The organism is Staphylococcus croceilyticus (assembly GCF_002902575.1).
Lineage (GTDB): Bacteria > Bacillota > Bacilli > Staphylococcales > Staphylococcaceae > Staphylococcus > Staphylococcus croceilyticus.
Window position 1 is genome coordinate 1 of sequence record NZ_PPRD01000061.1, and the last position, 57,671, is coordinate 57,671.

59 protein-coding genes, 1 pseudogene and 1 riboswitch (1 of these 61 running past the window's edge) are annotated in these 57,671 nt (G+C 33.3%); of the genes and pseudogenes, 32 read left to right on the plus strand and 28 right to left on the minus strand.

The window, feature by feature from the left end; translation table 11 throughout:
- Positions 1–482 precede the first annotated feature (482 nt).
- On the plus strand, positions 483–608 hold the full coding sequence (locus tag CD128_RS11995) for a hypothetical protein (RefSeq protein WP_269458899.1): 126 nt from the start codon (positions 483–485) through the stop codon (positions 606–608).
- Positions 609–1,000: 392 nt separating this feature from the next.
- On the opposite strand, the gene CD128_RS07945 is transcribed toward CD128_RS11995, so the two are convergent.
- A complete protein-coding gene (locus CD128_RS07945) occupies positions 1,001–2,719 on the minus strand; it encodes an ABC transporter permease/substrate binding protein (RefSeq protein ID WP_103329459.1) in 1,719 nt (572 codons plus the stop codon).
- On the minus strand, positions 2,712–3,929 hold the full coding sequence (locus CD128_RS07950) for a quaternary amine ABC transporter ATP-binding protein (protein WP_103329460.1): 1,218 nt from the start codon (positions 3,927–3,929) through the stop codon (positions 2,712–2,714). Before CD128_RS07950 ends, CD128_RS07945 begins: the two co-directional genes overlap by 8 nt.
- Before the next feature lie 308 nt (positions 3,930–4,237).
- On the opposite strand from CD128_RS07950, the gene CD128_RS07955 reads away from it, so the two are divergent.
- Positions 4,238–4,795: a GNAT family N-acetyltransferase gene (locus CD128_RS07955; RefSeq protein ID WP_103329521.1), complete on the plus strand. Its 558-nt coding sequence runs from the start codon at positions 4,238–4,240 to the stop codon at positions 4,793–4,795.
- 136 nt (positions 4,796–4,931) lie between these two features.
- Here the strand turns inward: CD128_RS07955 and CD128_RS07960 are convergent, their stop codons facing one another.
- Together CD128_RS07960 and CD128_RS07965 are read right to left on the minus strand one after the other, a co-directional pair.
- Complete coding sequence (locus CD128_RS07960) at positions 4,932–5,318, minus strand: VOC family protein (protein ID WP_103329461.1); 387 nt, start codon at positions 5,316–5,318, stop codon at positions 4,932–4,934.
- A gap of 33 nt (positions 5,319–5,351) precedes the next feature.
- Positions 5,352–5,825 carry a DinB family protein gene (locus tag CD128_RS07965; RefSeq protein ID WP_103329462.1) on the minus strand — a complete coding sequence of 158 codons (474 nt, stop codon included), beginning with the start codon at positions 5,823–5,825 and terminating at the stop codon, positions 5,352–5,354.
- A 238-nt stretch (positions 5,826–6,063) separates the two neighbouring features.
- Here CD128_RS07965 and CD128_RS07970 point away from each other — a divergent pair, with 238 nt between their 5' ends.
- Positions 6,064–6,843, plus strand: coding sequence for an inositol monophosphatase family protein (locus CD128_RS07970; RefSeq protein ID WP_103329463.1), 780 nt, complete (start codon positions 6,064–6,066; stop codon positions 6,841–6,843).
- A 132-nt stretch (positions 6,844–6,975) separates the two neighbouring features.
- Here CD128_RS07970 and CD128_RS07975 read toward each other — a convergent pair whose 3' ends face one another.
- The 5 genes from CD128_RS07975 to CD128_RS07995 all read right to left on the minus strand — a co-directional run bounded on the left by CD128_RS07975 (position 6,976) and on the right by CD128_RS07995 (position 14,197).
- Positions 6,976–7,719, minus strand: coding sequence for a cyclase family protein (locus CD128_RS07975; protein ID WP_103329464.1), 744 nt, complete (start codon positions 7,717–7,719; stop codon positions 6,976–6,978).
- A 164-nt stretch (positions 7,720–7,883) separates the two neighbouring features.
- Positions 7,884–10,133, minus strand: coding sequence for a 5-methyltetrahydropteroyltriglutamate--homocysteine S-methyltransferase (gene metE, locus CD128_RS07980; RefSeq protein ID WP_103329465.1), 2,250 nt, complete (start codon positions 10,131–10,133; stop codon positions 7,884–7,886).
- The gene (locus CD128_RS07985) at positions 10,130–11,968 is read right to left on the minus strand and encodes a bifunctional homocysteine S-methyltransferase/methylenetetrahydrofolate reductase (RefSeq protein WP_103329466.1); all 1,839 of its coding nucleotides are present in this window, start codon (positions 11,966–11,968) and stop codon (positions 10,130–10,132) included. Before CD128_RS07985 ends, metE begins: the two co-directional genes overlap by 4 nt.
- Entirely contained in the window at positions 11,922–13,097 is a 1,176-nt protein-coding gene (gene metC / locus CD128_RS07990; protein WP_103329467.1) for a cystathionine beta-lyase MetC, read from the minus strand. Before metC ends, CD128_RS07985 begins: the two co-directional genes overlap by 47 nt.
- Positions 13,094–14,197: a PLP-dependent transferase gene (locus CD128_RS07995; RefSeq protein WP_103329468.1), complete on the minus strand. Its 1,104-nt coding sequence runs from the start codon at positions 14,195–14,197 to the stop codon at positions 13,094–13,096. Before CD128_RS07995 ends, metC begins: the two co-directional genes overlap by 4 nt.
- Before the next feature lie 756 nt (positions 14,198–14,953).
- On the opposite strand from CD128_RS07995, the gene CD128_RS08005 reads away from it, so the two are divergent.
- The 4 genes from CD128_RS08005 to ychF all read left to right on the plus strand — a co-directional run bounded on the left by CD128_RS08005 (position 14,954) and on the right by ychF (position 18,177).
- A complete protein-coding gene (locus tag CD128_RS08005; protein ID WP_103329469.1) occupies positions 14,954–15,781 on the plus strand; it encodes a ParB/RepB/Spo0J family partition protein in 828 nt (275 codons plus the stop codon).
- A gap of 181 nt (positions 15,782–15,962) precedes the next feature.
- Positions 15,963–16,844, plus strand: a complete 882-nt coding sequence (locus CD128_RS08010; RefSeq protein WP_103329470.1) for a mechanosensitive ion channel family protein — start codon at positions 15,963–15,965, stop codon at positions 16,842–16,844.
- A 20-nt stretch (positions 16,845–16,864) separates the two neighbouring features.
- The gene (locus CD128_RS08015) at positions 16,865–17,068 is read left to right on the plus strand and encodes a DUF951 domain-containing protein (protein WP_103298370.1); all 204 of its coding nucleotides are present in this window, start codon (positions 16,865–16,867) and stop codon (positions 17,066–17,068) included.
- Positions 17,069–17,079: 11 nt separating this feature from the next.
- Positions 17,080–18,177 carry a redox-regulated ATPase YchF gene (gene ychF, locus CD128_RS08020; protein WP_103329471.1) on the plus strand — a complete coding sequence of 366 codons (1,098 nt, stop codon included), beginning with the start codon at positions 17,080–17,082 and terminating at the stop codon, positions 18,175–18,177.
- A 116-nt stretch (positions 18,178–18,293) separates the two neighbouring features.
- Here the strand turns inward: ychF and CD128_RS08025 are convergent, their stop codons facing one another.
- Positions 18,294–18,485 carry a hypothetical protein gene (locus CD128_RS08025; RefSeq protein ID WP_011276869.1) on the minus strand — a complete coding sequence of 64 codons (192 nt, stop codon included), beginning with the start codon at positions 18,483–18,485 and terminating at the stop codon, positions 18,294–18,296.
- Positions 18,486–18,779: 294 nt separating this feature from the next.
- Between CD128_RS08025 and rpsF the strand changes: the two genes are divergently transcribed.
- Genes rpsF through rpsR form a run of 3 tightly spaced genes read left to right on the plus strand, consistent with a single transcriptional unit; the run spans position 18,780 to position 19,900 of the window.
- On the plus strand, positions 18,780–19,076 hold the full coding sequence (rpsF, locus tag CD128_RS08030) for a 30S ribosomal protein S6 (RefSeq protein WP_011276867.1): 297 nt from the start codon (positions 18,780–18,782) through the stop codon (positions 19,074–19,076).
- 21 nt (positions 19,077–19,097) lie between these two features.
- Positions 19,098–19,610, plus strand: a complete 513-nt coding sequence (gene ssb, locus CD128_RS08035; protein ID WP_103329472.1) for a single-stranded DNA-binding protein — start codon at positions 19,098–19,100, stop codon at positions 19,608–19,610.
- Positions 19,611–19,657: 47 nt separating this feature from the next.
- The gene (gene rpsR / locus CD128_RS08040; RefSeq protein ID WP_002447994.1) at positions 19,658–19,900 is read left to right on the plus strand and encodes a 30S ribosomal protein S18; all 243 of its coding nucleotides are present in this window, start codon (positions 19,658–19,660) and stop codon (positions 19,898–19,900) included.
- 96 nt (positions 19,901–19,996) lie between these two features.
- Here the strand turns inward: rpsR and CD128_RS12045 are convergent, their stop codons facing one another.
- On the minus strand, positions 19,997–20,233 hold the full coding sequence (locus tag CD128_RS12045) for a GRAM domain-containing protein (RefSeq protein WP_103329473.1): 237 nt from the start codon (positions 20,231–20,233) through the stop codon (positions 19,997–19,999).
- A gap of 231 nt (positions 20,234–20,464) precedes the next feature.
- Between CD128_RS12045 and CD128_RS08050 the strand changes: the two genes are divergently transcribed.
- Positions 20,465–21,550 (plus strand): hypothetical protein, encoded by a 1,086-nt coding sequence (locus CD128_RS08050; RefSeq protein WP_103329474.1) that lies wholly within the window; start codon positions 20,465–20,467, stop codon positions 21,548–21,550.
- 94 nt (positions 21,551–21,644) lie between these two features.
- On the opposite strand, the gene CD128_RS08055 is transcribed toward CD128_RS08050, so the two are convergent.
- Positions 21,645–21,902, minus strand: coding sequence for a helix-turn-helix domain-containing protein (locus CD128_RS08055; protein ID WP_103329475.1), 258 nt, complete (start codon positions 21,900–21,902; stop codon positions 21,645–21,647).
- A gap of 225 nt (positions 21,903–22,127) precedes the next feature.
- Here CD128_RS08055 and CD128_RS08060 point away from each other — a divergent pair, with 225 nt between their 5' ends.
- The 5 genes from CD128_RS08060 to CD128_RS08080 all read left to right on the plus strand — a co-directional run bounded on the left by CD128_RS08060 (position 22,128) and on the right by CD128_RS08080 (position 25,201).
- The gene (locus CD128_RS08060; protein WP_103329476.1) at positions 22,128–22,874 is read left to right on the plus strand and encodes an amidohydrolase family protein; all 747 of its coding nucleotides are present in this window, start codon (positions 22,128–22,130) and stop codon (positions 22,872–22,874) included.
- 83 nt (positions 22,875–22,957) lie between these two features.
- A complete protein-coding gene (locus CD128_RS08065) occupies positions 22,958–23,200 on the plus strand; it encodes a DUF3923 family protein (protein WP_103329477.1) in 243 nt (80 codons plus the stop codon).
- 122 nt (positions 23,201–23,322) lie between these two features.
- Complete coding sequence (locus CD128_RS08070) at positions 23,323–23,571, plus strand: GlsB/YeaQ/YmgE family stress response membrane protein (protein ID WP_103329478.1); 249 nt, start codon at positions 23,323–23,325, stop codon at positions 23,569–23,571.
- 393 nt (positions 23,572–23,964) lie between these two features.
- Positions 23,965–24,594, plus strand: coding sequence for a LysE family translocator (locus tag CD128_RS08075; protein ID WP_103329479.1), 630 nt, complete (start codon positions 23,965–23,967; stop codon positions 24,592–24,594).
- 28 nt (positions 24,595–24,622) lie between these two features.
- Positions 24,623–25,201, plus strand: coding sequence for a histidine phosphatase family protein (locus CD128_RS08080; RefSeq protein WP_103329480.1), 579 nt, complete (start codon positions 24,623–24,625; stop codon positions 25,199–25,201).
- 53 nt (positions 25,202–25,254) lie between these two features.
- On the opposite strand, the gene CD128_RS08085 is transcribed toward CD128_RS08080, so the two are convergent.
- From CD128_RS08085 to CD128_RS08105, 5 genes are all read right to left on the minus strand, one after another.
- A complete protein-coding gene (locus tag CD128_RS08085) occupies positions 25,255–25,893 on the minus strand; it encodes an NDxxF motif lipoprotein (protein ID WP_103329481.1) in 639 nt (212 codons plus the stop codon).
- 105 nt (positions 25,894–25,998) lie between these two features.
- Positions 25,999–27,666, minus strand: a complete 1,668-nt coding sequence (locus tag CD128_RS08090) for a hypothetical protein (protein ID WP_103329482.1) — start codon at positions 27,664–27,666, stop codon at positions 25,999–26,001.
- A 162-nt stretch (positions 27,667–27,828) separates the two neighbouring features.
- Positions 27,829–29,352, minus strand: a complete 1,524-nt coding sequence (gene ahpF / locus CD128_RS08095) for an alkyl hydroperoxide reductase subunit F (RefSeq protein ID WP_103329483.1) — start codon at positions 29,350–29,352, stop codon at positions 27,829–27,831.
- 14 nt (positions 29,353–29,366) lie between these two features.
- A complete protein-coding gene (ahpC, locus tag CD128_RS08100) occupies positions 29,367–29,936 on the minus strand; it encodes an alkyl hydroperoxide reductase subunit C (RefSeq protein ID WP_103298382.1) in 570 nt (189 codons plus the stop codon).
- A gap of 471 nt (positions 29,937–30,407) precedes the next feature.
- Positions 30,408–31,187: a 2-keto-4-pentenoate hydratase gene (locus CD128_RS08105; RefSeq protein ID WP_103329484.1), complete on the minus strand. Its 780-nt coding sequence runs from the start codon at positions 31,185–31,187 to the stop codon at positions 30,408–30,410.
- Between the two features lie 158 nt (positions 31,188–31,345).
- Between CD128_RS08105 and CD128_RS08110 the strand changes: the two genes are divergently transcribed.
- Positions 31,346–32,101, plus strand: coding sequence for an NADPH-dependent oxidoreductase (locus CD128_RS08110; RefSeq protein WP_103329485.1), 756 nt, complete (start codon positions 31,346–31,348; stop codon positions 32,099–32,101).
- Positions 32,102–32,188: 87 nt separating this feature from the next.
- Here the strand turns inward: CD128_RS08110 and CD128_RS08115 are convergent, their stop codons facing one another.
- The 4 genes and pseudogenes from CD128_RS08115 to CD128_RS08130 form a co-directional block, all read right to left on the minus strand.
- The gene (locus tag CD128_RS08115) at positions 32,189–33,577 is read right to left on the minus strand and encodes an L-cystine transporter (RefSeq protein WP_103329486.1); all 1,389 of its coding nucleotides are present in this window, start codon (positions 33,575–33,577) and stop codon (positions 32,189–32,191) included.
- Positions 33,578–33,915: 338 nt separating this feature from the next.
- A pseudogene (locus CD128_RS08120) lies at positions 33,916–34,413 on the minus strand (DNA-binding protein); the annotation flags it as partial.
- Positions 34,414–34,531: 118 nt separating this feature from the next.
- Positions 34,532–35,197 carry a hypothetical protein gene (locus tag CD128_RS08125; RefSeq protein WP_103329488.1) on the minus strand — a complete coding sequence of 222 codons (666 nt, stop codon included), beginning with the start codon at positions 35,195–35,197 and terminating at the stop codon, positions 34,532–34,534.
- Positions 35,198–35,355: 158 nt separating this feature from the next.
- Positions 35,356–35,763 carry a general stress protein gene (locus tag CD128_RS08130; protein ID WP_103329489.1) on the minus strand — a complete coding sequence of 136 codons (408 nt, stop codon included), beginning with the start codon at positions 35,761–35,763 and terminating at the stop codon, positions 35,356–35,358.
- A 211-nt stretch (positions 35,764–35,974) separates the two neighbouring features.
- Positions 35,975–36,077: riboswitch (purine riboswitch) on the plus strand.
- 253 nt (positions 36,078–36,330) lie between these two features.
- On the opposite strand from CD128_RS08130, the gene xpt reads away from it, so the two are divergent.
- The 4 genes from xpt (at position 36,331) to guaA (ending at position 41,396) form a co-directional block, all read left to right on the plus strand.
- A complete protein-coding gene (gene xpt / locus CD128_RS08135) occupies positions 36,331–36,912 on the plus strand; it encodes a xanthine phosphoribosyltransferase (RefSeq protein ID WP_103329490.1) in 582 nt (193 codons plus the stop codon).
- Entirely contained in the window at positions 36,909–38,177 is a 1,269-nt protein-coding gene (gene pbuX / locus CD128_RS08140; RefSeq protein ID WP_103297765.1) for a xanthine permease PbuX, read from the plus strand. Before xpt ends, pbuX begins: the two co-directional genes overlap by 4 nt.
- Positions 38,178–38,214: 37 nt before the next feature.
- Positions 38,215–39,681 (plus strand): IMP dehydrogenase, encoded by a 1,467-nt coding sequence (gene guaB / locus CD128_RS08145; RefSeq protein WP_103329491.1) that lies wholly within the window; start codon positions 38,215–38,217, stop codon positions 39,679–39,681.
- A 173-nt stretch (positions 39,682–39,854) separates the two neighbouring features.
- Positions 39,855–41,396: a glutamine-hydrolyzing GMP synthase gene (gene guaA / locus CD128_RS08150; protein WP_103329492.1), complete on the plus strand. Its 1,542-nt coding sequence runs from the start codon at positions 39,855–39,857 to the stop codon at positions 41,394–41,396.
- 81 nt (positions 41,397–41,477) lie between these two features.
- On the opposite strand, the gene CD128_RS11870 is transcribed toward guaA, so the two are convergent.
- The 4 genes from CD128_RS11870 to CD128_RS12050 all read right to left on the minus strand — a co-directional run bounded on the left by CD128_RS11870 (position 41,478) and on the right by CD128_RS12050 (position 44,061).
- Positions 41,478–42,020 (minus strand): hypothetical protein, encoded by a 543-nt coding sequence (locus tag CD128_RS11870; RefSeq protein ID WP_167797467.1) that lies wholly within the window; start codon positions 42,018–42,020, stop codon positions 41,478–41,480.
- Between the two features lie 19 nt (positions 42,021–42,039).
- On the minus strand, positions 42,040–42,480 hold the full coding sequence (locus tag CD128_RS08165) for a hypothetical protein (RefSeq protein WP_103329493.1): 441 nt from the start codon (positions 42,478–42,480) through the stop codon (positions 42,040–42,042).
- Between the two features lie 253 nt (positions 42,481–42,733).
- Positions 42,734–43,048 carry a GNAT family N-acetyltransferase gene (locus CD128_RS08170; protein ID WP_231917278.1) on the minus strand — a complete coding sequence of 105 codons (315 nt, stop codon included), beginning with the start codon at positions 43,046–43,048 and terminating at the stop codon, positions 42,734–42,736.
- A gap of 950 nt (positions 43,049–43,998) precedes the next feature.
- Positions 43,999–44,061, minus strand: a complete 63-nt coding sequence (locus tag CD128_RS12050) for an alpha family phenol-soluble modulin (RefSeq protein WP_103329523.1) — start codon at positions 44,059–44,061, stop codon at positions 43,999–44,001.
- A 603-nt stretch (positions 44,062–44,664) separates the two neighbouring features.
- On the opposite strand from CD128_RS12050, the gene CD128_RS08180 reads away from it, so the two are divergent.
- The 8 genes from CD128_RS08180 (at position 44,665) to CD128_RS08215 (ending at position 52,714) form a co-directional block, all read left to right on the plus strand.
- Positions 44,665–46,164, plus strand: a complete 1,500-nt coding sequence (locus tag CD128_RS08180; protein ID WP_103329495.1) for an NADH dehydrogenase subunit 5 — start codon at positions 44,665–44,667, stop codon at positions 46,162–46,164.
- A gap of 15 nt (positions 46,165–46,179) precedes the next feature.
- Entirely contained in the window at positions 46,180–48,750 is a 2,571-nt protein-coding gene (locus CD128_RS08185) for a DUF2309 domain-containing protein (RefSeq protein WP_103329496.1), read from the plus strand.
- A gap of 69 nt (positions 48,751–48,819) precedes the next feature.
- Positions 48,820–49,188 (plus strand): Na-translocating system protein MpsC family protein, encoded by a 369-nt coding sequence (locus CD128_RS08190; protein ID WP_103329497.1) that lies wholly within the window; start codon positions 48,820–48,822, stop codon positions 49,186–49,188.
- 137 nt (positions 49,189–49,325) lie between these two features.
- Positions 49,326–50,021 (plus strand): GNAT family N-acetyltransferase, encoded by a 696-nt coding sequence (locus CD128_RS08195; RefSeq protein WP_103329498.1) that lies wholly within the window; start codon positions 49,326–49,328, stop codon positions 50,019–50,021.
- 35 nt (positions 50,022–50,056) lie between these two features.
- A complete protein-coding gene (locus CD128_RS08200) occupies positions 50,057–50,779 on the plus strand; it encodes a phosphatase PAP2 family protein (protein ID WP_231917279.1) in 723 nt (240 codons plus the stop codon).
- A gap of 17 nt (positions 50,780–50,796) precedes the next feature.
- Positions 50,797–51,648 (plus strand): patatin-like phospholipase family protein, encoded by an 852-nt coding sequence (locus tag CD128_RS08205; RefSeq protein WP_197730757.1) that lies wholly within the window; start codon positions 50,797–50,799, stop codon positions 51,646–51,648.
- Between the two features lie 71 nt (positions 51,649–51,719).
- A complete protein-coding gene (locus tag CD128_RS08210; protein WP_103329501.1) occupies positions 51,720–52,448 on the plus strand; it encodes an alpha/beta hydrolase in 729 nt (242 codons plus the stop codon).
- A gap of 17 nt (positions 52,449–52,465) precedes the next feature.
- Positions 52,466–52,714, plus strand: coding sequence for a hypothetical protein (locus CD128_RS08215; protein WP_103329502.1), 249 nt, complete (start codon positions 52,466–52,468; stop codon positions 52,712–52,714).
- 102 nt (positions 52,715–52,816) lie between these two features.
- On the opposite strand, the gene CD128_RS08220 is transcribed toward CD128_RS08215, so the two are convergent.
- Positions 52,817–53,107, minus strand: coding sequence for a hypothetical protein (locus CD128_RS08220; RefSeq protein WP_103329503.1), 291 nt, complete (start codon positions 53,105–53,107; stop codon positions 52,817–52,819).
- Between the two features lie 150 nt (positions 53,108–53,257).
- On the opposite strand from CD128_RS08220, the gene CD128_RS08225 reads away from it, so the two are divergent.
- Positions 53,258–54,586 (plus strand): sodium-dependent transporter, encoded by a 1,329-nt coding sequence (locus tag CD128_RS08225; RefSeq protein ID WP_103329504.1) that lies wholly within the window; start codon positions 53,258–53,260, stop codon positions 54,584–54,586.
- Positions 54,587–54,643: 57 nt separating this feature from the next.
- Here CD128_RS08225 and CD128_RS08230 read toward each other — a convergent pair whose 3' ends face one another.
- Together CD128_RS08230 and CD128_RS08235 are read right to left on the minus strand one after the other, a co-directional pair.
- Positions 54,644–55,183, minus strand: a complete 540-nt coding sequence (locus CD128_RS08230) for a hypothetical protein (RefSeq protein WP_103329505.1) — start codon at positions 55,181–55,183, stop codon at positions 54,644–54,646.
- Positions 55,184–55,287: 104 nt separating this feature from the next.
- On the minus strand, positions 55,288–55,818 hold the full coding sequence (locus CD128_RS08235; RefSeq protein ID WP_103329506.1) for a pentapeptide repeat-containing protein: 531 nt from the start codon (positions 55,816–55,818) through the stop codon (positions 55,288–55,290).
- A gap of 288 nt (positions 55,819–56,106) precedes the next feature.
- On the opposite strand from CD128_RS08235, the gene CD128_RS08240 reads away from it, so the two are divergent.
- Positions 56,107–57,006 (plus strand): PLP-dependent cysteine synthase family protein, encoded by a 900-nt coding sequence (locus CD128_RS08240; protein ID WP_103329507.1) that lies wholly within the window; start codon positions 56,107–56,109, stop codon positions 57,004–57,006.
- Position 57,007: 1 nt separating this feature from the next.
- On the plus strand, positions 57,008–57,671 hold the 5' portion of the coding sequence (locus CD128_RS08245) for a bifunctional cystathionine gamma-lyase/homocysteine desulfhydrase (RefSeq protein WP_103329508.1). It continues 485 nt past the right edge of the window; 664 of the gene's 1,149 nt are visible here — the first part of the coding sequence; it begins with the start codon at positions 57,008–57,010; the stop codon falls past the right edge of the window.

A 57,671-nucleotide genomic window follows, 5' to 3' on the forward strand; every position in this document is an offset into this window, starting at 1 on the left:
TTATTACAAAATCATCTGTGGTCTAATATCACTATAGATAGGTTAGATGATAAATATATATTGAAAATAAATATCAATAAAAAAGATGGGGATTTTGTATCCTAAATAATTATATCTTGTGGTAAAAATGTATAGCTTTAAGTCCAAAGAGTTTGTGCAATAATATAAAACAAGTTTTACAAGAGATTTTAGATTACTATTAAATGAAGAAACTATACAAACTAACTACCCATAAGGATAAATTATGTTAACTAACTTAAAAGGCTTAAACGTTGATTTAACAGCTGGGCTGACCCCAATTAGTAGGAATTATATAAAAACACTTTCGTTGAATTCATATTAAAATGAATCATACGGAGGTGTTTTTTCTGGTTCTACGCAAATATCGGTTGATAAATAAAAAAATTATTTAATTGTATATGTTGATATATTTATCTTTATTCTAATAATTATTATTAAAATATCAAAGGTAGGTGCTATTGTTGAAAAAAGAAAAACGTAGAGGTTTCTTTCGTGAAATGGGATTTGAAATTATTACAGAGATTATTGCTAGACTTGTGGTAGGAATGATTTACTTTTTTGTACGTGCCATTAAAAACATTAGTTAGCACACAGTTTATTTCTCTTTGTTTTTCTTCATTATAAGAATAATAGCAGGTACTGTGGACGAGCCAATAATACATAAATAAAATATTACTGTGAATAGCATAAATAATCTCCTTTATATCTGAATATTAAGGATAAATCTATTATGTATTTAATATTTATTTCTTAAATTAAGCATATAACAATAAATAGTTTATTTCAAAAAGGTTCTTCTTATCATTTTAATATTAAAAAATTCAAAATATAAGATAAAAGAGAGTATTCCTTATCGTATGATGAGAAATGTCCTTAATTTATTATAGAGATATTATTTTTTGTTCGCTTCCATTTGCCTCAACACCAAAAAAGAGATTAAACAACTTAATGTTGCTTAATCTCAAGAATATTGAAGCGTTTATTTCGTCCATTGTTTTACTTTATCACGGTTATTATCAATCCATTCTTTAGTTGCGTCTTTAGGATCTTTACCGTTTTCAATTTCAAGCATGATAGATTCCATATCATCTACAGACCACTTGAAATTATCTAATATTTTATAAGCTTCTGGCATATCTTTTTTAAGCCCTTTACGTGCCATTGTATTGATATTTTCTGATTTCCCCATAGTACCTTTAGGATCTTTTAAATATTTTAAGTCATAGCGTTGGAAGATCCAGTATGGATTCCAACCAGTAATGACAATATCTTTTTTACTTTTAATCGCACGTTTTAATTCGGCATTCATAGCGCCTGTTGAAGAATTGATTTGTTTCCATCCTTTAAGGTTTGGATATGATTTCAACGTTTTATCGGTAGCTTGAACGATGCCAGCACCTGGTTCGATACCAGTGATTTTTTTATCAGCTTGATCTTTTAAATCTTCAATAGAATCAACGTCCATATATTTTGGAACAACTAAACCAAGTTTAGCTTCACCATCGATATGTGGACCTAGATTATCTAAGTCATTTTTATATTCCTTATATTGCGCCTTATGAGTAACTGGAATCCATGCACCTGTCATCGCATCAGCTTCGCCATTAGCTACAGCTTTCCATGTGACAGGGATGTCTAAAGAAGTCATCTTAACATTATAGCCTTGTTCTTCTAATACTTGAGCAATAACATTCGTTGAGACTACTTGGTCGTCTTGTTGTGCATATGCTAACGTGATTGTTCCCTTACTAGAACCTGCATTACCTGGTAACAACAGTGTAATTATGATAGCAAGTATAGCTAAAATTGGTAAAATAGCACCAATAATTAACTTTTTCTTTTTAGATAATTTAGTTTTATTTGGACGATTCATAGCTTGTGTAAAACGATCGATAATGATAGCTAAAATAACTATACCAATACCAAATACAAAGCCATTACCTACTTCTGAACGTTGTACAGCTGCTAAAACACCTTCACCTAAACCAGGCGTACCTATCATTGAGGCAATGACTACCATAGATAGTGTTAACATGATAGTTTGGTTAATACCGGCGAAAATATTTTCTTTCGCCATGGGTAAATCTAGTTTAAATAGTCTTTGCCAAGGTGTTGAACCAAATGAATCAGAGGTTTCGACTAGTTCTTTTGAAATAGAGCGAATACCTAAATTTGTCATTCGAACAGTAGGAGGTAGGGAGAAAATGACTGACGCAAATACGCCAGGCACCATGCCTATACCAAAGAATGCAACAGCAGGTATTAAATATACAAATCCTGGCATTGTTTGCATTAAATCTAATAACGGTTTAACTATCTTTTCAACTGTGTCACTTTTAGACATAAGTATACCTAGTGGCACACCAATGATAATTGCTATAATACTTGAAATAATAACTAATGTGACTGTATTCATTAAATCGTCCCACATATCTTGATTATAAATAAACAATAATCCGATTAGAACAAATATTGGGAATCCTAATTTACGATTAAACACGAAAAATGCAATGATAACTAATAAGGCTATCATTAAAAATGGTGGGATTGCCGTTAAGATATCAGTCATAAAGTTCATGATTGAATTACCAATTGTCTGTAAGAATGAGAATAGGCCAGAAAAGTTTTTAGTTAGCCAATCTACAATATTGTCAATCCAATTAGAAAAAGGTAATTGTGAACTGAGAAAGTTAAACATTTGTTGTCACTTCCTCTCTATTATTAGAATTTGAATTTTTATTGCTCATAGCTCCTATGACACTACCACGAACAACTACACCAATAAGACGACCATTTTCGTCAGTGACGGCTAAAGGCGTAGGTGAATCATAAATGATATTAAATATATCAATGATTAACGTATCTTTATGTATTGTCTGTACGTTTGGTTCATAAATATCTTTTATTGACGCACCGTCTTCTCTTGCTTTTAACGCATTTTCAGCAGTAATGCTTCCTTTTAATTGACGCTTACTATCCACAGCTAACAGCATACTGACTTCTTCTTCTCTCATTCTTTGTAATGCGACATTTGGTCCTTCATTTTCAATATTAATAGTTAATGGAGTTTCCATTATATTTTCAGCAGTGAGTATTTTAGAACGATCCACATCTTCAGTAAACTCACTAACGAAATCATTGGCTGGATTTGTTAGAATCTCTTCACCAGTACCAATTTGTATAATCTTGCCATCACGCATTAATGCAATGCGATCTCCAATACGTAATGCTTCATTTAAATCATGTGTAATAAAGATAATTATCTTTTTCATTTTTTCTTGTAATTTTAATAAATCATTTTGCATATCTTTTCGAATAAGCGGATCCAACGCAGAGAAAGCTTCGTCCATTAACAATATATCTGAATCATTAGCAAGCGCACGCGCTAAGCCAACACGTTGTTGCATACCACCAGATAATTGATTGGGATATTGATTTTTAAATGATAAGAGACCTGTATCATCTAATGCTTGTTCCGCTCTCTTTTGTCTCTCAGCTTTATTTATCCCTCTAATTTCTAAGCCATATTCAGTATTTTCTAAGATAGTTCTTTTTGGAAAAAGACCAAAATTCTGAAAAACCATATTTACCTTGGTACGACGAATCTCTCGTAATTCCTTTTTCGACATTTTTGATATTTCATCATCGTTAATGTAAATACTACCGGATGTTGGTTCAATTAAACGATTAATCAAACGAATCAATGTTGATTTACCACTTCCTGAAAGTCCCATGATGACAAATATTTCCCCGTCATTAACATCAAAATTAACATCGTAAACACCAACGGTAGCACCTGTTTGTTCAAATATTTCTTTTTTAGATTTGCCCTCTTGAACTAACTTTAGTGCTTTTTGTTGTTTTCTCCCAAACACTTTCGTTAAGTGTCGTATTTTAACTTTGCTCAACTTAAAACACTCCCTATAAAAACTGTTTGTACATATTTGACTGTATCATAGGAAATAAAAAAGACAACTTTATTAAAAGTAAAAATAATAACTTTCACATTATTTTCATTATTTTAATTACTAAAATTTACAATTATTAGATGGTTTTAGTTGCGTTTTATTATACATTATTAATATGTATTGCTATGTTTTAAATTATGCTATAAAAACTAGCAATATTAAGCATTTACAATTTTGATAATAAAAATGCTATTATATATTTAATTTACTGAATAATTAGAAATTTTTAACTGGAGGGGATAGGGATGATGTTTGGGTATGAGGTCAATGAACATGTGAAGTTGAAAATTTTGGAAGAACGTGAAGCGGATCAATTGTTTAAGTTAGTAGATAGCAATCGTGAGTATTTAGGGGAGTTCTTGCCATTTGTAGCGTACACTACTGAGGTTGAACACAGTAAGAAGTTTATTCAGTCGGCGTTGTTACAATTTACACGTGGTGATGGATTTCATTGCGGCATATGGTATGACGATGAATTAGTAGGTGTCATCGGCTTGCATTATTTAGATTTAGTTAATAAGCGTACGTCTATCGGCTATTATTTGGCTCAGCATTTTCAGAAAAAGGGAATTATGACAGCGTGCACAAAAGTATTGATTCAATACGTATTTGAGGAGTTCGACATTAATCGGGTGGAAATTCAGATGGCAACGCGTAATCCCAAAAGTCGCGCGATACCTGAGCGATTGGGATTCACTCAAGAGGGCGTATTAAGAAGTAATGAACGTTTGCGTGGCGAGTTCTCGGACAGTTATGTGTATAGTTTATTGCGAGATGAGTACGAAGCAGTGAAAAATCAGTGGTAAGTATGCAGAAATTAATTCTTTAAATACTTATAAAGAGATTATTGTAAAATTTGCACAAAACTTTAGTGAATAAATATGTATAAAGAACGCTTAACAGTCCTTGAGTTATAATATCTGTTAAGCGTTTGAGTTTTAATTATTTATCAATAATTTGAATTAGATTACCACATGTGTCGTCAAAAATTGCCATATTATTTTTACCTACTTTAGCAGGTGCTACAGTGAATTTAACGCCTTTTTGACTTAACTTTTCATATTCTTTGTGAACATCTGAAACCCCAAACATAGTAATAGGAATACCAGCTTCAAATAAGCGAGTTTGAAAGTCTTTAGCAATCGGGTCGCCATTCGGTTCTAAAATAAGTTGTGTTTTATTAGAAGAATTAGGAGACGCTAATGCAATCCAGCGATAACCTTCACCTACAGGCTCATCTTCTTTCTTTTCAAATCCTAAAATGTCTGTATAAAATTGTAATGTTTCTTCTTGATTCTCTACAAAAATACTACTAGCAATAATTTCCATATTTATCACCTTTAGCTTTAATAATTTTAAAAATTAATGCTGATGTTGTTCTCTAAGTACACGCGTCATTTCTTCAATTTTACCTGCATGTAAAGGCACATGAATGGCATTTAATACTAGTAATTCATCTAGTGTTTTAAATCCAGCTACTGGTTGGTCTAATTCTTGTTGTAACTCTTCATCTGTTAATTTTTGAGCACGTTCAGGAAGTGTTTTTAAATCTTTTTTGATTTCTTCAATTGAAGGGACATCTTGGCCTTCCCAATCACCAGGGTTAGAGCCATAACCGAATAATTTATGATATTTTTCAACGTCTACTACATTTTGATTGCCTAATGCAAGGGCTTCTTCAAAGATAGTTAACACATGACCATATTGCCAATGTAATGTATTTGGGAAGAAGTTATCTTCATTATCTAATACTTCTTTAACGTTCCAATTATCGTACACAGATAATATATAATTCACGCCAGTTTCAATAACGTCATAAATTGTTTTATTAGTCATTTAATTTCTCCCCCTTATTAAATACGAGATAAGTAAGATATTATTGAATTACCCGTTAAAGTTTTAATTAATCTAAGAGAAAATGAGGAGAATTTACAGAGTGCGTTAAATTGTAACGGGTATGATGCAAGTGAATTGGATATATTGAAGAAACTAGATAGATTGATTAGAAGAATCTGGACTTTGGATATAAAATATAAATGATTAGGAACTAATAATTCTAAAAGGTGAGTGAAGCATGGAAGCATTACAAGATATTAATCATCGAATTGAACAGTGGATTCAAATGATTGCGTTGAAAGTAGAACAAATGCAACAAGATTTTTATGTTGAAACGAAGAAAAATGAATTGGATTTAGTGACAAATATCGATAAAGAAGTTCAAGCTGATTTCACTAAGCTCATCAATAAATATTATCCAGACCATCAATTAATGGGGGAAGAAAAAAGTAATACTGAAGTCGATATGTATAAAGGCTACGCATGGGCAATTGATCCAATTGATGGTACAACAAATCTTGTGAAACAAGGGAAAGATTATTGTTTAATCTTAAGTTTGTTTTATAATGGTGAGCCATTATTAGCGTATACTTATGATTTTTATCAACAAAAATTATACAAAGCAGTGAAGGACCAAGGGGTCACTATAAACGACCAACCGCTTCAACCTAAGACTTACCAACATCTTAAAGATGCCTTAGTTTCAATTGATCCCAAACATTCAAGTTCTGACCTTTTAAATGCGTTATTATCTAAAGCTCATGGTTTCCGTTTCATTGGCGCTGGAGGTATCGGCGCATTAAGAACAATCACAGGAGATTTTGGCGCTAGTATTGATGTAGGAGCAAATCTCTGGGATATGAGTGCACAAATACTTTATGCGAAAGAATTAGGATTAGTTGTTACAGATATAGAAGGAAATGATATTGATTTAAATCATGTAAAAGGGGCAATTATTGCACATCCTGAGATACATACGGAAATTATAGAAATCATCAAACAGTATGGTGTTAAATAAAAATCTTATAAAAAACCCTATCGCATACCAACTCGTAATGGCTTGTGCGATAGGGAATTTCAATAATAATAGGAAGGTATTGGCTTTGATCGCTCACTATCAAGCCTAAAAGTGTCATTTAAAAAATTTAATTTAAGGTTTTATTGCGAATGCGCGCACTGGGAATCCTGGTGCGTCTTTAGGTTTCGGGCTAATTGCATAAATAACTGCACCGCGTGTAGGTAATTGATCTAAATTTGTTAATAACTCCAGTTGGAAAGTATCTTGTCCAAGAATATAGCGTTCTCCGACAATATCTCCATTTTTAGCTGTATCGACAGAAGCATCTGTATCAAACGTTTCATGACCGATAGATTTTACGCCACGTTCTTCGATTAAGAATTTTAAGGCATCTAGCCCCCAACCTGGTAAATGTTGGTTACCCTCAGCATCTTTATTTTCAAATTTTTCAATATCTGGCCAGCGTTTAGACCAATCAGTACGTAAAGCTACAAACGTGCCTTCTTCAATTTTACCGTTCGCAGCTTCCCATTGTTCTAAATAATCTCTAGTCACGATGAAATCAGCATTTTCTGTTGCTTCTTTTGAAAAGTCTAAGACAATAAGAGGCAAGACTAATTCTTTTAAATCTAATTCTTCTAGATAGCGCTTATTCTCAACAAAGTGAATTGGCGCATCAATATGTGTGCCGTATTGTGTCACAATATTCCAACGTTGTACATAAAACCCGTGGTCTTTGACAGTAAATAGCGTTGACACTTCTCCTTTTTCAAATTCGCTGAAGCGGGGGATTTCGGGGTCAAAGGTATGTGTTAAATCAACCCATTCACTTTCTTTTAATGTGGATAATTGATCCCATAATGGATAATTTGACATAGTTAACACCTCCAATAATAGTAATTCATAAATATTATTTGGCAGCAGCTAACTGAACTGAATCGTCACTTTTAAGAAAGCATGATTCAGTTCTAGTCACCTATGCCGGGGCAGTACTACGAAATTACATGTAATTTCTGTACTGCTCCTTGCTCCTTACTCCCTTATGCTGGTTTGTTTTGGCTAGTTTCTTCACGTTTTTTACGTACTGTGTTGACTAACACTGTTAATGCGTCTTTCACTTCGTCTTCTTTACGTGTTTTTAAGCCGCAGTCTGGGTTAACCCAGAATAATGAACGGTCAATTTGTTGTAAAGAACGATCAATTGCAGTCGCAATTTCATCTTCAGTAGGAATACGTGGACTGTGGATGTCATAAACACCTAAGCCAATACCTAGATCATAGTTAATGTCTTCAAAGTCTTTGATTAAATCACCATGACTACGTGATGTTTCAATAGAGATAACATCTGCATCTAAATCGTGGATGGCATGGATGATTTGACCAAATTGAGAATAACACATATGCGTATGAATTTGAGTTTCATCTTGGACTGAAGATGTTGCAAGTTTGAATGAATTTACTGCATCTGCAAGATATTGTTCATGATATTCAGAACGTAATGGTAAACCTTCACGTAATGCTGGTTCATCTACTTGGATTACTTTAATACCCGCTTCTTCTAATGCTAATACTTCTTCATCAATTGCTAATGCGATTTGATCTTGAACTACTTTACGTGGAACGTCTACACGTTCGAATGACCAGTTTAAGATAGTAACAGGACCTGTTAACATACCTTTTACAGGTTTGTCAGTTAAACTTTGTGCATAAACCGTTTCTTTGACTGTTAAAGGTTCAGTCCATTTTACATCTCCATAAATAACTGGTGGTTTTACGGCACGTGAACCATAAGATTGAACCCAACCAAACTTAGTTACTAGGAAACCTTGAAGTTTTTCACCAAAGAACTCAACCATGTCGTTACGTTCGAATTCTCCGTGCACAAGTACATCTAAACCAATGTCTTCTTGGATTTTAATCCAACGTGCAATTTCACTTTCCAAGAAATTGTTATATTCTTCATCTGAAATGCGATGGTTCTTCCAGTCAGCACGATATTTACGAACTTCACGTGTTTGAGGGAATGAACCAATCGTTGTAGTTGGTAAATCCGGTAAATTTAAACGTGCATCTTGTACTTTTTTACGTTCAGGGAATGCTGATTTACGGCTTGTTGGCACGCTGTCAAAGTCATATTCTAAGTTTTTGAATGATTGACTTTGGAAACGTTCATAACGTGCTTTTAACTCGTCGTATTTTTTGCTGTCGTTATTATTGAATAAACGGCGAAGTGCGTCTAACTCGTCTAACTTTTCAGTAGCGAAACTTAAACCTTCTTCGATAGACTCATCTAATGTTTCATCATCTAATGACACAGGCACATGTAATAATGAAGATGATGGTTGAATGACGATAGTTTCAGCGTAGTGCTGTAATGATTCAATTAATTCTTTCTTACTTTCGATGTCAGCTGCCCAAACATTACGTCCGTCGATGATACCAGCGTATAACGTTTTAGATTTATCGAAGTCACCTGCTTCAATTTGTTTTAAGTTATAGCCATTATCGTGTACAAAGTCTAAACCTAAACCACCAACTGGTAATGAACTTAAGAATTTAACATTTGCACGTTCAAAGTAAGTTTGAATCACTAATTTATCTGCTAATCCCGCTTCAGCAAAATAGTTATAAGCTTCTTTCGTAATATCTTCATAGTTTGCACTTTCATCTGTCACTAAAATTGGTTCATCAACTTGAATATATTCAGCGCCAGCATCTACAAGTGATTGAAGCACTTCTTTATATAATGGAAGTAAAGTTTGTACTTTTTCTTCGAATGATTGGTTGCCACCTTTAGATAATTTCACAAAAGTAATTGGTCCAACGATGACAGGATGTGCATTAACATTAAGAGATTTCGCATAGTTAAAACGGTCTAATAATACGTTACGATTTACTTTAGGTTCGACATTGTTCCATTCTGGCACAATATAGTGATAGTTCGTATTAAACCATTTAATTAATGCACTCGCGACATGTTCTTTATTACCGCGCGCAATATCAAATAGTAAGTCATCGTTTACTTCGCGTCCTTGGAAACGTTCAGGGATAATGTTGAATAATAATGATGTATCAAGAATGTGGTCATATAATGAGAAATCACCAACTGGTACGCTATCTAAATTATAATTTTTTTGGAGTAATAAATTTTCTCGATGTAAGTCAGTTAACGTTTGATCTAATTCTGCTTTATCAATTTTTTTAGCCCAGTAGCTTTCAATTGCTTTTTTCCATTCTCTTTTTCTACCTAGTCTTGGGAATCCTAAATTTGAAGTTGTAATTGTTGTCATGATATTGCCTCCTTGTTTTGGGTAATTGCTTTAGAATACGCTGCGAGTTCTAACGAATAATCAATACGTTGGAAAGGTGTAATAATGTACAAACCATTAAAGTACTCATGAACTGTATCGATTAATTCTTTAGAAAGTCTCAAACTTAACTCTTTTGTTTTTTCTTTATCATCTTTTACTGCTTTAAATTGGTTTAATATATCTTCCGACATCTTAATACCAGGGACTTCGTTATGTAGGAAAAGTGCGTTATTATAGCTCACGATTGGCATGATACCTATAAATAGTGGAGTATTAAGGTATTTAGTCGCCTCATATACTTCTTTAATTTTCTCCTTACTATAAACAGGTTGTGTGATGAAATAACTCATGCCCGCTGCTATCTTTTTCTCTAAGCGTTTAACTGCGCCGTCTAGTTTGCGAACGTTAGGGTCAAACGCACCAGCGATGTTGAAGTTTGTATGTTTCTTCAGCGCATCACCGTCTGTATTGATACCTTGGTTAAATCGTAAAGCCAATTCTGTTAATCCTTTGGAGTTGACGTCATAAACATTTGACGCTCCAGGTAGATGACCTACTTTTGAAGGGTCACCAGTAATGGCAAGAATTTCGTTAACACCTATGAGTGATAATCCAAGCAAATGAGATTGTAAGCCGATTAAATTGCGATCACGACAGGTGATATGAACGAGCGGTTCAATATCATAGCGCTGTCGGATAATACTTGCTGCTGCAATATTGCTGACACGCACCGTGGCAAGTGAGTTATCAGCAAGTGTTACGGCATCTACTTTGGCTTCATCTAATTTTGCGATATTTTCAAAGAATAAATCAGTATCTAAATGTTTAGGTGTGTCTAATTCAACGATTACGGTAGGGCCGTTCTTAACTTTCGTCGTTAAGTTGTGTTTATACGTATGAGTAATAGCACGATTTGTTTTACGATTAATTGGAATGACGTTTTTTGAAGTTACAGGTTTTAAATCTTTAACAGATGTTTTGATGTAAGCAATGTGTTCGGGAGTTGTTCCACAACAACCACCAATTAATCGTACGCCTTCGTTAATCAATTCTTGAGCGACGTCACCGAAATATTGAGCATTGTCACTATAGCGATATTCTTTGTTCTCAATATCGAGTAGGCTAGCATTGGGATAGCATGAAAGGTACGCCTTTTCCGGTAATTCGATATGAGAGAAAGAACGTTGCATATGGTGAGGACCATGATGACAATTTAAGCCCACAACATTAGCCCCGCATTCAACTAATTGTTTTAAAGCTGTGTTAATTTCTGTACCATCGACTAAATAATTTGTATTTGAAGCGGTAAGTTGAGCGATAATTGGTATGTCATATTTACGACGTGTACTAGTAACGATGTTGGTTAATTCTTCTAAATCGTAATAAGTTTCGAAGAGTAAGCCATCTACACCTTCTTCTACAAGTGTGTCAATTTGATTTTCTGCATGATACTGTATGGTAGATAATGGTAATTCTTCTTGTTTTAATCCTCTGAAACCGCCAACTGTACCTAATATGAAAGTAGTTGGGTTAGCTGCGCGTTTTGCGATTTGTACAGCTGCTTTATGAATTTCTTTCACTTTGTGTTCTAAGCCAAAGGTTTTTAACTTTTCAAAATTAGCCCCATAAGTATTGGTTTGTATAATGTCGGCACCAGCTTCTATATAGGAACGATGGATGCGTTCAACTTTGTCAGGATGAGTAAGGTTGTAAGCTTCAGGACAAGTGTCGAGACCCTCCGAATAGAGGATGGTTCCCATTGCGCCATCAGCTACTAAAACGTTGTTCTGTAATTGGTTTAATAAGCGACTCATTGAAAGCCTCCTTTAATGCGTAGTTGATGTCTGCAATTAATTCTTGAGGTTGTTCTAGACCTACACTTAATCGGAATAAGCCGAATGTAATACCGCGTTCATTTCGAACGTGTTCAGGAACGGCAGCGTGTGACATTGTAGCAGGGTGCGAAAGAATCGTTTCTACACCGCCTAAACTTACTGAAATTAAGGGTAAAGTAAGTGCATCTACAAAAGCTTGGGCCTTTGTTTCATCTTTTAATCTGAAACCGATAACGGCGCCACCACTTTTTGCTTGAGACAAGTGGAGTGAGCTATTTCCGGGATAATATACTTCGGCAATTTCGTCTCGATTGCTTAAAAATTCAACAAGTTGTTCCGCATTTGATGTGGATTGTTTAAAACGCACTGGTAAAGTTTTTAAGTGTTTAGCTAAAGTCCAACTATCGTGTGCGGAAAGGGCAGTACCTGTACCGTTTTGAAGTAAATAAAGTGCATCTGCCACATCTTTACGATTTGTAATTGCAGCACCAGCTATAATATCGCTATGGCCTCCTAAAAACTTAGTAGCTGAATGGACAACGATGTCGGCGCCTAGAGCAAGCGGTGATTGACCTAAAGGCGTCATAAAAGTATTATCAACAGCGAGTAGTAAATCATGTTGGTGTGCAATGTTAGCAACTGCTTGAATATCGGTAATTTTAAAGCATGGGTTTGAAGGTGTTTCTACATAAATTAATTTAGTGTTCTCTTGAATAGCGTGTTCAATTTCAGTAGGGTTGGTAGCATTAACTGTAGTAAATCGAATATTAAAACGATTAAGGATTTGTTCAGTTAATCTGAACGTACCGCCGTAAACATCATCTGGAAGAATGACGTGATCTTCGGCTTTTAACGTAAGTAGTACTGCTGAAATTGCAGCTATGCCTGAGGCAAAAGCGTAAGCATATTTGCCGCCTTCAAGTTTGGCTAATTTTTCCTCAAGTAATTGACGATTAGGATTACCACTTCTTGCATAATCGAATTTAGCGTTACCACCTAGGATACTTTGGTGAAAAGTAGAAGAATCGTATAATGGTGGGTTCGCTGAATTGTAATCTATGCCTCTATGTTCATCAAAAATGACTTCTGTTTCTTTGGATAAACTCATGAAATCACTCCTACTTTAGAATTCTCTAGTGCTTGAATAATATCTGCTTCAATATCGTTATAGTCTTCAATACCAATAGATAGTCTGATTAAGTGTTCGTCGATACCACGTTTATCTTTTTCTTCATCAGGCATATCAACGTGTGTTTGTGTATAAGGGAAAGTAATGAACGTTTCAGTTCCACCTAAACTCTCAGCAAAAATACAAATTTCTAAATTTTCCAAAAATTTAGCGACGCTGTAAGCCTTATTAAGTCGTAAACTTAACATCCCTGTTTTACCGCTATAAAGTACTTCATCAATCGATTCTGACGTTTGACACCTTTCGGCTAACTTCTGTGCATTTTCTTGAGAGCGATCAATTCTTAAATGTAATGTTTTCAAACCACGTTGTAGTAAATAACTATCAAGTGGTGATAATGTTGCGCCAATCATATTATGGAATTGACCAAGTTGTTCCGCTAAAGTTTCATCTTTGACCGTAACTACGCCTGCTAATACATCATTGTGTCCACCGATATATTTTGTAGCAGAGTGAAGAACGATATCTGCGCCTTCTTCTAATGGCGTTGATAGATAAGGTGTTAAAAACGTATTGTCGATAATGGTTAATAAATTATGTTTTTTACTAAGTACGTAATATGGCTCAATATCGATTTCAATCATTTGTGGGTTTGAAATAGGTTCGATGAAAAGTGCTTTAGTATTAGGCGTAATATGTGTCGTGACTTCTTCATAATTTAAAAAATCTACATAAATGAATTTAATACCGTATTGCTTTTCATAAAAATCAAATAGTCTAAATGTGCCACCGTATAAATCAAAAGCTACTAAAATTTCATCGCCTGGCTTAAACAAGTTACAGACTAACTGGATAGCAGCCATACCACTTGATGTAGCAAAGGATGCAAGCCCGCCTTCTAACTTGGCAAATGATTCTTCAAATGCTGATCGTGTAGGGTTCTTTGTTCTCGTATAATCGTATCCTGTTGATTGTCCAAGATGAGGATGTTGATATGCAGTAGACAAATAGATTGGATTAGCAATTGCACCAGTCGTATCTTTAGTTAAGGAAATTTGCGCTAATTGAGTATCTTTCATGTCAAACCCTCCTAATTTATTCTCAATAAAAAAAGCTTCCGTCCTTTAAACCCGATATGTATCGGATGTAAAGGACGAAAGCTTGTTTCGCGGTACCACCTTTGTTTATTACTTTATTGCTAAAGTAACCTCAAACAGTACGCCAAATTTGACTTAATCCGTACTGAACAAGGGACCACCTTATTATCGTTATTTATAGTTAATAACTTCTAATAAAAAACTCATTTAGCTTATATAAGTAAATGAGTATTAACGATAATTTAGCGACGTCTAATATTCCAGTACGCCATTAAACAAAAATGTTAATACTGTATCGCTATAACGGGCGAACCCGTTGATACCTCATATTGGCATCAACACTCAAAGGCCATTTTCAAACTTTCTTTCTATGCCTCTTCTCAGCTTACGAGACTCTCTGTATCAGCAGTGTAAGTTTTACTTTCCTTATTACCGTGTGTAATTTGTGTTTTTTTAAGTTAATTCATAGCTTACAGACCCAAATTACATTTGTCAATAATTTTTCTGAAAATTTAGATTAAATAGTTATTTCGGAAAGCGTTTAATACATTGATATGATTGAGTTACAGCTTTTAAAAAAATTTTTTATAACTTTCGACGAATAAGTTGATCAGCTCTTGTGAAAATTATGAAATATTTTTTAAAATTAAAGTGAAAAAAGAGGCATAACATCAGATACTATATTATGATTTAAAATATTAAATTTTTTAATGCATAAAAGAGAGGAGGCAAAATATTGTGGAATATGAACACGACGAACGACTAACGTTAAATCAAAATGAGCAAGTACAAAAAGTAGCTATTTCAGAGATAAAAGCTAATCCTTATCAACCCCGTAAAACATTTGATGAAGATAGATTACAAGATTTAGCTGATTCTATTCGCACGCATGGCATCTTGCAACCAATCGTTTTACGCAAAACGATTCAAGGTTACTATATTGTAGTGGGAGAAAGACGATTTAGAGCTTCGCAAATAGCTGGATTAGACGAGGTACCTGCTATTGTAAAAGAGTTGTCAGATTCTGACATGATGGAGCTAGCCATTATTGAAAATTTACAACGTGAAGATTTAAATGCGATTGAAGAAGCTGAAAGTTATAAGCGGTTGATGGATGATTTAGGTATTACGCAACAAAAAGTCGCAGAAAGACTGGGTAAATCACGGCCGTATATTGCTAATATGTTGAGACTGTTAAATTTACCAACAGAAGTTTCTAAGTTAGTGAAAAATGGGAAATTATCAGGAGCTCACGGCCGTACTTTATTAGGTGTAAAAGATACTACGACTATGAATAAATTAGCAAAACAAGCTATTCGAGAAGCATGGAGTGTAAGATATTTAGAAAATATTGTCGCAGAATTACAAGACGGTAAGGAGTCTAAAAATAGCGCGAAATCAGCTCATTTGAAACCGAAATTTATTCAAAAGCAAGAACGTCTTTTAAAAGAAAAATTTGGTACAAAAGTAGATATTTCTACTAGTAAAAATATCGGTAAAATTACGTTTGAATTTAAATCCGAAGAAGAGTTTAAAGACTTAATAAGAAAATTTAATAACGAATAATTTGAAGTTACTATTGAGGCTAAGTAATTTGTTTATAAATTGAGATATATGTTACTTTTAGCCTTTCTATGAGAGAAATTACTAATGAATAAAGCTAAAGACCGATATATTATCTAGTGAAAACACTGTATAATTATTTAATTATGATGAAAAATCTAAATTCAAGGGAGGAAAGTTTTGAATGAATCAGGTTAAAAATGTGCTATCTTCACTATTTGAACCTTTAACTAAACCAGAAACATATGAAAACTTAGGAATTAAACTTATTTTAATTCTTATTTATATTCTAGTAGCCATAATAGTGATTGCTATATTGAATAAAGTTATTGAACAAGCATTTAAACTTCAAAATAAAAGTAGTAAAGGAAATAAGAAGCGTTCTAGAACACTAGTGTCACTTGTTCAAAATGTAGTAAAATATATCGTATGGTTCATCGTTATTACAACAATTTTAAGCAAATTTGGCATTAGCGTAGAAGGTGTTATTGCCAGTGCTGGTGTTGTAGGTTTAGCAGTTGGTTTTGGTGCTCAAACGATTGTAAAGGATATCATTACTGGTTTCTTTATTATTTTCGAAAATCAATTTGATGTAGGCGACTACGTTAAAATTAATAGCGGTGGTACGACTGTAGCTGAAGGTACGGTTAAATCAATTGGTTTAAGATCGACGCGTATTAATACGATTAGTGGTGAATTAACGATTCTGCCGAATGGTAGTATGGGAGAGATTACTAACTTCTCTATTACAAATGGTTTCGCTATTGTGAAAATTCCAGTTTCTGTAGAGGAAAACTTAGATAAAGTTGAAAAACGATTAAATAAATTATTTACTGCAATGCGTAGTAAATATTATCTTTTCATTACAGATCCTGTAGTGGAAGGTATCGATTCGATTGATGAAACGAAAGTAGTATTTAGAATTTCTGCAGAAACGATTCCTGGTGAAGGTGCCTCAGGTTCAAGAATTTTACGTAAAGAAATTCAAAGAGTTTTCGTACAAGAAGGTATTAAATTACCACAACCAATCTATGTGAAAAGTATGGATGCACAAGATAAAGCTTAATTATCGTTGGGGGCAATTTCATGACGTCAAATTATGGAATAAATGATATAGTAGAAATGAAAAAACAACATGCATGTGGAACAAACCGATTTAAAATTATTCGTATGGGTGCAGATATTCGTATTAAATGCGAAAACTGTCAAAGAAGTATTATGATTCCACGTCAGACGTTTAATAAAAAATTAAAAAAAATATTAGTATCTCATCAAGATACAGAAAGTTAGGAGAATGATTAATGGCTTTAACAGCAGGTATCGTAGGGTTACCGAACGTTGGTAAATCTACTCTATTTAATGCAATAACTAAGGCAGGCGCATTAGCTGCGAACTATCCTTTCGCAACAATTGATCCAAACGTAGGTATTGTTGAAGTACCAGATACGCGTTTAAATAAATTAACTGAAATGGTAGAACCAAAGAAAACAATTCCGACTACTTTTGAATTCACTGACATTGCAGGTATTGTTAAAGGTGCTTCTAAAGGTGAAGGTTTAGGTAATAAATTCTTATCACATATCCGTGAAGTAGATGCCATTTGCCAAGTTGTTCGTGCATTTGATGATGAAAATGTTACACACGTATCAGGACGTGTTGATCCTTTAGACGATATTGAAGTTATCAATATGGAATTAGTATTAGCTGATTTAGAATCAGTAGAAAAACGTTTACCTAGAATTGAAAAAATGGCACGTCAAAAGGACAAAACTGCTGAAATGGAATTACGCATTTTATCTAGAATTAAAGAAGCGCTAGAAAATGGTAACCCTGTTCGTAGTTTAGAGTTTAATAACGAAGATCAAAAATATGTTAATCAAGCTCAATTATTAACATCTAAAAAAATGCTTTATATAGCTAACGTTGGCGAAGATGAAATTGGTAATGAAGATAATGATAAAGTGAAAGTGATTCGTGAGTATGCTGCGAAAGAGGCTTCAGAAGTTATCGTTATTAGTGCGAAGATTGAAGAAGAAATCGCTACTTTAGATGATGAAGATAAAGAAATGTTCTTAGAAGATTTAGGCATTGAAGAACCAGGTTTAGATAGACTAATCAGAACAACTTATGAATTGTTAGGATTATCAACTTACTTTACTGCTGGTGTACAAGAAGTTCGTGCTTGGACATTTAGACAAGGTATGACAGCACCACAATGTGCAGGTATTATTCATACTGACTTCGAGCGTGGTTTCATCCGTGCTGAGGTAACAAGTTATGATGACTATGTTGCAAATGGCGGGGAACAAGGTGCTAAAGAAGCAGGTAAGCAACGTTTAGAAGGTAAAGAATATATTATGCAAGATGGCGACATTGTTCACTTCAGATTCAACGTTTAGAATTACAATTCGCAATAAATCTTTTAAATTTATAAAATAAAGCAATGTAAGTTTCGTGTGGCTTAGAGTGACAGGGAACTTACATTGCTTTTTTATATGATTTATTTCGTTGTATCTTAAAAGAACGGTATAACTTTACTTGCTTCAATAATGTCTTTGGTGCTAAAAAACTGTTTACCTTCTCCAGTGTAGGCAGGTTCGAGTATCATATTGGCTTTTGCGCAATATAACCATTCTGGATTGATACCGCAATTTAAGACTTCTTGAAATTCTTGGAAATCTTTGTTCCAATCTAAATCTAATTGCATGTTTTACACCTCACCATTATTATAGAACATTTGTTCTGTTTTGAGAAGTACTTTTACATCTTTTTTTGTGCAATTTATTGTTTTGACTGTGTTTATTGATATTAAGAAGGAACACATGAGCATTATTGCATGTTTGGGACTGCCTTTTCAAAAAAGAAAAATGAGAGAGTGAATATTTATTGTAAAAAGTAATGCTCTATGCTATAATTCTTGATTGTGAGTAATGAAAATTATTCCTTGCTTGTCGACAGGAGTCGATAGGCCGCATAGACCACAAGGAGGTGCAAGTATAAAATGAGAACATATGAAATTATGTATGTCGTACGTCCAAACATTGAAGAGGATGCTAAAAAAGCTGTTGTTGAACGCTTTAACGGTATCTTAGCTTCAGAAGGATCAGAAGTTTTAGAAGAAAAAGACTGGGGTAAACGCCGTCTTGCTTATGAAATTGAAGATTTCAAAGAAGGTTTCTACAACATCGTACGCATTAAAACTGATAACAACAGAGCCACAGACGAATTCCAACGTTTAGCTAAAATCAGTGACGATATCATCCGTTATATCGTTATCCGTGAAGACCAAGATAAGTAATAATTTAATGGGGGCGTTTTAATGATAAACAGAGTTGTATTAGTAGGTCGTTTAACTAAAGATCCAGAATACAGAACCACTCCCTCAGGCGTAAGTGTAGCGACATTTACTCTAGCAGTTAATCGTACTTTCACGAATGCTCAAGGGGAACGCGAAGCTGACTTTATTAATGTTGTTGTGTTTAGAAGACAAGCAGAGAACGTGAATAATTATTTATTCAAAGGTAGTTTAGCTGGCGTTGATGGTCGCATACAATCACGCAGTTATGAAAATCAAGAAGGTCGTCGTATCTTTGTTACTGAAGTTGTAGCTGATAGTGTTCAATTCCTTGAACCTAAAAATGCTCAAGGTGGCCAACGTAATCAAAGTAGTAACAATGATTTCCAAGACTACGGTCAAGGATTTGGTGGTCAACAATCAGGACAAAATACGTCTTACAATAATAATCAATCATCAAATAATAAACAATCTGATAATCCTTTTGCAAATGCAAATGGACCGATTGATATTAGTGATGATGACTTACCATTCTAATAATAAAATGAACGTATAAAAACTATTTCAAAAGGAGGTAATTAACCATGGCAGGTGGACCAAGAAGAGGCGGTCGTCGTCGTAAAAAAGTTTGCTACTTCACAGCAAATGGTATTACACACATCGACTATAAAGATACTGAATTATTAAAACGTTTTATCTCAGAACGCGGTAAAATTTTACCACGTCGTGTAACTGGTACTTCAGCTAAATATCAACGTATGTTGACTACAGCTATCAAACGTGCTCGTCATATGGCTTTATTACCATATGTTAAAGACGAAAACTAATATATAAGTATTGGTTAAACCCCGTAGGCTTAAGGCTTACGGGGTTATTTTTGTGCTTTGAAATTTGAGGAAGGGCTATAGTGTAAGATTGCTAATTTAATTTTTGTTCTGAGTCAGATGGTTGTATATTTTATTATAGTTATTATCTTGAAAGTATTTAAATATATACCAATCGTTATTGTAGAATATGCCTAATGATTTTATAAAGATGCCATTTTTTAGTTGAACTTTTTTAATATCTTCAAGCGGAATTTTTATATTAATTGCACTGTTAGTTAAACTGAATGATTCAAAAGTTAAATGATGCTCGGTTAAAGTAAGACTACCCGGCACACTAACTCGTCATTAAATGAAAGTTTTTAAACTACAATTTGTGGTTATTTGCATTGTGTAAGTCTCCTTTTCAAAAAATAAACTATCTGTATTAATATTAAAATAATAAATGTAGTTAAAAATTACAATGTAAATTATTTTTAAAGTTAGTAATAAGTTGTGCGATATTGTTAATAAAATGAATATTAAATGTTATGATTTAAGTAGATATACATAAGGAGTTTTTAAATTATGAAGGGAAAATATTTATTAGCAGGTTTAACGGCGTCAACATTTCTATTGGGAGCATGTAGTCTAAATATCGGTTTACCAGGCGGAGACGACGAAAATTCTAACAATGAAAAGCAAGAGCAAAAGAAAGATAACGATTCAGGCAAAAAATCGAATGACCCTAAAAAATCTGGCGATGAATCTAGTAATAAAGAACATTCATCAGCAAATAATGATGCGCAAAACGATAGCAACAATTCAGATGGACAGACTGAAGCTGGCGGCGAAGCCATGACTGATTCAGAACAATCTCAAGACCAAGATAGTACTAATGACGATAGCTCAGACGGTAACGATAACTCTAACAATAATGACGAAACTAACTCAGATAATCAAGCTCAAGATGATACATCTGAAAATGATGAAGAGGCAACAGATGAGGAAGACTCAAATAACCAAGATCAAGGTAGCAATATAAGTTCTACAGATGCTGAAGATATTGTATATGATTGGTACAAAAAACAAGGTTATGGCGCTAGGTTAAGAAGTGAGTTCAAATATAATCCTGACCAAAGTACAAGTGACCAATATCATATCGATTATGCTGCTAGTGATGCTTATGGTAGAGGAATGCCATATGTAGCTATGGTTGATAAAAAAACTGGTGAAATAGTTGATAACTATAATAATATGACTGATGAACAAAAAGCTAACTTCAAAAAAGCAAATGAATCACTACTCCAACAAAGTAATAAACAGAAAAACCAACAATCTGAAGAAGAAAACAGCCAACAAGATAGTAATGAGGACCAACAAAATAGTGACGATGATCAACAACAAGCTGACAAAGGTCAAACTATAGCGAATAGTAAAGAAGCACAAGACAATGTTGAAAACACTCCTGCTCAGAATGCTGCAGGTAGTCAAGGTAATGAAGCACAACAAGACCAAAGCCAACAACAAGATACAGATAGTGGCAATCAAGATCAGGCGCAACAACAAACAGACCAACAGCAAGCTTCAGACCAACAACAAGGTCAAAATCAAGCACAACAAGCTTCAGATCAACAACAAGACAATAGCGATAACAATACTGAAGGGGAATAATCGACCCCTACACGGAGGAAATTCCGAAAAAATTATATCTAACTACACACAAAAATCCGGCTTCTATACCGAAGTCGGATTTAATTATTTTAATTTATAAACGAATATCTATATCATCAATATGTTGTTGATATTCTTTATATTTGCTTTCCACTAACATTTGATAAGGTGTATTAAAGAAGTCTGCGAGAATCATCGCATCTTTAAAATTAGGTTCATGTTGATGATTTTCCCATTCCCATAATTGATGTGGTTCATAATGTGTACCATATTTTTTATTTAATAACTCTGTTAATTCATTAATTTCAAGATTTCGTTTTGTTCTTAAGTTAAAAAGTGTATGTGAACTCATGATACATAACCTCCCTGTAAATGCTAAGCTTGTAAAATATAAGATAATCTTATTTTTTTCCCTGTTAAATTACCTTTCTAACAAACTTATTAAGTCTTTTATGATAATAAACCCAAGTTATTTTACTATACTATTCCTCTTCATGAATTTTATCAAGTCTTTTAAGTCATAATTCATAATTATGTTATTTTTAATTTACAATCTATAAACAAAGGGGTTAGCGTTATGAGAATATTTGATGCACATTTTCATATTATTGATTTTAATTTTCCGATTAAAGAGAATAATGGTTACATGCCACCTTCCTTCGCTACACATGACTACTTAAACCGTACTAAAGATTTAGGCATAATAGGCGGAGCAATCGTTTCAGGTTCATTCCAAGGTTTTGATCAAGATTATTTAGCAGATGCGCTTAATAAATTAGATGGCAAATTCGTAGGGACCACTCAGCTACCTATGACTACAAGCGATGAAGAAATTCGTCGATTAAATGCTTTGGGGATTAAAGGAATTAGATTCAATGTTAAACGTGGAGGTTCAGAAGATATTTCGAAACTTAAAGAATTCTCACAACGCGTTTATGATTTAGTAGGTTGGCACACTGAAATTTATATTGAGTCGAAGAAATTAACTGACTATAAAGACATTATTCTTCAATTACCGCAAGTATCTATTGATCACCTAGGTTTAACTGAAGAGGGGTTTGAAGATTTGAAAGACTTAGTTAGACATGGCGTTTACGTTAAAGCAACGGGCTTCGGTCGTATTGAAGTCGATCCTGTTTTAGCTATTCAAGAGTTAATTAATATTAATCCCAAAGCTATCATGTTTGGTACTGATTTGCCTTCCACACGTGCTAATCGTCCATTCAATGAAGGAGATATCCAATTAATTCAGAATAATTTTAATCAAGACATTCAAGACAGAATATTTTATAAGAATGCATTAGAATTTTATAGATTTTCATAATAATGTACTTTTATGATTTTTATTTTTGGAAAAGGGAATAGACTAATACTTAAATGTTAAAAAATCTATTTGGAGGTAAGGAAATGAAACTCTCATGGATTTTATGGTGGGTTGTTTCTGCATTTTGGATCATCTTATTCATTGGCAGTTCAGTTATGATTTGGACACGACGTACAGATGCAGCGGGTATTTTTCAAACACCAGAATTAAGAGCAGTATCTATTATTATTTTAGCAGTAGCATTTTTGCTTCCAATTATTATACAAATTGTATGGTTAGTGATTAATCTAGTTATGTCCCATAACGAAAAAATTCAGAAGTATTAAAATTGAATTTAAGTATATTTCTTAAAAAAAGTTAATTATTTTTTAATAAATACGTTTAAAAAGCATTAATGGTGGTATAAGTAAGAAGTAAATAAAACAAAAAGATAAGGAGAGTTCTGATTATGAGCTTTATTATTATGATAATCGTCGGCGGATTAATCGGATGGGTTGCCGGTATGATCATGGGTAAAGACATCCCAGGTGGTATCATTGGTAACATCATCGCTGGTTTAATCGGTTCAGCAATTGGTAGTAGAATCTTCGGTATGTGGGGTCCTGTATGGGGCGGCGTACCAATCTTCCCAGCATTATTAGGTGCAATTATTCTTATTTTCATCGTAAGTTTAATCTTCCGTGTTCTAAAAAAATAATAATATTTGAATTATCAAAGAGGGCTATGTTAAGTAGGCTCTCTTTTTTATATGGAGAATTAAATAGTAAAAAAGGGCATAAAAAGAGGGTGACGTCGGGTTAAGGCGTCACCCAGGAGTATTATGTTCATGAATATAAAAGACTTTGTAGTTTTTAACTACATGTTAATAGTATCATGTAATGCAATGGTATGACAATCATAAACTATTAAAAGCTACAAAATTATATAATCATATTAAAGTGGTAAAAATATTTAATAGCATGTGTGTGTAAATAAAGCCTTTTGCACAAGATTAAAGTTCTAATTTCTTTTTTAGACGCCTGGATGTCTTACCTTGATCGCCTTTCATATGGCATAATTAATGTAATATTTTACTTGAGGAGGGTGTCATATGAATGGTATCGCAACTTTCATTATTATTACACTTCTTATTATCATCGTACCTGGTCCAGACTTTTTAATTGTTATGAAAAACACGATTCATTCTGGGAAATTAAATGGAGCAATGTCAACATTTGGTATCACGTCGGCACATATTGTTTATTCATCCTTAGCGGTACTTGGAATTATTTACATACTAACAAGTTTATATTATGTATTTTTTATTATTAAAATTTTAGGTGCTTGTTATTTAATACATTTAGGAATTCAAAGTATCATTAGTGCACGTCAATCTTTGGATTTTACTTCTACTAAAAATGTTAAAAATAATGTTAGCCGTTTTACTTCTTACCGCCAGGGTTTTTTGAGTACTATTTTAAATCCTAAAGCTTTATTGTATTATGTCAGTGTCTTACCACAATTTTTATCAACTGGTGGTATTGAAGTAAAATCACAAATTGCAATATTATCGATTATAGTCATTTTAGTGATATGTGGTTGGTTTTTATTTTGCGTTTTTGTTTTTCAATATATCAAATTACTATTTAGTAATCCAAAGATTAAGTCGATATTTGATTATGCAGTAGGTTTTATTTTAATTGGACTTTCGGTTAATTTATTATTGAGTAAGAGTGCTTAATTTTAAAAAAAGAAGGAGAACTATTAAGTTGAAACTATATTTAGTGAGACATGGCGAGTCTCAATCGAATTATGATAACAAACATCATCGTGCTTATTTTTGCGGTCAATTAGATGTACATTTAACTAAAAAAGGTATTGAAGGTGCACGAAGCTTAGAAAGCTACTTTAAAGATATGAATATTGATCATGTCTATGTATCTGATTTAACACGTACGATTGAAACTTATAATAATATCTTTCCATATGATATTCCTACTACCGTTACATCAGGTCTTAGAGAACGCTCACTAGGTGTATTTGAAGGAGAATATAAAGATAAATTAATGAAAGATGCTCAGTATCATCAATATTTCAATCATCCAGAATATAAAGATTTCCGTCATAGTTTTACACAGAAAGCGCCTAAAGGTGAGAGTTACGGAGATGTCTTAAATAGAATTCGTTTATTTTTTGAAAATGAAGTTTCGCAAGACTCAGAAACAATAGTAATCGTAGCTCATCAAGTAGTCATTCGATGCATGCTAGTTTACTTCGGAATGCTTACTGAAAAAGAAGCGTTAGATCAGAATATAGAAAACTGTAAGCCGATATACATAGAAATTTAAAAATCCCAACTTTAACGAAATTGAGTCGCTCGTTAAAGTTGGGGTTTCTTCTATTATTTATCAAAAACATCTGTTTTGATATTTTTATCTTTTAAGAATTTTTTAATTTTATTTTGCTGTTTACCATTTACATCTCCGGCATAATGAGTAGGTACATCAACAACGTTAATTGTATTTTGAGGCTCGTAATTAAGCTGTTCTATTTTTTCGTCTATATCTGAAATTGTACTATTTAAAGCGTTGAAATAGTTGATAATACGAGTCACATTATCTTGATAACCTGTAGGAATAGTATTATTTTCAACAAATTTCTTAAAGTGTAAGTCATTTTTAACGGCAACATTCGATAATTTGCTCAATTTATTTGCTTGAGCTTTTGTGACTCTTGTTTGTCCGCCACTTTGTTTATCTATCTGACTTTGTAAAATATATTTATTATCTAGAATATCGCTATTAACATCTAAATATTTCTGGATTGCTTTATTCATCTCATCTTCGCTAATTTTTTGGTTAGTTTTATCTGAGGTGAAAACGTCTTTATCAGTTACATTTTTAGCATGTTTGGGAGCGGTAATACCATTACTTTGTAGATGATCTTCGTTCTTATCATCATTGTTATCATTATGAGGTGCACATGCACTTAAAGTTAATAGTAGTGTTAAAAATGCGCCAACTATAATACTCTTTTTCATAGATTTTAATAATCTCCTTTATTAATAAAACATAATAATAGAGTATCATTTATAGGAAAATATTTGAATGATAAGAACTTAAAATAAAAATTATCTATGAACAATTTATGGCAAGTATTTGTCTATTTCAAGTACAGTATGACCTTTTGCAGCCCACAATCTTAACTCATTCCATATTTTTTGAAATTGTGTAATGAGTTGACCTTCAGGTATGGGACGTAATATTTCTCCATCAATCATTGTTTCTATAGACATAAGTGCTTGATCTGGATCAGGAGAAGAACGTAATTCGTGTAATAATAAATTAATATGTGAATTTATCTCTTCGTTATCTTTAGTAGTTAAAAATTGTTTAAGAAACTTTTTAAAATTTTTGATGACTTTTGTTTCTTTATAGTATTCATGAATATCATAATAAAGTAGTTCTTTTAAAGATGAAGGAATATAATAATCAAATGGTAATGATTCACTTTCTGTTGGATCTATATAAGGCGCAATTAAGGGATGCACTAAATACCCTTGTTTGATAACGGTAAAATCTTTTATATCTAATGATTGAATATGTAGTTTAATTTCATTTTTAGTTTTTGAAGTATTCAATAATTGTTTTAACAATTTTGAAATAAACTGTAATGATACGACGCCGTATAAATTCGTTGTAGCAACATAAAATCTAAATAAAGTGATTTCCTTGCTACTTTTATTTTCTTTTTTTATTTTAGTAATCTTATCTTCTACAAGCTCTTCACGCATTAAATTATTAAGAGTATTAGTGAATATAGAATTTATACTTTTTTCACTAAATAAATCTTTTAAAGCATCTTCATTAATATTTTCTTCTTCTATACCTAAGAAACTTGGTAAATCTATATCATCATTTAATAAATCAAGTAATTCATTTTCAAAAAAATCTTCATTATTGTTTAATGCATGTAAATCTGCTATTACATTCTCAATACCGCCAATGCTATCTACATATTTTGAAAAATGTTCCATTACATCTTTTGGAATAATGATTACACCATCATATGTGTCGAATCTTAAAATAAATAAACCCTCTGCAAAGATATGAAATTCTACTCCTAAATGTGAATTTAATTCTTCCAAGTCATAGTCTGTATTAACATTTTTACCGCTTTTATATGTATCGATAAAAATATCGAAAATTTTAGGCGTCATCGAACTTAATTCCTCTTTTAAGATTGTGAAATCTTGAAAAACTTTTTTTACAATTAAATCAATAATGAGAGCTTTTCGTTTATTTGAAAACCCTTTGATATTATGATGACGGCAGATACTTTTTAAGCTATCTATATTATATTGATCTAATTCCTCTTTAAGAGAAATGTCTTTAAATTTATTAATTGCTTTATATTGAATATGAAGTTTCTCAATATAAAGCTGTTCTCTGTACGTTTTTTGCCAAAGCTCAGGATATTTCTCATTTAATGCTACTCTATTTATTGCGTCTAGAATTATATTATTTACATCAAATGTATCTTCATTGATAAAAGTAATAGCGCCATATTTATATAATATTGGTAATTTTTTTAATTTTTTCTTATTAATTAAAATGAGAGAATCGTTATTTTTTAAAAAAGTACTTATATAATTTTTTTCAGTTTGATCCATACTATTGTAAAGTTTAAGTATATTCTCGTCATGATAAAATTGTAATATTGCTTGAAGTTCATCATAATCTTGAGGCAAATTTAAAAATTGTTTTAAATTACTAAATTGCTCTGAGGTAATTCTATTTGTTACATCTAGCATTATAAAAAAAGCCTCCTTATTTATGTCTACCTACTTGTAAAATAGCATAGAACTTTAAATAAATATATAAATTAAATAAAAAACCGAGATACTCATATGAGCATCTCGGTTTATATGAAGATATTTGATAGGTTAAGTGACAAACTAGAAAATTTCTAGTTATTAATTTCTAATTATATAATCAAAGGCATTTAATGCCGCGTTGGCACCTGCGCCCATTGAAATAATAATTTGTTTATTTTTTTGATCAGTAACGTCTCCAGCAGCAAAGATACCTGGAACATTTGTATGATTATCGCGATCGATAACTACTTCTCCACGATTATTTAATTCTACTGCGTCACCAATCCAGCTTGTGTTTGGTACTAAGCCAATTTGTACAAAGACACCATCTAGGCTAATTTCTTTCATTTCACCTGATGCTAAGTCTTCATAACTTAATCCAGTTACATGATCGTCACCTAAAACTTCAGCAGTTCTAGCATTTGTGTGAATATCTACGTTTGATAGAGAACGTAAACGGTCTTGTAATACCGTATCTGCTTTAAGTTCAGATGAATATTCAAATAATGTAACATGGTTAACAATACCTGCTAAATCGATAGCTGCTTCAACGCCTGAGTTACCGCCACCGATAACTGCCACGTCTTTATTTTCAAATAAAGGACCGTCACAGTGAGGGCAGAAAGCAACACCTTTGTTGATTAAGCGATCTTCGCCAGGAATGTTTAATTTACGCCAACTTGCACCTGTTGAAATAATAGCAGTTTTACTTTCAAGAACTGCGTCATTTTCAAGTGTTACACGAATAGCTTTATCTGTTTTCTCAATACTTGTAGCACGAATACCTGTCATAGTATCAATATCGTATTCTTCGATATGTGCTGCTAAGTTAGCAGAGAATTGAGAACCAGTTGTTTCTTTAACAGTAATGAAGTTCTCGATACCAGCAGTATCGTTAACTTGACCACCAATACGATCAGCTACAATACCTGTACGTAAGCCTTTACGTGCAGTATAAATTGCAGCACTACCACTTGCTGGTCCACCACCGATGATTAAAACATCATATGGCTCTTTATCGTTAAATTCAGAAGCATCTTGTGTGCTTCCTAATTTAGTTAAGATATCAGAAATAGTCATACGACCATTGCCAAATTCTTCACCGTCTAAGAAGACTGCAGGTACAGCCATAATGTCTTCTGATTCTTCACGGAAGACAGCACCATCAATCATAGTGTGAGTAATATTAGGATTGATTACACTCATTAAGTTTAATGCTTGAACAACGTCTGGACATTTTTGACAAGTTAAACTTACATAAGTTTCGAAGTTATAGTTACCTTCTAAACCTTTAATTTGATCAATGATTGATTGTTTTTCTTTAGGGGCACGACCACTCACTTGTAAAATTGCTAAAACAAGTGAGTTGAACTCGTGGCCTAATGGAATACCAGCAAACGTAATGCCTGTATCTTCTTCGGGTTTACTTACTGTAAAACTTGGCGTACGTTTTAACTCTTTATCTACAATAGTTATATGGTCTGACATTTCAGCGATTTCATCTAAAAGTTCTTTTAACTCTTTAGATTTGTCATCAGAACCGATACTAGCTCTGAATTCAACATCGCCTTCCATAAGACCTAAAAGCTGTTGTAATTGTTGTTTTAAATCAGCATTAAGCATTCTGTAATGCCTCCTTAAATTTTACCTACTAAGTCTAATCCTGGTTGTAATGATTCAGAACCTTCTTCCCATTTAGCTGGGCATACTTCACCTGGATGTTGACGTACATATTGAGCTGCTTTGATTTTGTTAACTAATGTGCTAGCGTCACGGCCGATACCGTCTGCATTGATTTCAGCTGCTTGAACTACGCCATCTGGGTCAACGATGAATGTACCACGTTGAGCTAATCCAGCTTCTTCATCTAATACATCAAAGTTACGAGTAATAGTTTGAGAAGGGTCACCAATCATAGTGTATTGGATTTTGCTGATAGCATCTGAATGATCGTGCCATGCTTTGTGTACGAAATGAGTATCAGTTGATACTGAGAATACGTTAACACCTAAATCTTGTAATTTATCATATTGGTTTTGTAAATCTTCTAATTCAGTTGGACATACGAATGAGAAGTCAGCAGGGTAGAAACAAACTACACTCCAAGAACCTTTTAAATCATCTTGGCTTACTTCTTTAAATTCGTCATTTTTAGGATCATAAGCTTGAGCTGTGAATGGTAAAATTTCTTTATTGATTAAAGACATAACTTAAATTCCTCCTGATTTTCGAAAAATTTTTAGAATTACATAAGAATAATTGCTTATTTATAATAATTCTAATTTCTTGAATATTATTATTACACTTCGTTTCCATTTCGTCAACTTAATACACTTGTAAGAAACGAAATATTGCTTAAATACTATTAAATAAGGGTTTTTGTATAATTTGTTAAGATAGTTAAGAAGTATTTAAATTTATATTTTTTAAATGAACATTGTAAATTACAAATACCTCTTACTATCAATTATCCTTTATCATTCTCAACTAAACATCTGTATTTGATAATGGAGAAGATTTATTTTTTTGAAAATGAAGAAGTAAAACATAAACAAGGAACGTTTATATATAGTGTAGGAGATAAGAAATTGAGGGTAAGCACTTGGTACGATTATTAGATTCTCTACTTAATAATTATAAAGGCCAGGAAGCTACGCTATCCTGACCTTGATATATAATTAATCTACTATCTCGACTGTAACGCTGCCAACTTTATCATATTTTGCAGTGTAAGTGCCTTTTTCTAAATGTAGGGGAGAGATAAATGTGCCTGAAGAAATGAATTGGCCTTTTTCTAATTTTTTACCATGAGCATGTAATTTTTTGTTTAACCATTTTACTGATTCAATAGGATTACCTAATACTTCACTTGAATGACCTTTTTCAATTTGCTTCTCATCTTTAAATAATCCTAAATTAATGTCTGCAAATTCTTTATATTCTAAAGGTGTAACGCTTTCCCCAACGACAATTAATCCTGTAGCAGTATTATCTGAAATTAAATCGCCTAATGTGAAATTAGGGAACCAATTTTTATAACGTGCGTCTGGGACTTCAATTCCTGCTGCAATTTTAACACTCTCTAAGATAGTTTGATTAGTAGCATCTTTAGGTAAATCAGCAGTTAGCTCGAAAATAATTTCTGGTTCTAATAATGGATCAAAAAGATTTGATAAAGATACTTTTGCGTTACTTTTAACAACCTGAGTAGATAAGATTGTACCGTATGCAGGCTCGTGAGTATTAGCTATAGCTTGGGTAGCAGCACTTGTCATGCTCACTTTATAACCTTTCACAGTAGCTTTCTCATGTTTTTTAAGTTGTTCAATTAAATCATCTTGAGTTTTATATGCATCTTCTTCACTAATGTCATGTGTTTTACTGACAAATTCAATAGGTTTCTTAGAAATAAAAGCTTTATATAGTGCGTTTGAAATTTCTTTGCTAGCTTGAGGCATAATATCTCTCCTTAAATATCTGAAAATTGTTACTATTATGATAACTACAAAAATACAAGCATACAAATTTTTTATTAAAAAAGAGAAAGGTGACTTTCAAGACAAATATAAGCTGAACTTGTTACGATATATTCAGTAGATAATAAGGAGTGAATAAAATGTCAAATCATGTTTATGATTTAACTAAAAAACACCATTCAGTAAGAAAATTTAAAGATAAACCTTTAAGTGAAGATGTAGTAAAAAAACTAGTCGAAGCTGGGCAAAATGCTTCTACATCTAGTTATTTACAAACATATTCAATTATTGGTATTGATGATCCTCAAATTAAAGCGCAATTAAAAGAAGTTTCAGGTCAATCTCATGTAGTAAACAATGGCTACTTATTTGTATTTGTTCTAGATTATTATCGCCATAGTCTGATTAATGAAAAATTTGATTATAATATGGAAACATCTTTTGAATCTGCAGAAGGTTTATTAGTGGGAGCAATTGACGTTGCACTTGTTTCTGAAAATATTGCTTTAACAGCTGAAGATATGGGCTACGGTATTGTATATTTAGGTTCTTTACGTAATGATGTTGGCCGTGTCCGTGAAATTTTAGACTTACCAGAGTATGCTTTTCCTTTATTCGGTATGGCAGTAGGTGAGCCTGCCGATGATGAAAATGGAGCACCAAAACCACGTCTGCCACTTGAACATGTCTTTCACAAGAATGTTTATAACAGCAATCAAAAACAACGAAATGAAGAATTAAACCAATATGATGAAACTGTTAGCAATTATTATAAAGAACGTACAAACGGAGAACGTTCTGAAACTTGGTCACAACAAGTGGCAGGATTTTTAAGTGGAAAAACACGTTTAGACATGTTGGAACAATTAAATAAAGCAGGTTTAATGAAGCGATAAGGCTATTATAAATAAAGAAGCGTAGCTCAATCATTCTAATATATTCATCATACTAGAATGTTGGCTACGCTTTTTAATAGCTATTAATTATTGTGTAGATAAATCACCATATTGATTTGAATTAAATTTCTCTTTATCGAGGTTACCAGTTAATTTAGCTGTACCAGTACCTGCTAGTATTGAATCATTAACGTTTAGAGCAGTTCGTCCCATATCAATAATTGGTTCAATTGAAATAAGTACGCCGGCTAAAGCGACTGGAAGGTTAAGCGTTGATAATACAAGAATAGATGCGAATGTTGCACCACCGCCTACACCAGCTACACCAAATGAACTAATTACTACTACACCAATAAGAGTCAAAATAAATGGTAAATCTATATCAACTTTAGCTACTGGCGCTACCATGATAGCTAGCATAGCTGGATAAATTCCTGCGCAACCATTTTGACCAATAGATAAACCAAAAGAAGCAGAGAAGTTAGCAATACCATCTGGCACACCTAAACGTTGTGTTTGTGTTTGGATGTTTAATGGTAATGCACCTGCACTTGATCTTGATGTGAAAGAGAAGATAAGCACTTCGAATGTCTTTTTAACATAGCGAACAGGATTTATTCCCATAATCGTTAGGATAATTAAATGAATAATATACATTGTTATTAAAGCAGCATATGAAGCAATCATAAATTTACCTAATGTCCAAATCGCTGCAAAGTCACTTGTAGCAATGGTAGAAGCCATAATCGCTAAAATACCGTATGGAGTTAAGCGTAAAACAAAAGTAACAATTGACATTACTAATGAATAAATAGCATCAATACCACGTTTTAACAAGCTACCATTTTCAGGTTGTTTACGTGCTACGCGTAAACATGCAAAACCTACAAATATCGCAAAAATCACTACCGCAATTGTAGAAGTAGTTCGTTGACCAGTGAAGTCTAAGAATGGATTACTTGGTAATAATTCTAAGATTTGTTGAGGTAACGTATTAGCTGTTAAATCTTTAGCTTTACTGCTAATTTCACTTCCGCGAGCATTTTCAGCACTACCTAAATCAATACTTGATGCATCTAAACCAAATACAATGGCATAAAAAATTCCTACTATAGCCGCGATAGCCACAGTACCAATTAAGAATATAAAAATATAAGAACCAATTTTAGCGAATTTATCCCCAATTTGTATCTTACTAAATGCTGAAACGATTGAAATAAATATTAAAGGCATAACAATCATTTGTAATAAAGCAACATAACCGTCGCCGACAATACTGAACCAATCTGTTGTTGTTTCAAGTACTTTTGAATTAACACCATAAATTAAATGTAAAGCAATACCAAACACAATTCCCAAACCTAAAGCTGTAAATACACGTTTAGGGAAGGAAACATGCTTTTTCGCCATAAAGAATAAGCCAATAAGAAAGGCAATCATTATGACAATGTTAATAACTGTAAAAAAAGTCCCCATAAAGCAATCTCCTTTGATGTAATTTAATTCCGATTTACTTAATAAGGATAGTATCATTTTAATATTATTTCAATAGCTTATAATAAAAAATAAAATTATATTTATTAAAAATGTAGTTTTTATAAAATTTTAATATCTAGATTTTTAATTTTTGAAAAGAAAAAACCATAGTCCTTATAGACTATGGTTTGAATTTAAACTATATATTAAAGATTAAATAATCTAGCTAGAAACCCTTTTTTCTCAGTTGAGGGTCTATTCATTGAGGCTGTATTTTTTATCGCTTGTTCATTATTATCGTTAATTTCTTTAACTAAATCATTTTTAGTGTATTCCGATTGCTCTTTTTGAGCATTTTGAATAGCTTCTTGAGATGTTTGGATTGCTTGTAAAGATTGATTATTAGCTTCAAGTTTATTAGTAATTTGACTTTGAAGTTCTTTTAATTCATTTTGTTGTTGATTAACTTGGTTAATCATTTGCGCAAGCATTTGGCGTTCTTCACGCATTTTTTGAATTTCGTTACGTAAATCGCCTACTAATTGAGCCACACTGTTATCAGCAGGTAATTGTTCATTGTCTTCTTTAACAATGACTTGTAAAAAATCTTTTTCTTTCTCTAATTCTTCAAATGCTAAATCATAACTATTTGTTTGTTTAACTTTCTCCGCGATATCTTGGAATAACTCGATATCTTCTTCTTTAAAATCAGTGGCTTCACGACCACGATATTCTGTCTTGCTAAGTTGATAACCACGTTCTTCTAAATGTTGCACAATTTTACGGACTTGTTTTTCACTTAGGTCGACACGTTGAGCGAATTCTTTAGTTAACATAGCTGAAAGTCCTTTCGTTTCTATATTTATTTACACCGACGTCGGTCTTCGGCCAGTGAAACGTCAGTCTAACCTCGCTATTTAGTTTAACCCTTTATATCGCTCATTTCAAGTGTTCTTATAGAGGTAAGCGTAAATTCATACGTTCTAAGAGTGGGTAAATAATATCTCTAGAAATGCCATTTGCAAAGACATACTTAAGAATATAATTTGATTTAACACTTGCTGGGTAAATATCCTTTGTTAATTCAATATTTGATTTAATAAACAGATCAACTTCAAATGGAGAAGTTTCATTCGAATAGTTTGGATGTAAATATTCGATTTCGCTTTGTTTTTCAAAACCATTCGTTAGAAGCAAATGTATACGTTGTTTTAATAATGCTTCATCTTGATTATTAATATTTGTTTCTTTAGGGACCTCGACCATTATAAAATTAATATCTCTTGAATGAACTTTATTAGAAAGTTTGTTTAATTGAATTTCGATTTCTTGAAGCGTTTCCGAAATAATTTCATCGTGGCTAGCATTATTTATAGCTAGTAAATGAATTAAAAATGCCGAGTTCGTCGTCGCTTCATAATGGGCAGTCGCTATGCTAACTACTTCTTCCTCATCTAGACCTACAATGAAAGCATAGTCATTTTCAGTTTTGTTGTTTTGCAAAGATTTTTTAACTATCGAGCTATCTTCGTAAAAATCAATATCGAGTTGCTTATTGTATAAATCTACTGCCTTGTTAAAATAGTTGTCGTTAAAAGATTGGATAGTATGAAATTTCATAATGTCACCCCCATAATTTTTGTTTTAGTATAGCACATTTGTAAAGTAGGCTATCATCAAGAAAAACGTAAATATTAATGACAATTAAAAAACACCGCAAAACAGACTTAAATATAAGCTCATTTTACGGTGATAAATCATTAAATTTTTAATTTATTTTATGATTTTGGACCTTTAGATTCATTTGCATAATGTGTAATATCAATTTCTTCATAAGCAGAATTGTTTTCTTCTACTTCATCATGAGAACTGTTATCTTTGTTAGCCACAATTAAAATTCTGTCATTAATTACTTCTTTTTTATACTTTTCTAATTGATCTTCAGATAATTTATAGCGAGTTAACACTGCTTCTTCTCCGTCTTCCCCTGTAAGTAATCTAGACATACGGTCACTGAATGAACCACTTGTAGCTACTAATGAAATTTGGGAATCATGTAAGTCGTCTAAATGTAATTTACTTTTACTCACAATAGTTAATTCATTTTCTGAATAACCTTCAGCTTTTTTCTTATCAATAACGTTATAAATTTCATCTTGATTATCTACTACTGTAATATCTGGCATATTTCTCGCCCTCCAATTTCGTCCTACTTTTAATAAAAATATACCCTAATGAATGTTTATAAAACTAATCTATAATAATTATATAATTAAATGATAATGGTTTACAAATATAGGTAGATATCATTTAATAAAACGCTTACACCTAGAAATGCTGTCATATTAGGCTTTATCTCTTTTCAAATATTGAAAAGAGCGCAAAAATTTGCTATTATCAATAATAATTTATATCGCTCATATAATCTAAAGAATATGGCTTTAGGAGTTTCTACCATGTTGCCGCAAACGACATGACTATGAGTACAGTACAATATAATTCAAGGAAAGACGTTATTAAATGGTCACCTAGAAATACTACATATAGCATTGTTTGACTTTGGAGGCAGGTATATAGCTACAGCTTTTCTGTGGGATTGAACAAATTATATTTTAAAGTGTTTTTAGAGTGATACATTTAAACTAATCGCTATGTAAGTGTTTATCCTACGATGTATTGCCTGTTCACTCATAGATCCTGAAACTTTTCAAAGTTTTAGGGTTTTTTTGTATATATATTGAGGAGGTTTTAAAGTGGAATCGCTTAGACAGAAAGTCAAAGAGGATGGCGTCGTCATTGATGAAAAGATTTTAAAGGTTGATGGTTTTCTTAATCATCAAATTGATGCAAAGTTAATGCATGAAGTTGGTAAAACTTTTTACGATCAATTTAAAGATAAAGGTATTACTAAAATTTTAACGATTGAAGCGTCAGGTATCGCGCCAGCAATTATGGCTTCACTACATTTTGATGTGCCTTGCTTATTTGCTAAAAAAGCAAAACCAAGCACATTGAAAGATGGATTTTATAGTACGGATATACACTCATTTACTAAGAATAAAACGAGTACGGTTATCGTCTCTGAAGAATTTTTAGGTGAAAATGATAAAGTCTTAATTATCGATGACTTTTTAGCTAATGGAGATGCCTCTTTAGGTTTATATGATATTGCACAACAAGCCAAAGCTGAAACGGTAGGTATTGGTATTGTTGTTGAAAAGAGTTTCCAAGATGGACGACAAAGATTAGAAGAAGCAGGTTTAACAGTTTCTTCATTATGTAAAGTAGCTTCTCTTAAAGGAAACAAAGTTACTTTACTAGGTGACAACGAATGAAAAATTTTATTTTAAGCCTTCAACATTTATTAGCAATGTATGCAGGGGCGATTCTAGTACCTATTATTGTAGGGACTAGTCTTAAATTTACACCTGAAGAAATTGCTTACTTAGTAACTGTAGATATTTTTATGTGTGGGGTCGCTACTTTTTTACAAGCGAATAAAGTCACTGGAACAGGTTTACCTATTGTTCTAGGTTGTACTTTTACGGCGGTAGCGCCAATGATATTAATTGGACAAACTAAAGGGTTAGATGTCCTTTACGGTTCACTATTTTTATCAGGTATTTTAGTAGTGATTATTGCACCGTTCTTTTCATATTTAGTTAAATTCTTTCCTCCTGTTGTGACTGGAAGTGTGGTTACAATTATAGGTATTAATTTAATGCCTGTAGCGATGAACTATTTAGCAGGGGGACAAGGCGCAAAAGATTACGGCAATCCTAAGAATTTAATTCTAGGTGGCGTAACGTTAGTAGTCATTCTTTTATTACAACGATTTACAACGGGCTTTTTAAAATCTATCGCTATCCTCATTGGCTTAGTGATAGGAACCATTTTAGCTAGTGTGTTTGGGTTAGTAGACATTAATCAAGTAGGCCAAGCACATTGGTTTGGTATTCCTCGCCCATTCCGTTTTTCAGGATTTGGTTTTGATGTAGGAGCGACATTAGTGTTCACTATTGTGGCCATTGTCAGCTTGATAGAATCTACTGGGGTTTATCATGCGTTAAGTGAGATTACTGGTAGACAACTTGAACGTAAAGATTTCCGTAAAGGTTACACTGCGGAAGGTCTAGCGATTATCTTAGGATCGATTTTCAACTCGTTTCCTTATACTGCTTATTCTCAAAATGTAGGCTTAGTATCTTTATCGGGTGCTAAGAAAAATAACATTATTTATGGCATGGTGGTATTACTCCTAATTTGTGGTTGCATACCTAAATTAGGTGCCTTAGCTAATATCATTCCTTTACCTGTATTAGGTGGCGCAATGATCGCTATGTTTGGCATGGTAATGGCTTATGGTGTGAGTATCTTAGGCCATATCGATTTTAAAAATCAAAATAATTTATTAATTATTGCCGTATCTGTTGGTTTAGGAACGGGTATAAGTGCAGTGCCTCAAGCCTTTAAAGCATTAGGTGAACAATTTGCTTGGTTAACTCAAAATGGTATTGTGTTAGGGGCAATTTCTGCAATTATTCTTAATTTCTTTTTTAACGGTATAAAATATAAACAAAACGAAGAAAATGTGAAATAATAGGACTAACTATAAAAAAATGGAGGCTGTATTACAAATGTGGGAAAATAAGTTTGCTAAAGAATCTTTAACTTTTGATGATGTTTTATTAATTCCAGCTGCGTCAGACGTATTACCAAGCGATGTTGATTTAAGTGTTGAATTATCAGATAGAATCAAATTAAATATTCCAGTGATTTCAGCTGGGATGGATACAGTAACTGAATCTAAAATGGCAATTGCTATGGCACGCCAAGGCGGATTAGGTGTTATTCATAAAAACATGGGCATTGAAGAGCAAGCTGATGAAGTACAAAAAGTTAAACGTTCAGAAAATGGCGTTATTACAAACCCATTCTTCTTAACTCCAGAAGAAAGTGTGTATGAAGCAGAAGCATTAATGGGTAAATATCGTATTTCAGGTGTACCTATCGTGAATGATAAAGAATCAAGAAAACTTGTTGGTATCATTACGAATCGTGATTTACGTTTTATTGAAGACTTTTCAATCAAAATTTCTGATGTTATGACAAAAGAAAATTTAATTACAGCTCCAGTCGGTACAACATTAGATGAAGCAGAAGCGATTCTACAAGAACATAAAATTGAAAAATTACCTTTAGTTGAAAATGGTCGTTTAGAAGGCTTAATTACAATTAAAGATATTGAAAAAGTACTTGAATTCCCTCATGCAGCAAAAGATGCACATGGTCGTTTATTAGCTGCAGCGGCTATCGGTACGTCTAAAGATACTGAAATTCGTGCGCAAAAATTAGTTGAAGCAGGTGTGGATGCTTTAATTATTGACACTGCTCATGGTCATTCTAAAGGTGTAATTGAACAAGTTAAGAAAATGAAAGAAAAATACCCTGACATCACAATTGTGGCAGGTAACGTGGCTACAGCTGAAGCGACACGCGCATTATTTGAAGCGGGCGCTGACGTAGTTAAAGTAGGTATCGGTCCTGGTTCAATTTGCACAACACGTGTAGTAGCAGGTGTAGGTGTGCCTCAAATTACAGCTGTTTATGATTGTGCAACTGAAGCACGTAAACATGGTAAAGCGATTATTGCTGATGGTGGTATTAAATTCTCTGGCGATATTATCAAAGCGTTAGCTGCTGGTGGACATGCAGTCATGTTAGGTAGTCTTTTAGCTGGAACTGAAGAAAGTCCAGGTGCGACTGAAGTATTCCAAGGTAGACAATATAAAGTTTATCGTGGTATGGGTTCTTTAGGCGCTATGGAAAAAGGTTCAAACGACCGTTACTTCCAAGAAGATAAATCTCCAAGAAAATTTGTTCCTGAAGGTATTGAAGGACGTACTGCTTATAAAGGACCATTACAAGATACGATTTATCAACTTATGGGTGGCGTAAGAGCTGGCATGGGTTATACTGGCTCACCAGACTTAAAAACATTACGTGAAGAAGCACAATTCACACGTATGGGTCCTGCTGGTTTAGCAGAAAGTCATCCACACAATGTACAAATTACTAAAGAATCACCTAACTATTCATTTTAGTTTAAAGCGAAATGCTAGGTAATCTTGTGAGATAAAATTAAGAGAACGCTTTTCATTTCTCATGCGTCTGTAAAATAGGTTGTTCATTTTCAAAAAATAACTTAAAAAACACGCGTGGGGGAAAGCGTTTCTCTATTATTTACATAAAATCAATTAAAAGGAGCTTCACAATTATGGAAATGGCTAAAGAGCAAGAGTTGATTCTTGTCTTAGACTTCGGTAGTCAATATAACCAACTTATTACGCGTCGTATTCGTGAAATGGGCGTTTATAGTGAGTTGCATGATCATGAAATTTCTATTGAAGAAATTAAGCGTATGAATCCTAAAGGTATCATCCTTTCAGGCGGACCTAATTCAGTTTATGAGGAAGGTTCATTTACAATTGATCCTGAGATTTATAATCTAGGCATTCCTGTGCTAGGTATTTGTTACGGTATGCAATTGACGACGAAACTTTTAGGCGGAAAAGTAGAACGCGCAAACGAACGTGAATATGGTAAAGCAATTATTAACGCTAAATCTGACGAGTTATTCTTCGGTTTACCAGAGGAACAAACGGTGTGGATGAGTCATTCGGATAAAGTTATCGAACTTCCAGAAGGTTTCGAAGTGATTGCAGATAGCCCAAGTACAAATTATGCGGCGATTGAAGATAAAAAGCGTCGTATTTATGGTGTGCAGTTCCATCCTGAGGTGCGTCATACAGAATATGGTAATGATTTATTAAGAAACTTCGTACGTCGTGTTTGTGATTGTACAGGCGAATGGACGATGGAGAACTTTATTGAAATCGAAATTGAAAAGATTCGTGAACGTGTTGGCAACCGTAAAGTATTATGTGCCATGAGTGGTGGCGTAGATTCATCTGTAGTTGCTGTGTTATTACATAAAGCCATTGGCGATCAACTTACATGTATCTTTGTAGATCATGGTTTACTTCGTAAAGGCGAAGGAGACATGGTGATGGAACAGTTCGGTGAAGGTTTCGATATGAACATCATTCGTGTGAACGCTAAAGATCGTTTTATGGAGAAACTAAAAGGTGTATCTGATCCTGAACAAAAACGTAAAATCATCGGTAATGAATTTGTATATGTGTTCGATGATGAAGCGGCTAAGTTAACGGATGTAGATTTCTTAGCACAAGGTACACTTTATACTGACGTCATCGAATCAGGTACTAAAACAGCACAAACGATTAAATCTCACCATAATGTTGGTGGTTTACCAGAAGATATGGAGTTTGAATTAATCGAACCGATTAATACGTTATTTAAAGATGAAGTACGTGCGTTAGGTATCGAACTTGGAATTCCTGAACATTTAGTATGGAGACAACCCTTCCCAGGTCCAGGTTTAGGTATTCGTGTGTTAGGTGAAATTACTGAAGATAAATTAGAAATTGTGCGTGAATCAGATGCAATTTTACGTGAAGTTATCCGTGAAGAAGGTCTCGAAAGAGAAATCTGGCAATACTTCACAGTTTTACCAGGCATTCAATCAGTAGGTGTCATGGGTGATTACCGTACGTATGACCATACGATTGGTATTCGTGCAGTAACATCAATTGATGGTATGACAAGTGACTTTGCACGTATCGATTGGGAAGTCTTACAAAAGATTTCTAGTCGTATCGTAAATGAAGTAGATCACGTTAACCGTGTTGTCTATGACATTACTTCTAAGCCACCAAGTACAATTGAGTGGGAATAAGAGATAAAATGATAAAACCCTCTAATCATGGCGATTAGAGGGTTTTATTTTATACTGAATTATATAAAAATAATCCGAATTTTATTTATTTATTTCATTTGAGATTTTTTTGAGCAAATTAATGATCTCTTCATTTTGTTGTAAGATTTTGTGATTTTGATTGAGTAAGTCGTTATGTTGTTTAATGAGTGTATCGTTTTGAGCGATTTGAACAAAGTTTTGCTTTTGTTGCGACATATAGTAGTTATATGTAGCCTGCTTTTCCATATTAAAAGTTATTTGTCCGAAAGCATGATAGAAATTATCAAAGTTGGCTGTAATTCTTTGTTTACTAAACGCTTTTTTAGTGGTATTAGATGGTTCATAAATGCCTTGTGATTTAAAGAATTTATTTAGTTTATCGTCGTTGGCTTTGACAAAAGAATTTTCATGAGTAGGATTTAATTCTTTAACTTTTTCAATAATAGTTGTAATACAATTTTCTTTATCTTCTTTATACAAGTTTATATATTTTCGTTTTTCATTTGTAGATAGGGCATTCCAATATTCTTTTTCTGTTTCATCAAGTTTTGACTTAATATCGATTTCTTTCATACTTTCTCTAAATCCTAAATCATTATTCAAAAATAACACCTCACTTTTCTTAATTAATATCTGGACTTGGTACAGTTACATCGTCAGCCATACCGGGTCTACCGCTTTTTTTAGTTTCGTATTCTACATGGGCTTGTTGTTCCTCAGTCCAATTGCTGTTATATCCGTTAGGATGAGTTTGTTTAAGTTGATTTGCTTGGTTTTGTTGCGTAGGTTGTTCATTCGATTGTTGCTGTTCACTAGTCTGTTGTTCTTTATCATTAGATGATTTATCTTGAGAACTTGCTTTCTCACTATCTTCTTTTTTAGATTTTTTCTCAGATTTCTTGTTATCGCTAGCTTTTTTATTACCTTTACTTTTATCTTTATTAGGATCGTTTGATTTCATACCTGATTTAGTATCTTCATCATTCTTAGAAGTGTCATCATGGGCACTACATGCTCCTAAAATTAATGTGCTTGTCAATAAAATACCGAATATCTTTTTCATTGTTTTCCCCTTTGCTATTTAAATTTCTAGTATTTTTATACATGTAAATTAATATTAATTATACATTAGTTATATTTATAATAGTAATTATTTTCTATTTTCATGTCTATTTAATTTTTACTTCATTAAGTAATATATAGTTGTTTTAATAATGCATGAAATATTATAAAACGACCCCTATGATTGAATAGGTACAAAAATTAGATATAACGAAACCCTCTAATCATGGCGATTAGAGGGTTTTATTTAGGTTTTATTCAGTTGTAGGTTTGGTCCATTTCATTAAGAGCTCTTTGTTATCTAGGGTATCGATATTAGTATCGATGGTAACGAAACCAAGTCTTTCATAAAAGTGAATGGCTTTCTTATTTTCAGCGAAGACTTTTAATGTTAATTCTTCATATCTTATCATTAAATGATGCATTAATGCTGTGCCAATGCCTTCATTTCTAAATTCTGTTTTGACAAATAAACCTTTAATGTAATTGCCTTCTAATCCACAGAAGGCGACAATGAGATTATTTCTCTTATAAACATACACATCAGCTTTTTTTACTGACTTCAACATATTGCTATAGTTATCTATCCAATAACGACTGTTTATAAAAGTATGAGAATCTATATTTGCGTTAAGCCAAATATTAGCTAATACTTTTAGGGTTTTCCGATTTTTCTTTTCTAAATATTCTATCAATATTAACACCTACTTCATGATATGTATGAAATTCCGAACGTATTGGTATGTATATGCGATCAATAATTCACTGTATAAATACCCTTTTTCATAGGTGAATAAATAGAATATACATTAATTAATAAAAATAATTGCGGACTATAAAACCCATCATTCAGTTATTAGTAAATTTAAATAAGTAAAAATGGTGAAGTAAAAATAATTAATAAAACGATATTAATAACTAACAATATTGCATTAAGTATAACGCGCATATTTAACAATAAGCATAATGTGTTTGAAATAAGTGTAAGGAAGATAATTAAGGCTCCAGGCCAATACCAAAAATTGAAAATAGTTTGATTATATAAATTGGTAAAAAGTGTAGTATAAACAATAAATCCGCTTAAAATTGTCATTAATACGGAAATAAAAGTGAAGCGTGTGTGGCGTTGCATATAGATGTCCTTTCTATGATGTTGTTTAGTTACATTTTATAATATAACTTTTCTCTAAAATGTTGTTGGTCTATTGCAATAATGTATTACAAAGTATATTATCAGTGAGAGTGGTTAGATTTACAACCTTTAATTAAAGGTTAGGCATCATTTATGTTGAATTAAGCACTTTTTTTAAAAGATTTAAGCGTTTTCACAGAATTGTTACATGCACACACTCAAAAATGTGTTATTTTATAGATAACTAAAAAATTCATTTTATCCACTAACGTTTAATCGAGCTATTCCTCGGTTAAACGTTTTTTATTTAATCAATAAAAAAAGAGTAAGGTAGCTTCCAAAGAAACGCCTTACTCTTTAATAGACTCTATGTGCGTTATGTACGACTTATTTTTTAGTTAAGTCGATGATGAATTTAACAAGATCAATAATACCAGAAATGATTCCCATTTTGAGTACCTCCTTATTAAATGTTAAATACAGTATAACGTGCGTTTCTGAATAAATGGGTATTAATCCCTAAGTTGTGGAAAGCGCTTCATAACCGACCATTTTCTAATAACTTACGACAGTGAGTCATGCCTAAGTGTAAAAGTTTTACAATTTAAGATTCACATTCAACAACCTTAGCTATTAACATCAAAACCTTAATATTACTCGCTCAATCTATGATAAATGTTTGACATTTAGTTATTATTTTCATATATTGTAGTTATTACGCGAATTTTTTTACATAAGTCTCTATCAAGCAATTATGCAAGGAAGTTTCATATTAAAATACATCCATTGTTTAATTGAAGGATAAGAAATATGTAATATAGAAATTATCGGCAAAATCACAAATTCTAAAAGACTAAACTAAAATAATAGTTAACACTAGATAGTCTCATATACATAATCAGAAGGTAGCTTATAAAAAACATTTATAATATATTCAAATGAGTTCTAAAGAAGCCTGCGATAGTTAGTTGAAACCTTAAACGATAGGAACAAAACTAGTCTGTTGCAGGCATTTTCGTATATTAATTTAGTTTGAAAGATGGAGGAACAGCAATGTTGAGTTCAAGTTTATTACTGACATTATTTTTTATAACGCTTGTCATTGCAGTGCTAAGCGGACTGATTTTTTTAATACCTTCAGTCCCTGTACAATACATACGTTTACATTTAATTTTACTCTTACTCCCTGTCATCGTAGGAGTGATTGGTTTAATTACAAATTATAATAGAGAAGTCGTAGGTATTTTTGCATTAGATAAACTCGCTTGGGTAGTAGGTGCATTTATATTAGCCTTAGGATTTATCATTCAAAAGTTCTCAATGCGTTACTTACTAGGAGATCGTAATTATCGTAAATATTTCGCACTCTATACCTTTACGACAGTATTTGCATCAATAGGTTGGTTAAGTAATGATTTACGATTAATGACAGTATGTTGGGGACTGACATTATTTTGCTTAACACAATTAATTCGTTTAAATCGTTCATGGAAAGTACCTGCAGAAGCAGCCAAAGTCTCTGCACGTTCATTTATTATCGGTTGGCTCGCTTTATTATTAGCAGTCATCCTATTATATGTAGGAACTGGAGATTGGACGATTGATCCAACGCAAAATTACGATTACGCAATGAGTTACGGCATGAAATTATTAGTAGATTTATTACTTGTGCTTGCCGTTATTATCCCAGCAGCACAATATCCATTCCAAAGTTGGTTGATTGAATCTGTAGTAGCGCCAACGCCTGTATCTGCCATCATGCACGCAGGTATTGTAAACGCTGGAGGCATTATTTTAACTCGTTTTTCACCAGTATTTGATAACCATATCGCGTTAACAGTACTGTTAATTATCTCAAGCATTTCAGTATTAATAGGGTCAGGCATTAGCTTGGTCCATGTAGATTATAAACGCCAACTCGTTGGTTCTACGATGAGCCAAATGGGCTTCATGCTCGTGCAATGTGCGCTAGGTGTTTATTCCGCTGCGATTATTCACTTAATTTTACATGGCGTATTTAAAGCAACGTTATTCTTACAATCAGGTTCAATCGTTAAACGCTTCAATATTCCTACACCACCTAACGTTAAGCGCTCATACGCTTGGACAGTGTTAGGACGAGCACTTGCGATTATCATTGCAGTCATCTTTTTCATGACAAGTAAGCATAACGCTTATACATTAATCAGTGCTTTCATCTTAGCTTGGTCATTATCTGTATCTTGGAACCAAATGGTAGCGTTAAATCGTGGCGTTATGGGACGCATTATCGGTATCGCTATGCTAGTGATTGTAGCATTCGTTTACATCATCACACATCAAGTGTTTGTGGGTATCTTAGATAATGTTTACATGGTGCCATCGCATCCACCATTATTCAGTGCCATTCTTTGCATCGCAATTTTAGTACTAGGTAGTGTTTTCAGTATTTGGGTCGCACGTCGACGTACATCAACTGCTTTTGCCAAAGTCTATTTATGGCTCATCAAGATCGGTGAAGCTAAATTTAAATCAGTTGAAAGCCATCCTAACTACTTGAAGAAATATTTATAAGAGGTGAAACCTGACATGACTATTACCAAACATAATATAGATGAAACAGTTAAATCAGCCCGTCGTGTAATAACGCCACTTTCACCTATCTCAATTTTTGCAGCACGCAATCCTTGGGAAGAAATGGAACACCAAACCTTCGACCAAGTAGCACAGTGGTTTAAACACGTACGAGATATTGATTTATACCCTAGCCACGCCTCTGTGATGACTGCTTTGGAAAAGGGCGAGATAGACCAATCTCTCGTTGAAGAAGAAGTCAAACAAGCCGTGCGTACATACGAGACAACGATACCTCAACAACATATCGACATCTATTGTAAGAATGCCATGCGCATACAAGATGTACCGCAAGATTTAATTACGAAAGAAGCATACTTAAAACTAGAAGTCTCAAAGCTTAAAGGTGTCTTTGAGAATGAACCTTTTAAATATGCACGTTCTAAAAGTGCCAATGCCTTTAATGCCAAAGGCGAATCTCTTATGGACGAGCTAAATACGCATATTATCAAGTGGTCAAAACTTTATCTTGATAATTTTCAATCAAGTTGGACCATGCCTAAACGTGAAGAAGGGTTCTATGTTGCCTGGTTACACTTAGCACAACATGATCCTATGTTGACGAAAACACAGCGTAAAATGGTTAAAACCTTACCTCATGACTATAGAGAAGCACTTGTTATGGCGTTGAATCATTTAGATATCGCAGAAGATGAACGCGAATCCTATTTAACAGGCCATTTCCTATCATTACCGGGTTGGGCGGGAATGATGTATTATCGTGCAGAACAAAACGAACATGAAGAAGATTTACTAACGCAATATCTTGCGATTCGGTTAACGATGGAATGTATTTTATTAGATACTGAAAAAATGAGTCGCCCGGCAGTCTTAAATGTGGAAAGACGTATTAAAGAATTAGTAAGTAAATGGTTATACTATGGCGAAATGTCTATTGACGAATGGGCAGCGATGTCGATTGATGAACAGATTGCTCATTTAAGATTTGCACATGATTTTAATCCCCTTTATTTTAAAAAATTGTGGCTCGAAGCATGGGAAGAAACACATGAACGTGAATTAGTAGAGAGTATTTACAATAAATCGACGAAGCAAGAGACACCACAAACGCAAGTGCAATTAGCATTTTGTATTGATGTACGTTCTGAACCATTTCGTCGTCACTTAGAAAGTGAAGGACCATTTGAAACAATCGGTATCGCAGGATTCTTCGGCTTACCGATCCGCAAAGAAGTATTGGATGAACAATTTAGTCATAATTCTTTACCTGTCATGGTGCCACCTGCGTACACAATTAAAGAATATGCAGATCGACATGCTTTAAATACGTATAATCAACAACAACATTCAGTAACATCAATGTTTTACACATTTAAATTGATGAAACATAATGTGGTACCAAGTTTACTTTTACCAGAATTGAGTGGCCCATTCTTAAGTTTAAATACATTAGCAAGTACGTTTATACCAAAGAGTACACGCAACTTTGTCCGTAACTTTACGAAGAATTGGTTGAAGAAGCCAGAAGCTAAATTAACAATTAATCGTGAACATGAAGTATATAGCGATTTACCAATTGGTTTCACTGAAGAAGAACAAGTCGCTTTCACGAGACAAGCATTACAACTTATGGAGTTAACAACTGATTTCGCGCCACTTGTCGTTTTAGGGGGACATGGCAGTGAATCGAACAATAATCCATATCATGCTTCATTAGAATGTGGTGCTTGTGGTGGGGCATCAAGTGGGTTTAATGCTAAGTTACTTGCGATGATGTGTAATTTGCCTCATGTACGTCAAAGCTTAAAAGCAGAAGGTATTAATATTCCTAAAGAAACGGTATTTATTGCTGCAGAACATAAAACGTCTGTAGATGAATTAGAATATATTTATATGCCAGAGTTAACAGCATCAGCTCAAAAAGCATTTGATATGTTAGAAGAAGCGATGCCACGCGTAAGTTATAAAGCTAATACTGAACGCTTAGCTAACTTGCCTGGTTTAGATCAAGGTAAAGTGAAAAATCCGGTTGCCGAAGCGCGTCGTTATGCGAGTGACTGGAGTGAAATTCGCCCAGAATGGGGTCTTGCTCGCAATGCAGAATTTATTATCGGACAACGTAGTATCACAGAAGGTACCAATTTAGAAGGTCGTGCATTTTTACATAATTATGATTGGAAAAAGGATGCAGACGGTCAGATTTTGAATACGATTATTTCTGGTCCAGCGTTAGTTGCGCAATGGATTAATTTACAATATTACGCTTCAACTGTAGCGCCTCATTTCTATGGAAGTGGGAACAAAACGACTCAATCTGTAACGTCCGGCGTTGGTATAATGCAAGGTAATTCAAGTGATTTACTAGCAGGCTTACCATGGCAATCGGTGATGGCAGCAGATAATAAAATTTATCATTCTCCGATTCGTTTATTAGTGGTTATTCAAGCACCTGATAGTTATATTGAAGCGTTACTTGATAATAATATTAAATTTAAGCAGAAAGTAGATCATAGTTGGGTGCGTCTAGCAAGTATCGATGAAGATGGTAGCTGGAAAGATTGGTAGGGAGTTCGGTTTTTCTGAAAAAAGTGATAAAATGAGGTTAATCAATCAATAGGAGAATTAGGATTAACCATGGCTAAATCTAAAGGTGTGTATGAAGCGGAAATTAGTAAAGCAATCACTCAGTGGGAAAAGGACTTTCTTGGGCGTGGTTCGCTTTCAGTTAAAACAGATATTTTAAGAGACATGATTATTGTCAATTTACAAGGTGTCTTAACTCCAGCAGAATACCGTGTTTGTGAAACACAAGAAGGCTTACTCAATATTAAGCGTACACGTTCTGAACTTGTTGAATCCGGACAAGATGATTTAATGCAATTAATATTAGATATTACAGGTGTGAGCGTAAATAGCTTTCACAGTGACTTAAGTACAATTACAGGGGAGCGTGTCATTGTATTTAAATTAGATGAGAATTTAGAGAAAACACTCAAAAAATAAATATTGATGAAGGAAAGCGATAAAAACGACACATTCGTTTTATCGCTTTTTTAATGGGATTCAAGCATACCTATTAAGAGCTTATTTTGTAGCTTTAGTGTACAATTTACACAAAGGCAGTGTGGGAGTTGAAAACAATGCGAGTAAATGAATTTAAACAACCGATAGGAGAGACATTAGATAACTATGTTGTACCTTCATTTCCTGACGCACAAACTTTAGAAGGACGATATGGGACACTAACAAAATTGAGTATAAATCATACAAATTATTTGTATGATGTGCTATGCGATGATGAATCCAGAAAAAATTGGACATATCTTTATGAAGGACCCTTCGATAATAAAACAACATTTGAGGACTATATTAGACAACTTATTAATAGTAAAGATAAATACTTCTTTACTATTAAAGATAATACACAACAACAACCTTTAGGTATTTTGGCATTAATGCGCATAAATCCAGAGCATGGTTCTATAGAAGTAGGCAATATCATATATTCTAACCAATTAAAGAAAACACGTGTCGGTACAGAAGTACAATATTTATTGGCAAAGTATGTGTTTGAAACATTGAGCTACAGACGATATGAATGGAAATGTGATAATTTAAATACGCCTTCTAAGCATGCGGCACAAAGATTTGGATTTACATTCGAAGGAGTATTCCGACATTCTAATATTTGTAAAGGGCGCAATCGAGATACTGCTTGGTTCTCAATGCTAGATAATGAATGGCCAAGTGTTAAAACAAGATTTGAACAATGGCTCGAGCCAGATAATTTTGATGAAAAAGGCCATCAAATAAAACATCTTAGTGATTTTTCTTGATACAGAATACATGTTTTAATAGATAAAAGAAATATATGAAATTAGGAACTGGTGAAAGTGGTATGAGACAAAAGAAAGAATTTACATCTGCGATAACGGTACCTATGTTCATGATTGGGTTAATTATTTTTATATTTTTAGCGATAAATGTGAGCATGAATACATTGTTTGTTCAAAACATTGATTTAGGCTCATTACATTGGCTAACTGAACAATTTGGAGAACCTCAAAGATATTTTGGAGACAATCTTTGGCAGGACTTTATGACTTTTTGCGCTGAAATTGGCGAAGTGAAATCGATTATGTACATAACTGCATTTTTAGCGCTTATTTTATTATTTAAAAACTATAAAGTTTCGATATGGCTCATATTGAGTATCTATACAGGAACGTTAATGAATTATTTAATTAAACAACTTATAGAAAGACCACGCCCATATAATCACTTAATGCGCGATCATGGCTATTCGTTTCCAAGTGGACACTCAAATGCGAGTACCTTATTAGCTTTAGCATTGCTTATCGTTATCCTACCTATGATTAAGGTTATGGCAATAAGAATCATAAGCAGTGTGCTCACTATCGTAATATGGATAGGCGTTTTAGGATGTCGACTTTATTTTCACGCTCATTATATTACGGATGTCGTGAGCGGTGTGTCGTTAGGTGTACTATGGATAGCGTTGTTTTTAATGATTGTTCCATTGTTTTATCTTAATGTTCCAAGAGTTAAAAGAAAGGCTGTTCAACGTCGTTAAATAAAGGAGAGATAACAATGACAAATGAACGTACATTAGTATTAGGTGGAGGCGGTATTACGGGTATCGCTTGGGAATCTGGCGTGTTAGCAGGGTTAATAGATAATGGTATCAAATTGAATGAAGCGGATAAGATAATAGGCACGTCAGCTGGCTCATTTGTAGGAGCTGTGCTGGCGAATGGTTATGATATGAAGGATTATTATTATGAATTAGATGAGCGACGTGATGAGAATGATCGTGCTTCTATGTCGTCTGATATTTATCGTTTATGGCAAAATGCCTTTATCGTAGGACGCGATGATGCTGAGAAAGTCGGACAAATGATGGGCGATATTGTATATACGCGTCCGTCTAAAGTAGATTTAAATGAGCGTAAACAAGCGATTCGACAACGTTTAGGCGATGTTGAATGGAAAGATAATTTAGAAATTACTGCGATTAATGCTAAAACGGGGGTCACTGGCACATTTAATTCACAAAGCGGTGTAACTCTTGAAGAAGCGGTCACGGCGAGTGGTGCTGTGCCTGGTATTTGGCCACATATTCGTTTGAATGAAATTGACTGGATTGATGGTGGCATGGTGTCACCTACCAATGCGATGCTAGCAGAAGGGGCTAAGTCAATTATTATTCTAGCGCCGTTAGCTGATGGTTTAGGAATGATGCCAAGTGCGTTTGATGATGCTGAACAGTTAAGCAAACACAGCCATGTCTTAGTAATAAGTCCTGATAGTGATAGCCAAGCAGAAATTGGAGATAATATTTATAATCCAAACAATATCTTAAATATTGGTAATGTAGGTTATAAACAAGGGCAAGTACTGGCTCAAGAGATTCGAGATAATTATAAGGAATGGCTACACTAACAAATTTTTAGATTTAAGCCTGCGGGCAGTGTTAATAAATTATAATTTGTATTTAACTAGGGGGAGTTAGAATGAATGTTAAATCACCACGTCCCGTTCATCTGAAAGGGACACGAGAAGAAGCAGTATTGTTATTACATTCGTTTACAGGCACGATTCGTGATGTTAAACATTTGGCGACAGTACTTAATGAGGAAGGTTACACGTGCTATGCGCCAAATTATCGTGGGCATGGTTTACCTTTAAATGAGTTTACTCAATTTACGATTAACGATTGGTGGAGTGACGTTCAAGAAGCGTACCAATTTTTAAAAAACGAAGGCTTTGAAACAATTTATGTAACTGGAGTATCATTAGGCGGTTTATTTACATTGAAATTAGCTGAAACGGTTAAAGTTGATAAAATCGCGGTGATGTCTGCGCCAAGCGAAAAAGAAGAAGCGGGCATTGCATGGCGTATGGAACGCTATGGCCAACGTATGAACGAATTATTGAATTTTGATGATGAAACATCACAACAACAATTGGAAAGTATCCAAGCATATCAACCTCATATTACAACATTTAAAAACTTTATTGTTGGTATAACTGAAAACTTGAGCGACATTGAAACACCGGCAAGAATTTTATATGGTGGTAAAGATGAACAATCTTATCAAGATAGCGCCAAATACATTTATCAACACATTAAGAGTGAAGATAAAGAATTGATGTGCCATCCGTTATGTAAACATTTAATGACCCACGGAGATGGCAGTGACAAAGTAGAAGTTGATATCATTGAATTCTTTAATGCATAAAATAATGGAGGAATAAGATGAAACGTACTTTTCTATTAACATATACAACTGTTTCTGGAAAATCATATACTGAATTTAAAACCTTTCAAAACGGGCCGGATTATGATACATGCGTGCAACGTCTGATTGATGAATTCGACGAACTTGCTTATTTATTTCTAAAAAATGATACGCAAGTGCACTACATTAATGTGGATCATATTGAAAGTTTAAGTATTCAAGAAGTAAATGAAGGCCAAAACATTACGTATGATTTTAATGGATAAAAAGTAGTAGAAGGTATAAAGATGTGTGAGTAGACTCTATCTTTAGGAATAAGAGAGTGGGACAATACGTTCGTAATGAATTTTGTCCCACTCTTAAGTATATTAAGATTTCATCTCGTTAAGAAATTGAATAACATTTTTTTGTTGATAGACTACTAATTTGTGTTCATTATTGTCCTTATCAATTACTTTTACCCCGTTAGGAATAATACCTAGACTTCTAAATGGTTTTACTTCTTTTATATTGTCATAAGACACAAATACTGAGTCTTTTTGAATATTCAAAGCGTGCGCAGTAAATTTGAAGCCATTATCCTCAAATAATACATGGCCACCAACAGCCTCTTTTCCTTTCCAATAATTAGCTTTAATCTTTTCATGAAGTAAAGCCATAAATTTTCCTCCTTTATAGACTCTTTTATACAAATGTTACTATATAGAGTAATAAATAAAAAATATATGTATATTGCACTCTTTAACTAGACATGATAGAGTAGTACTTAAGTGCATAAACGCTTTAACGCGTTAAAGGGAGTTGGTAAAATGAGTAGCCAATCGCAATGGAAAACTTCAACCGGATTTATTTTAGCAAGTGCTGGATCAGCAATCGGGCTAGGCGCAATGTGGAAGTTTCCTTATATGGCAGGAATTTACGGTGGTGGAGCTTTTCTACTCTTATTCTTATTATTTACAATATTTGTAGGGTTACCACTATTAATTATGGAATTTACAGTAGGTAAGATGGGAAGAACTTATACTACTCAAATATATAGCAAATTAACTGATAAAAAATGGCTAAATATCATAGGGTGGAACGGTAATTTAGCTGTATTTATTTTATTTGGGTTTTATAGCGTTATCGGTGGCTGGATTATTATTTATATTGGTAATGTCATCTTGCAAATGCTATCTATTGAAAAAGCATCACTCACTCAAATTAATTTTGAAAAAATTATTAGTAACCCTTGGTTAACAGTATTGGGACAAGGTATTTTTATTTTGTTAACTATGGTTATTGTTATGATGGGTGTGGAAAAAGGTTTAGAAAAAGCGTCAAAAATGATGATGCCACTATTATTTATCTTTTTAATCATTGTAGTAGCAAAATCTTTAACTTTAGACGGTGCGTTAGACGGCGTGCGCTATATCTTGCAACCTAGAATGGAAGATATTTCTATGAAAGGCGTGCTTTTCGCCCTAGGTCAATCGTTCTTCACGCTATCTCTAGGTACGACAGGAATGATTACATATGCGAGTTATGCGCCTAAAGAAATGACAATTAAATCGTCTGCCATTTCAATTGTTATTATGAATATTTTAGTATCAGTATTAGCAGGATTAGCAATTTTCCCAGCGTTAAAAACATTTGGCTATGCGCCTCAAGAAGGGCCAGGGTTATTATTTAAAGTGTTACCTTTAGTGTTTAGTCAAATGGGCTTCGGAATTGTATTTTACTTTATCTTTTTAATCTTATTTTTATTTGCAGCACTAACATCATCTATTTCATTATTAGAACTTAATGTGTCTAATTTTACTAAAAATGATAATACTAAGCGTAAATCAGTGGCATTTGTCGCAAGTATTCTCGTGTTTATTATTAGTATTCCAGCGACACTTTCATTCGGTAGTTTAAGCGGATTCAAGTTTGGCGCAGGTACTATTTTTGATAATATGGATTTTCTAGTATCAAATATATTAATGCCATTAGGCGCTTTAGGTACAACGCTTGTAGTTGGTCAATTACTAGATAAAGATGCTTTAAAAGAAAGTTTCGGAAAAGATAAATTCAAATTCTTTGCGCCATGGTATTTTTTAATTAAATACATTATGCCAGTCGTCATCATACTAGTCTTTATCGTACAATTATTTTAGTATATAAAGAAAAAAGAGGTTGGACTCCTATCAATTTATAGGGTTCAACCTCTTTATTTATTTGAATAAAGTGTCTAAATAGTCACGTTCTATTTCTAAACCGCGCACATATTCATCAGACATGATTTCTTTACTAATTTCAATATTTTTAGAGTTAATAAATAATACTAATTTATGATTTTTTTCTTTAGAATCAAAGAATGTCATTGCACGATGAAGTGCTTTTTCTTCTGAGAAAAGGATAAGCGTACGTCCATACACTAAATCTTCTTTACCTCTTTGATAAGAGGCTTCTAAGAAGTCATACACTTTTTCGCCATCGTTATATTCAAAACCTGAATTAATATCGCCGTGGACTTTGTCAGCAATATTAGAAAGTCTTTCCATATCAGTTGTATCTTCAGGTTTGTATTGGTCTTTGACGTACATTTTCCATTTACTAAATTCATCATCAATGCGTTCATTTAATTGTTGATCGTCACTATTATTTTTAAATTTTTCCACTAATTCTTTTAGTTCATCCAGTTCCATTAATTCATCTCTAGATATACCACTAGGTTCAAATTCTTTATAATGTTCATCTGCATGTGCTGGCATAGTGATTCCTCCTCGTTTTAAATACGTAAATCTTTATTCCTTTAATTTATGTATTTAAAACATTTTGAAAGGGGGCTTGCACCTATTTTCAAAAAAGTAGGCTATTACATATTTTCAAAAGTAACATCTTGTTTACGCAACTCATTCATTACTTTTTCAGGAATAGCGGAATTATTAATCGTTACATTGATAAATGTACAATCTTTTATTTTTACATTGTCTAAATGGCATAAATCTAATGCGACATTCTCAAATGTTACTTTTTTAAAAACAACATCCTTAAAGGTTACATTACGTAAACTACAGTCCTTGAAGTAAGATTGTTCTATTGTCAAAGCATTGAATTGACTATCGTCAAACGTTGTGACGCTATAGTTTGATTTATTAAGTAATGTTTTGAAAAAGTTAGTATTTACAAAGATACTGCTACTAAAATCACAATTTATAAATTTAGAATTAGAAATAGTATTAATATTTTTAAAGATACCTTCGCTAAAATTACAATTTTTAAAGCGACTTTTGTTTACTTCTAATTCGTCATACATAGCATTTCTAAAATTACTATTTGTATAATTTAATTTTTTATAATTTTCATTTGAAAATACGGATAAAGATAAATCTGCTTTTGAAGGCATAAGTTTGTTCTCCTTTATGTCATATTAGTTGTAAAACATGCGCTCTTTGTGTGTTTATTACATTAATCGTAACACGAGTATTAATGTGAAGGATAGTTATTCATTAGAAATAGTAAATAGTCTAATTTTTTAGTTAATAAATAATTTAGCTTTTTGCATTAATGCTAAGGATAGCGTATAATCCATAGTGGTTAAGTAAGAATTATAAATTATAAAAATTTGGAAATGAATATTTTTAAAAGAAAGTAGGTTATATTCAGGCGGTAATAAACGTACTGGATACTCAACATGATTGCATATGATTTAATAGGACAAACACCACTAGTATTATTAGAAAGTTTTAGTGATGACAACGTTCAAATTTATGCTAAATTGGAACAATTTAATCCTGGTGGCAGCGTAAAAGATCGCTTAGGTAAGTATTTAGTAGAAACAGCTATGAAGGAAGGACGACTTCATGAAGGCGATACTATTGTAGAGGCAACAGCAGGAAACACAGGTATTGGATTGGCAATTGCGGCTAATCGTTACAATTTAACATGTGTCATTTTCGCTCCGGAAGGCTTTTCAGAAGAGAAGATTTCAATTATGCGCGCGCTTGGTGCAGACATTAAGCGTACACCGAGAAAAAATGGGATGATTGGTGCGCAACAAGAAGCACGAGCTTATGCGGAAGATACTGGCGCTATTTATATGAACCAGTTTGAAACGGAACATAATCCCGCCGCTTATACACATACGCTAGGTAAACAACTTACAGATGCATTGCCACACATTGATTATTTCGTGGCAGGCGCTGGTTCAGGCGGTACATTCACTGGTGTCGCACAACACATGAGACAGTTCGATGTGAAGAATGTCATTGTTGAACCTGAAGGCTCGGTGCTTAATGGTGGTGAAGCGCATGCACATGATATTGAAGGTATTGGCTCTGAGAAATGGCCTATCTTCTTAGATAAATCATTAGTGGATGACATTATTACCGTGAGTGATAAAGCTGGCTTTGAAAATGTGAAATTGTTGGCGAAACAAGAAGGCTTACTTGTAGGAAGTTCTTCAGGCGCTGCGCTACAAGGTGCTTTAGAGATTAAAAATCAAATCGATAAAGGTGTTATTGTAACCATTTTCCCAGATGGAAGCGATCGCTATATGTCGAAAAAAATATTTGAATACAAAGGAGATAAATAAAATGAAGAAAAAAACACAAATGATTCATGGTGGACATACGACAGATGACTATACTGGCGCGGTAACAACGCCAATTTATCAAACAAGTACGTATTTACAAGATGATATCGGTGATTTAAGACAAGGTTATGAATATTCTCGTACTGCGAATCCTACGCGTGCTTCATTAGAAAGTTTAATTGCGAATTTAGAGAACGGTAAATATGGTTTCGCATTTGGTTCAGGTATGGCAGCGGTCAGTGCAGTTATTATGTTATTAGATAAAGGCGATCACATTATCTTAAATTCTGATGTGTACGGTGGTACTTACCGTGCGTTAACAAAAGTATTTACACGCTTTGGTATCGATGTTGATTTCGTTGATACGACTGATATTGAAAAGGTTAAAGACTACATTAAACCAGAAACTAAAATGTTATATATCGAAACACCTTCAAATCCATTGTTACGTGTGACAGATATTAAACGTACTGCAGAAATTGCGAAAGAACATAATTTAATTTCTGTCGTGGATAATACATTTATGACACCTTATTACCAAAATCCATTAGACTTTGGTATTGATATCGTGTTACATTCAGCAACTAAATATTTAGGTGGACACAGTGATGTTGTAGCTGGTTTAGTTGCTACAGCTGACGATGAGTTAGGTGAACGTTTAGCGT

Bases quoted from the DNA above. Each gene is read 5' to 3' on its own strand.
- CD128_RS08205 (WP_197730757.1), top strand. From the start codon at position 50,797: ATGACAAATGAACGTACATTAGTATTAGGTGGAGGCGGTATTACGGGT.
- ychF (WP_103329471.1), top strand. From the start codon at position 17,080: ATGGCTTTAACAGCAGGTATCGTAGGGTTACCGAACGTTGGTAAATCT.
- guaA (WP_103329492.1), top strand. From the start codon at position 39,855: ATGGAAATGGCTAAAGAGCAAGAGTTGATTCTTGTCTTAGACTTCGGT.
- CD128_RS08060 (WP_103329476.1), top strand. From the start codon at position 22,128: ATGAGAATATTTGATGCACATTTTCATATTATTGATTTTAATTTTCCG.
- CD128_RS07985 (WP_103329466.1), bottom strand. From the start codon at position 11,968: ATGAGTCGCTTATTAAACCAATTACAGAACAACGTTTTAGTAGCTGAT.
- CD128_RS08240 (WP_103329507.1), top strand. From the start codon at position 56,107: ATGATTGCATATGATTTAATAGGACAAACACCACTAGTATTATTAGAA.
- CD128_RS08115 (WP_103329486.1), bottom strand. From the start codon at position 33,577: ATGGGGACTTTTTTTACAGTTATTAACATTGTCATAATGATTGCCTTT.
- CD128_RS08190 (WP_103329497.1), top strand. From the start codon at position 48,820: ATGGCTAAATCTAAAGGTGTGTATGAAGCGGAAATTAGTAAAGCAATC.
- CD128_RS08225 (WP_103329504.1), top strand. From the start codon at position 53,258: ATGAGTAGCCAATCGCAATGGAAAACTTCAACCGGATTTATTTTAGCA.
- CD128_RS07995 (WP_103329468.1), bottom strand. From the start codon at position 14,197: ATGAAAGATACTCAATTAGCGCAAATTTCCTTAACTAAAGATACGACT.
- CD128_RS08200 (WP_231917279.1), top strand. From the start codon at position 50,057: ATGAAATTAGGAACTGGTGAAAGTGGTATGAGACAAAAGAAAGAATTT.
- CD128_RS08210 (WP_103329501.1), top strand. From the start codon at position 51,720: ATGAATGTTAAATCACCACGTCCCGTTCATCTGAAAGGGACACGAGAA.
- CD128_RS08025 (WP_011276869.1), bottom strand. From the start codon at position 18,485: ATGCAATTAGATTTAGATTGGAACAAAGATTTCCAAGAATTTCAAGAA.
- CD128_RS08215 (WP_103329502.1), top strand. From the start codon at position 52,466: ATGAAACGTACTTTTCTATTAACATATACAACTGTTTCTGGAAAATCA.
- metE (WP_103329465.1), bottom strand. From the start codon at position 10,133: ATGACAACAATTACAACTTCAAATTTAGGATTCCCAAGACTAGGTAGA.
- CD128_RS08130 (WP_103329489.1), bottom strand. From the start codon at position 35,763: ATGCCAGATATTACAGTAGTAGATAATCAAGATGAAATTTATAACGTT.
- rpsF (WP_011276867.1), top strand. From the start codon at position 18,780: ATGAGAACATATGAAATTATGTATGTCGTACGTCCAAACATTGAAGAG.
- CD128_RS08075 (WP_103329479.1), top strand. From the start codon at position 23,965: ATGAATGGTATCGCAACTTTCATTATTATTACACTTCTTATTATCATC.
- CD128_RS08085 (WP_103329481.1), bottom strand. From the start codon at position 25,893: ATGAAAAAGAGTATTATAGTTGGCGCATTTTTAACACTACTATTAACT.
- CD128_RS08180 (WP_103329495.1), top strand. From the start codon at position 44,665: ATGTTGAGTTCAAGTTTATTACTGACATTATTTTTTATAACGCTTGTC.
- CD128_RS07970 (WP_103329463.1), top strand. From the start codon at position 6,064: ATGGAAGCATTACAAGATATTAATCATCGAATTGAACAGTGGATTCAA.
- CD128_RS08125 (WP_103329488.1), bottom strand. From the start codon at position 35,197: ATGAAATTTCATACTATCCAATCTTTTAACGACAACTATTTTAACAAG.
- CD128_RS08235 (WP_103329506.1), bottom strand. From the start codon at position 55,818: ATGCCTTCAAAAGCAGATTTATCTTTATCCGTATTTTCAAATGAAAAT.
- pbuX (WP_103297765.1), top strand. From the start codon at position 36,909: ATGAAAAATTTTATTTTAAGCCTTCAACATTTATTAGCAATGTATGCA.
- CD128_RS08195 (WP_103329498.1), top strand. From the start codon at position 49,326: ATGCGAGTAAATGAATTTAAACAACCGATAGGAGAGACATTAGATAAC.
- CD128_RS08220 (WP_103329503.1), bottom strand. From the start codon at position 53,107: ATGGCTTTACTTCATGAAAAGATTAAAGCTAATTATTGGAAAGGAAAA.
- CD128_RS07965 (WP_103329462.1), bottom strand. From the start codon at position 5,825: ATGACTAATAAAACAATTTATGACGTTATTGAAACTGGCGTGAATTAT.
- CD128_RS07945 (WP_103329459.1), bottom strand. From the start codon at position 2,719: ATGTTTAACTTTCTCAGTTCACAATTACCTTTTTCTAATTGGATTGAC.
- rpsR (WP_002447994.1), top strand. From the start codon at position 19,658: ATGGCAGGTGGACCAAGAAGAGGCGGTCGTCGTCGTAAAAAAGTTTGC.
- CD128_RS08230 (WP_103329505.1), bottom strand. From the start codon at position 55,183: ATGCCAGCACATGCAGATGAACATTATAAAGAATTTGAACCTAGTGGT.
- CD128_RS08170 (WP_231917278.1), bottom strand. From the start codon at position 43,048: ATGTTGAAGTCAGTAAAAAAAGCTGATGTGTATGTTTATAAGAGAAAT.
- guaB (WP_103329491.1), top strand. From the start codon at position 38,215: ATGTGGGAAAATAAGTTTGCTAAAGAATCTTTAACTTTTGATGATGTT.
- CD128_RS08055 (WP_103329475.1), bottom strand. From the start codon at position 21,902: ATGAGTTCACATACACTTTTTAACTTAAGAACAAAACGAAATCTTGAA.
- CD128_RS08090 (WP_103329482.1), bottom strand. From the start codon at position 27,666: ATGCTAGATGTAACAAATAGAATTACCTCAGAGCAATTTAGTAATTTA.
- CD128_RS08185 (WP_103329496.1), top strand. From the start codon at position 46,180: ATGACTATTACCAAACATAATATAGATGAAACAGTTAAATCAGCCCGT.
- CD128_RS08110 (WP_103329485.1), top strand. From the start codon at position 31,346: ATGTCAAATCATGTTTATGATTTAACTAAAAAACACCATTCAGTAAGA.
- CD128_RS08165 (WP_103329493.1), bottom strand. From the start codon at position 42,480: ATGAAAAAGATATTCGGTATTTTATTGACAAGCACATTAATTTTAGGA.
- ahpF (WP_103329483.1), bottom strand. From the start codon at position 29,352: ATGCTTAATGCTGATTTAAAACAACAATTACAACAGCTTTTAGGTCTT.
- CD128_RS08050 (WP_103329474.1), top strand. From the start codon at position 20,465: ATGAAGGGAAAATATTTATTAGCAGGTTTAACGGCGTCAACATTTCTA.
- ahpC (WP_103298382.1), bottom strand. From the start codon at position 29,936: ATGTCTTTAATCAATAAAGAAATTTTACCATTCACAGCTCAAGCTTAT.
- CD128_RS07975 (WP_103329464.1), bottom strand. From the start codon at position 7,719: ATGTCAAATTATCCATTATGGGATCAATTATCCACATTAAAAGAAAGT.
- CD128_RS08105 (WP_103329484.1), bottom strand. From the start codon at position 31,187: ATGCCTCAAGCTAGCAAAGAAATTTCAAACGCACTATATAAAGCTTTT.
- metC (WP_103329467.1), bottom strand. From the start codon at position 13,097: ATGAGTTTATCCAAAGAAACAGAAGTCATTTTTGATGAACATAGAGGC.
- CD128_RS07960 (WP_103329461.1), bottom strand. From the start codon at position 5,318: ATGGAAATTATTGCTAGTAGTATTTTTGTAGAGAATCAAGAAGAAACA.
- CD128_RS08070 (WP_103329478.1), top strand. From the start codon at position 23,323: ATGAGCTTTATTATTATGATAATCGTCGGCGGATTAATCGGATGGGTT.
- CD128_RS08010 (WP_103329470.1), top strand. From the start codon at position 15,963: ATGAATCAGGTTAAAAATGTGCTATCTTCACTATTTGAACCTTTAACT.
- ssb (WP_103329472.1), top strand. From the start codon at position 19,098: ATGATAAACAGAGTTGTATTAGTAGGTCGTTTAACTAAAGATCCAGAA.
- CD128_RS08015 (WP_103298370.1), top strand. From the start codon at position 16,865: ATGACGTCAAATTATGGAATAAATGATATAGTAGAAATGAAAAAACAA.
- CD128_RS07955 (WP_103329521.1), top strand. From the start codon at position 4,238: ATGTTTGGGTATGAGGTCAATGAACATGTGAAGTTGAAAATTTTGGAA.
- CD128_RS08065 (WP_103329477.1), top strand. From the start codon at position 22,958: ATGAAACTCTCATGGATTTTATGGTGGGTTGTTTCTGCATTTTGGATC.